This window comes from Streptomyces sp. NPDC025793 (assembly GCF_055558375.1).
Map to the genome: position 1 here is coordinate 354150 of NZ_JBVHMR010000002.1, position 56099 is coordinate 410248.

General features: G+C 73.0%; 49 protein-coding genes and 2 pseudogenes (1 of these 51 only partly in view). 23 read left to right on the forward strand and 28 right to left on the reverse strand.

Annotation, left to right across the window (positions count from 1 at the left end; genetic code table 11):
* From ACZ4MF_RS05440 to ACZ4MF_RS05455, 4 genes and pseudogenes are all read right to left on the reverse strand, one after another.
* A pseudogene (locus ACZ4MF_RS05440) lies at positions 1-629 on the reverse strand (hypothetical protein); the annotation flags it as partial.
* 250 nt (positions 630-879) lie between these two features.
* A complete protein-coding gene (locus ACZ4MF_RS05445; RefSeq protein ID WP_467490009.1) occupies positions 880-2829 on the reverse strand; it encodes an FUSC family protein in 1950 nt (649 codons plus the stop codon).
* A gap of 48 nt (positions 2830-2877) precedes the next feature.
* Positions 2878-3840 (reverse strand): hypothetical protein, encoded by a 963-nt coding sequence (locus ACZ4MF_RS05450; RefSeq protein WP_467490011.1) that lies wholly within the window; start codon positions 3838-3840, stop codon positions 2878-2880.
* A 301-nt stretch (positions 3841-4141) separates the two neighbouring features.
* Positions 4142-4615, reverse strand: coding sequence for a hypothetical protein (locus ACZ4MF_RS05455; RefSeq protein WP_356026064.1), 474 nt, complete (start codon positions 4613-4615; stop codon positions 4142-4144).
* 154 nt (positions 4616-4769) lie between these two features.
* Between ACZ4MF_RS05455 and ACZ4MF_RS05460 the strand changes: the two genes are divergently transcribed.
* Positions 4770-5969, forward strand: coding sequence for a PP2C family protein-serine/threonine phosphatase (locus ACZ4MF_RS05460; RefSeq protein WP_467490013.1), 1200 nt, complete (start codon positions 4770-4772; stop codon positions 5967-5969).
* 95 nt (positions 5970-6064) lie between these two features.
* On the forward strand, positions 6065-7303 hold the full coding sequence (locus ACZ4MF_RS05465) for a hypothetical protein (protein ID WP_467490015.1): 1239 nt from the start codon (positions 6065-6067) through the stop codon (positions 7301-7303).
* Here ACZ4MF_RS05465 and ACZ4MF_RS05470 read toward each other — a convergent pair whose 3' ends face one another.
* On the reverse strand, positions 7304-8548 hold the full coding sequence (locus ACZ4MF_RS05470) for an amidohydrolase (protein ID WP_467490017.1): 1245 nt from the start codon (positions 8546-8548) through the stop codon (positions 7304-7306). It abuts the gene before it with no gap.
* A 453-nt stretch (positions 8549-9001) separates the two neighbouring features.
* Between ACZ4MF_RS05470 and ACZ4MF_RS05475 the strand changes: the two genes are divergently transcribed.
* Positions 9002-10345 carry a helix-turn-helix domain-containing protein gene (locus tag ACZ4MF_RS05475; protein ID WP_467490019.1) on the forward strand — a complete coding sequence of 448 codons (1344 nt, stop codon included), beginning with the start codon at positions 9002-9004 and terminating at the stop codon, positions 10343-10345.
* A gap of 27 nt (positions 10346-10372) precedes the next feature.
* Here the strand turns inward: ACZ4MF_RS05475 and ACZ4MF_RS05480 are convergent, their stop codons facing one another.
* Complete coding sequence (locus tag ACZ4MF_RS05480) at positions 10373-11194, reverse strand: hypothetical protein (protein WP_467490021.1); 822 nt, start codon at positions 11192-11194, stop codon at positions 10373-10375.
* 345 nt (positions 11195-11539) lie between these two features.
* On the opposite strand from ACZ4MF_RS05480, the gene thrS reads away from it, so the two are divergent.
* Both thrS and ACZ4MF_RS05490 read left to right on the forward strand, forming a co-directional pair.
* Positions 11540-12769, forward strand: a complete 1230-nt coding sequence (thrS, locus tag ACZ4MF_RS05485; protein ID WP_467490023.1) for a threonine--tRNA ligase — start codon at positions 11540-11542, stop codon at positions 12767-12769.
* 40 nt (positions 12770-12809) lie between these two features.
* Positions 12810-13784, forward strand: a complete 975-nt coding sequence (locus ACZ4MF_RS05490) for a nucleoside hydrolase (RefSeq protein ID WP_467490025.1) — start codon at positions 12810-12812, stop codon at positions 13782-13784.
* 506 nt (positions 13785-14290) lie between these two features.
* Here the strand turns inward: ACZ4MF_RS05490 and ACZ4MF_RS05495 are convergent.
* Positions 14291-15031, reverse strand: a complete 741-nt coding sequence (locus tag ACZ4MF_RS05495; protein WP_467490659.1) for a DUF4142 domain-containing protein — start codon at positions 15029-15031, stop codon at positions 14291-14293.
* Positions 15032-15243: 212 nt separating this feature from the next.
* Here ACZ4MF_RS05495 and ACZ4MF_RS05500 point away from each other — a divergent pair, with 212 nt between their 5' ends.
* Positions 15244-15930, forward strand: a complete 687-nt coding sequence (locus tag ACZ4MF_RS05500) for a DUF6445 family protein (RefSeq protein ID WP_467490027.1) — start codon at positions 15244-15246, stop codon at positions 15928-15930.
* Between the two features lie 16 nt (positions 15931-15946).
* Here ACZ4MF_RS05500 and ACZ4MF_RS05505 read toward each other — a convergent pair whose 3' ends face one another.
* Together ACZ4MF_RS05505 and ctaD are read right to left on the reverse strand one after the other, a co-directional pair.
* The gene (locus ACZ4MF_RS05505; RefSeq protein WP_467490029.1) at positions 15947-16303 is read right to left on the reverse strand and encodes a cytochrome C oxidase subunit I; all 357 of its coding nucleotides are present in this window, start codon (positions 16301-16303) and stop codon (positions 15947-15949) included.
* Positions 16300-18018: an aa3-type cytochrome oxidase subunit I gene (gene ctaD / locus ACZ4MF_RS05510; protein ID WP_467490031.1), complete on the reverse strand. Its 1719-nt coding sequence runs from the start codon at positions 18016-18018 to the stop codon at positions 16300-16302. Before ctaD ends, ACZ4MF_RS05505 begins: the two co-directional genes overlap by 4 nt.
* Before the next feature lie 184 nt (positions 18019-18202).
* Here ctaD and ACZ4MF_RS05515 point away from each other — a divergent pair, with 184 nt between their 5' ends.
* From ACZ4MF_RS05515 to ACZ4MF_RS05525, 3 genes are all read left to right on the forward strand, one after another.
* Positions 18203-18880, forward strand: a complete 678-nt coding sequence (locus ACZ4MF_RS05515) for a DUF4328 domain-containing protein (RefSeq protein WP_467490033.1) — start codon at positions 18203-18205, stop codon at positions 18878-18880.
* A gap of 65 nt (positions 18881-18945) precedes the next feature.
* Positions 18946-19611: an SDR family NAD(P)-dependent oxidoreductase gene (locus tag ACZ4MF_RS05520; RefSeq protein ID WP_467490035.1), complete on the forward strand. Its 666-nt coding sequence runs from the start codon at positions 18946-18948 to the stop codon at positions 19609-19611.
* A gap of 70 nt (positions 19612-19681) precedes the next feature.
* Entirely contained in the window at positions 19682-20629 is a 948-nt protein-coding gene (locus ACZ4MF_RS05525; protein ID WP_467490037.1) for an MIP/aquaporin family protein, read from the forward strand.
* A 174-nt stretch (positions 20630-20803) separates the two neighbouring features.
* Here the strand turns inward: ACZ4MF_RS05525 and ACZ4MF_RS05530 are convergent, their stop codons facing one another.
* On the reverse strand, positions 20804-21883 hold the full coding sequence (locus ACZ4MF_RS05530) for a PucR family transcriptional regulator (RefSeq protein WP_467490039.1): 1080 nt from the start codon (positions 21881-21883) through the stop codon (positions 20804-20806).
* Positions 21884-22133: 250 nt separating this feature from the next.
* On the opposite strand from ACZ4MF_RS05530, the gene ACZ4MF_RS05535 reads away from it, so the two are divergent.
* On the forward strand, positions 22134-24410 hold the full coding sequence (locus tag ACZ4MF_RS05535) for a flotillin family protein (protein WP_467490041.1): 2277 nt from the start codon (positions 22134-22136) through the stop codon (positions 24408-24410).
* A gap of 137 nt (positions 24411-24547) precedes the next feature.
* On the forward strand, positions 24548-29356 hold the full coding sequence (locus ACZ4MF_RS05540) for a DNA repair ATPase (protein ID WP_467490043.1): 4809 nt from the start codon (positions 24548-24550) through the stop codon (positions 29354-29356).
* A gap of 180 nt (positions 29357-29536) precedes the next feature.
* On the opposite strand, the gene ACZ4MF_RS05545 is transcribed toward ACZ4MF_RS05540, so the two are convergent.
* Together ACZ4MF_RS05545 and ACZ4MF_RS05550 are read right to left on the reverse strand one after the other, a co-directional pair.
* Positions 29537-29770, reverse strand: a complete 234-nt coding sequence (locus ACZ4MF_RS05545) for a hypothetical protein (RefSeq protein WP_467490045.1) — start codon at positions 29768-29770, stop codon at positions 29537-29539.
* The gene (locus tag ACZ4MF_RS05550) at positions 29770-30102 is read right to left on the reverse strand and encodes a hypothetical protein (protein WP_467490047.1); all 333 of its coding nucleotides are present in this window, start codon (positions 30100-30102) and stop codon (positions 29770-29772) included. The genes ACZ4MF_RS05545 and ACZ4MF_RS05550 overlap by 1 nt, the downstream gene beginning before the upstream one ends.
* Before the next feature lie 165 nt (positions 30103-30267).
* Between ACZ4MF_RS05550 and ACZ4MF_RS05555 the strand changes: the two genes are divergently transcribed.
* Entirely contained in the window at positions 30268-30519 is a 252-nt protein-coding gene (locus ACZ4MF_RS05555) for a GntR family transcriptional regulator (protein ID WP_467490049.1), read from the forward strand.
* Here the strand turns inward: ACZ4MF_RS05555 and ACZ4MF_RS05560 are convergent.
* On the reverse strand, positions 30482-31624 hold the full coding sequence (locus ACZ4MF_RS05560) for a methyltransferase domain-containing protein (RefSeq protein WP_467490051.1): 1143 nt from the start codon (positions 31622-31624) through the stop codon (positions 30482-30484). The two genes, ACZ4MF_RS05555 and ACZ4MF_RS05560, sit on opposite strands and share 38 nt — an antisense overlap.
* Positions 31625-32177: 553 nt before the next feature.
* On the opposite strand from ACZ4MF_RS05560, the gene ACZ4MF_RS05565 reads away from it, so the two are divergent.
* Positions 32178-33341: a transcriptional regulator gene (locus ACZ4MF_RS05565; protein ID WP_467490053.1), complete on the forward strand. Its 1164-nt coding sequence runs from the start codon at positions 32178-32180 to the stop codon at positions 33339-33341.
* Here the strand turns inward: ACZ4MF_RS05565 and ACZ4MF_RS05570 are convergent.
* The 4 genes from ACZ4MF_RS05570 to ACZ4MF_RS05585 form a co-directional block, all read right to left on the reverse strand.
* Positions 33327-33926 (reverse strand): HAD-IA family hydrolase, encoded by a 600-nt coding sequence (locus ACZ4MF_RS05570; RefSeq protein WP_467490055.1) that lies wholly within the window; start codon positions 33924-33926, stop codon positions 33327-33329. The genes ACZ4MF_RS05565 and ACZ4MF_RS05570 overlap by 15 nt on opposite strands.
* Positions 33923-34468 carry a hypothetical protein gene (locus ACZ4MF_RS05575; protein ID WP_467490057.1) on the reverse strand — a complete coding sequence of 182 codons (546 nt, stop codon included), beginning with the start codon at positions 34466-34468 and terminating at the stop codon, positions 33923-33925. The genes ACZ4MF_RS05570 and ACZ4MF_RS05575 overlap by 4 nt, the downstream gene beginning before the upstream one ends.
* Before the next feature lie 127 nt (positions 34469-34595).
* The gene (locus ACZ4MF_RS05580; RefSeq protein ID WP_467490059.1) at positions 34596-35102 is read right to left on the reverse strand and encodes a hypothetical protein; all 507 of its coding nucleotides are present in this window, start codon (positions 35100-35102) and stop codon (positions 34596-34598) included.
* Positions 35103-35165: 63 nt separating this feature from the next.
* A complete protein-coding gene (locus ACZ4MF_RS05585) occupies positions 35166-36086 on the reverse strand; it encodes an SCO2400 family protein (RefSeq protein ID WP_467490061.1) in 921 nt (306 codons plus the stop codon).
* A 292-nt stretch (positions 36087-36378) separates the two neighbouring features.
* Here ACZ4MF_RS05585 and ACZ4MF_RS05590 point away from each other — a divergent pair, with 292 nt between their 5' ends.
* Positions 36379-37158, forward strand: coding sequence for a VOC family protein (locus ACZ4MF_RS05590; protein WP_467490063.1), 780 nt, complete (start codon positions 36379-36381; stop codon positions 37156-37158).
* A gap of 66 nt (positions 37159-37224) precedes the next feature.
* Here the strand turns inward: ACZ4MF_RS05590 and ACZ4MF_RS05595 are convergent, their stop codons facing one another.
* The gene (locus ACZ4MF_RS05595; RefSeq protein WP_467490065.1) at positions 37225-38307 is read right to left on the reverse strand and encodes an LAETG motif-containing sortase-dependent surface protein; all 1083 of its coding nucleotides are present in this window, start codon (positions 38305-38307) and stop codon (positions 37225-37227) included.
* A gap of 100 nt (positions 38308-38407) precedes the next feature.
* Positions 38408-39229, reverse strand: a pseudogene (locus ACZ4MF_RS05600) (molybdopterin dinucleotide binding domain-containing protein); the annotation flags it as partial.
* Between the two features lie 289 nt (positions 39230-39518).
* Between ACZ4MF_RS05600 and ACZ4MF_RS05605 the strand changes: the two are divergent.
* Entirely contained in the window at positions 39519-40847 is a 1329-nt protein-coding gene (locus tag ACZ4MF_RS05605; RefSeq protein ID WP_467490067.1) for a C1 family peptidase, read from the forward strand.
* A gap of 54 nt (positions 40848-40901) precedes the next feature.
* Here ACZ4MF_RS05605 and ACZ4MF_RS05610 read toward each other — a convergent pair whose 3' ends face one another.
* Together ACZ4MF_RS05610 and ACZ4MF_RS05615 are read right to left on the reverse strand one after the other, a co-directional pair.
* Complete coding sequence (locus tag ACZ4MF_RS05610) at positions 40902-42149, reverse strand: glycosyltransferase (protein WP_467490069.1); 1248 nt, start codon at positions 42147-42149, stop codon at positions 40902-40904.
* A 62-nt stretch (positions 42150-42211) separates the two neighbouring features.
* Positions 42212-42808 (reverse strand): TetR/AcrR family transcriptional regulator, encoded by a 597-nt coding sequence (locus ACZ4MF_RS05615; RefSeq protein WP_467490071.1) that lies wholly within the window; start codon positions 42806-42808, stop codon positions 42212-42214.
* Between the two features lie 132 nt (positions 42809-42940).
* Between ACZ4MF_RS05615 and ACZ4MF_RS05620 the strand changes: the two genes are divergently transcribed.
* Together ACZ4MF_RS05620 and ACZ4MF_RS05625 are read left to right on the forward strand one after the other, a co-directional pair.
* Positions 42941-43639, forward strand: coding sequence for a peroxiredoxin-like family protein (locus ACZ4MF_RS05620; protein WP_467490073.1), 699 nt, complete (start codon positions 42941-42943; stop codon positions 43637-43639).
* Positions 43640-43781: 142 nt separating this feature from the next.
* The gene (locus tag ACZ4MF_RS05625; RefSeq protein ID WP_467490075.1) at positions 43782-44861 is read left to right on the forward strand and encodes a sugar ABC transporter substrate-binding protein; all 1080 of its coding nucleotides are present in this window, start codon (positions 43782-43784) and stop codon (positions 44859-44861) included.
* Positions 44862-45047: 186 nt separating this feature from the next.
* Here ACZ4MF_RS05625 and ACZ4MF_RS05630 read toward each other — a convergent pair whose 3' ends face one another.
* Complete coding sequence (locus ACZ4MF_RS05630; protein ID WP_467490077.1) at positions 45048-46307, reverse strand: S53 family peptidase; 1260 nt, start codon at positions 46305-46307, stop codon at positions 45048-45050.
* Positions 46308-46581: 274 nt separating this feature from the next.
* Between ACZ4MF_RS05630 and ACZ4MF_RS05635 the strand changes: the two genes are divergently transcribed.
* Positions 46582-47391 (forward strand): TrmB family transcriptional regulator, encoded by an 810-nt coding sequence (locus tag ACZ4MF_RS05635; protein ID WP_467490079.1) that lies wholly within the window; start codon positions 46582-46584, stop codon positions 47389-47391.
* A gap of 34 nt (positions 47392-47425) precedes the next feature.
* Here ACZ4MF_RS05635 and ACZ4MF_RS05640 read toward each other — a convergent pair whose 3' ends face one another.
* The 6 genes from ACZ4MF_RS05640 to ACZ4MF_RS05665 form a co-directional block, all read right to left on the reverse strand.
* Positions 47426-48349: an amidohydrolase family protein gene (locus ACZ4MF_RS05640; protein WP_467490081.1), complete on the reverse strand. Its 924-nt coding sequence runs from the start codon at positions 48347-48349 to the stop codon at positions 47426-47428.
* Positions 48350-48495: 146 nt separating this feature from the next.
* Positions 48496-49437 (reverse strand): M56 family metallopeptidase, encoded by a 942-nt coding sequence (locus ACZ4MF_RS05645; protein WP_467490083.1) that lies wholly within the window; start codon positions 49435-49437, stop codon positions 48496-48498.
* Positions 49438-49468: 31 nt separating this feature from the next.
* Positions 49469-49606: a hypothetical protein gene (locus ACZ4MF_RS05650; protein WP_467490085.1), complete on the reverse strand. Its 138-nt coding sequence runs from the start codon at positions 49604-49606 to the stop codon at positions 49469-49471.
* A gap of 717 nt (positions 49607-50323) precedes the next feature.
* A complete protein-coding gene (locus ACZ4MF_RS05655) occupies positions 50324-50722 on the reverse strand; it encodes a BlaI/MecI/CopY family transcriptional regulator (RefSeq protein ID WP_467490087.1) in 399 nt (132 codons plus the stop codon).
* Positions 50723-50870: 148 nt separating this feature from the next.
* Positions 50871-51482 (reverse strand): sulfocyanin-like copper-binding protein, encoded by a 612-nt coding sequence (locus ACZ4MF_RS05660; protein ID WP_467490089.1) that lies wholly within the window; start codon positions 51480-51482, stop codon positions 50871-50873.
* On the reverse strand, positions 51479-51757 hold the full coding sequence (locus tag ACZ4MF_RS05665; RefSeq protein WP_467490091.1) for an SHOCT domain-containing protein: 279 nt from the start codon (positions 51755-51757) through the stop codon (positions 51479-51481). The genes ACZ4MF_RS05660 and ACZ4MF_RS05665 overlap by 4 nt, the downstream gene beginning before the upstream one ends.
* Before the next feature lie 445 nt (positions 51758-52202).
* On the opposite strand from ACZ4MF_RS05665, the gene ACZ4MF_RS05670 reads away from it, so the two are divergent.
* The 5 genes from ACZ4MF_RS05670 to ACZ4MF_RS05690 form a co-directional block, all read left to right on the forward strand.
* Positions 52203-52790, forward strand: coding sequence for a hypothetical protein (locus ACZ4MF_RS05670; RefSeq protein ID WP_467490093.1), 588 nt, complete (start codon positions 52203-52205; stop codon positions 52788-52790).
* A gap of 264 nt (positions 52791-53054) precedes the next feature.
* On the forward strand, positions 53055-53975 hold the full coding sequence (locus ACZ4MF_RS05675) for an undecaprenyl-diphosphate phosphatase (RefSeq protein WP_467490095.1): 921 nt from the start codon (positions 53055-53057) through the stop codon (positions 53973-53975).
* A 133-nt stretch (positions 53976-54108) separates the two neighbouring features.
* Positions 54109-54681, forward strand: a complete 573-nt coding sequence (locus tag ACZ4MF_RS05680) for a Chromate resistance protein ChrB (protein ID WP_467490097.1) — start codon at positions 54109-54111, stop codon at positions 54679-54681.
* Positions 54682-54719: 38 nt separating this feature from the next.
* The gene (locus ACZ4MF_RS05685) at positions 54720-55856 is read left to right on the forward strand and encodes an MFS transporter (RefSeq protein ID WP_467490660.1); all 1137 of its coding nucleotides are present in this window, start codon (positions 54720-54722) and stop codon (positions 55854-55856) included.
* A gap of 115 nt (positions 55857-55971) precedes the next feature.
* A protein-coding gene (locus tag ACZ4MF_RS05690; protein ID WP_467490099.1) for a cutinase family protein crosses the window boundary here: on the forward strand, positions 55972-56099 show its 5' portion. 685 nt of this gene lie beyond the right edge of the window; the window shows 128 of its 813 coding nt (coding positions 1-128); it begins with the start codon at positions 55972-55974; the stop codon falls past the right edge of the window.

Genomic DNA, 56099 nt, shown 5'->3' on the forward strand with positions numbered 1-56099 from the left:
GATTCGGCGTCGCCCCCGACCTCGGCCGCTGCCCCGGCCTCGGCGTCGGCGGTTGCCTCGTCCTCGACCGTCGCCTTGGGCTCGGTGTCGACCTCGGCGTCGCCTTCGATCGCCGCCTCGGCCTCTGCCGTCGTCTTGGGCTCGATGTCGGCGTCGGCCTCGATGTCAGCCTCGACCAGCGCGTTGGATTCGGCGTCGCCCCCGACCTCGGCCGCTGCCCCGGCCTCGGCGTCGGCGGTTGCCTCGTCCTCGACCGTCGCCTTGGGCTCGGTGTCGACCTCGACCGTTGCCTTGACCTCGCCGTCAGCCGTCGCTTCAGCCTCAGCCGTCGCCTCAGCCTCAGCCGTCGCGTCGACCTCGCCCGCGACGGTCGCCTCGCCCCCGGCCTCACCCTCGGCCTCAGCCTCGGCCGTCGCCTCGGCCTCAGCCTCGGCCGTCGCCTCGATCTCGCCCTCGACGGTCGCCTTGCCCTCGGCCTCAGCCCTCGTCTCGGCCTCGGCCGTCGCCTCGCCCCCGGCCGCAGCCTTCGTCTCGGACTCAGCCCTCGTCTCCGGGCCGGCGCTGGATTCGGTCAGGGCCTCCGGCTCGGACGGGTGGGGGACCTTGACGTTGTCGAAGGCGGCTGCCACCAGGTCGTGGGTGCCGGGGTTTTCCTGGCGGGGTTCGGGGACCGTGGGGGTCGGGCCGGAGGCCGTTGTGGGGGACTCGGTCGGTCGGGTCGCGAGACGGCTCGCACCCTCCGCCTCGGCGGCTCGTCCCTTGCGTGAGCGGCCGAATGCGTTCCGCAGGAGAGTGAGAATGCCCATGTGCGCAACCCTTCGCGTGAGTTGATGCCCGTAGATCCCTGGCCAGGACGGACACGTAAGGTTAGCGAAGCGCTCAGTGGGGAGATGCGATCGACCGGGCCGCGGCGACCTCCTGGCGTAGGGGTTCCAGAACGCTGCCCGCCGGGCCGGTGAGATCCGTGCGAACCGGGGTCAACGTTTCGGCGTTGCGCACGCCCTCCGACAGCTCCCGCAGTTGCAGCGCGATCTGCGCGACCTCGGCCGGCGACGGCGGCTGTGCCCCGTGCTTCACGCGGACGCGGGCCGCCGTCGTGGCGTCCACGATGCGCTCCACGGCGACGACCAGCGGCCACCAGGCCGCCGCGCGGCGGCCGGTCGGCGGCGGTTCGGTCAGGGCCCGCTGGAACTCCGTACGGATGACCGACAGATCGCGGTAGAGGCGGCGGCGCATGCGGGCGCGGGCGGCGGGGTCCGGGGCCGTGTCCGGGGCGAACGCCTTCTCCACGTAGGCCGCCGTGTCCGCCACCGCGTCCGCCAGACGGTCGCCGACGCGGGTCCGCCAGCTCTCCGGCCACAGGAGGTACCCGGCGGTCAGGGCGATCGCGCAGCCCAGGAGGGAGTCCGTCAGACGGGGCAGGAGGAGGGCCGTGCCCTGGTGGTTCAGGATGTCCGAGAGGAGGAGGATCACCGGGGTGATGGCGGCGGTCTGGTAGCCGTAGCCCTGTGGGGTCAGGGCCGGGATCAGAGGGGCCAGGAACAGCATCGCCGGGACGTCCCACCAGCCCAGGGGGACCTCGGCCAGGACCACCGCCGCGATCACCAGGCCCGCCACCGTGCCGAGCGCGCGCAGCAGGGCGCGGGAGAAGACCGAGCCGAAGTCGGGCTTGAGGACGAAGGTGATCGTCAGGGCCACCCAGTACGAGCGCGGGACCGGGATCAGGGAGACGAGGGCCTGGGCGATGCCGATGCAGACGGCGAGGCGCAGGCCGTAGCGCCAGGAGTTGGCGGAGAGGATCACGTTGCGGGTCGCCCGTGCCGTGCGGATGCCCAGGGCGGCGGGGCGGCCGAGGCGGTCGTCGATGCCGCGCGGGTCCACGTCGGGGGAGGCGACCACCTCGGCCGTGTGGCGCAGGGCGTGGTCCACCGCGCGGGCCGTCTCGGTCAGCGGGACCGGGAGGTCGAGCGCCGTCGGACCCGTGGCGCCCGTTTCGACGGCGTGGGCCAGGCGGTGGACGGCCTCCGGGATCTGCGGGGACAGCGGTCGGGCCGCCCAGTGGGCCGCGGGGGCCGCCTCCAGTATCGGGGTGACGGCGTTCAACTGGGCCAGCAGACGCGTGAGTTCGGAGCTGCGGCCGTGGTGGCGGGCGCGGCGGGCCAGCACCAGGTCGTACGACTGGTTCAGGGACTGGGTGACCGCCTGGCGGGCCCGGTCGTACTCCTCGGTGCGGTCGGTTCCGGAGACGGTGAGGAGCGCGGCGACCGTGCGGTACGTGGCCGCCACCGCCGCGCGTTCCGGTACGCCCGAGCGCAACGGCCAGGCGAGCAGGGCGAGGAGGAGGACCAGGAGGCCGCCGCCGGTCATCAGGGCCGGGGCGAGCCACCAGGGACGGGGCAGGGGCAGGCCCGCGCCCACCACGCAGTTCAGGAGCAGGAGCAGGCCGGAGACCGAGGCGACCGCGCCGATCGTCGAGATCATGCCGGAGAGCAGGGCCACGCCGGTGACCGCCGCCACCGCGTACCAGCCGTGGCCGTACACCAGCGTGCCCAGCGTGACGCCGACCGCGCCGAAGAGCTGGGGGACGGCGATGTTGAGGATGCGCATGCGGTAGGCGTCGGCGGTGTCGCCGATGACGCCGGAGAGGGCGCCCATGGAGGCGAGGGCGCCGTAGGCCGGGTGGCCGGTGGCGAGGCCGATCGCGAGGGGGAGGGCCAGGGCGATGGCGGCGCGGGCCACGGCGGGCCGGTTGACGGGGGACTGCTGGGGTTGGAGGTTCCGGACCAGCCAGTCGGGAGGGGTGAGGCCGATGGGGAACTCTCGGGACATGGGCCCATTATCCGGTTCCGCTTCGGCTTCCTCTCAGGTCAGGTCGGGTCAGGCCTGCGCCCGGGACCGGGGTGTCTCCGGTGGCGGCGCCGGCGCCGGGGCCGGCGGCCGGCGGCGGGAGGGGCGGCCCGGGCGGTTCAGGCGGACGTTGCGGGTCAGCCAGGTGGCCGCGGCCGCGGTCAGGCCGAGGGCCAGCAGGAGCCAGGCCGTGGTGCGGAGGGTGGCGGTGAGGGCGTCGTAGACCGCGGCCGCGGCGGGGTGGGGGGCGTCGGCGGGCAGGTCGGCGAGGGTCAGGGCGCGGCCGATGGACAGGGCCAGGGTCAGGAGGCCGCCGCCCAGGGCCGTGCCGAGGGCGGTCGCCGTGATGGCCCGGCGGCGGTGGACGGCCAGGCCGATGCCGGTCGCGGCGAAGGCGACCGCCGCGACCGGCAGCCAGAAGCCGGCTACCTCCAGCACGTGGAACCCCTTCCGGTACGCGGCCAGTTCGTCCCCGGGGAGCACGGCGACCGGGGTGTGCTGCACCGGGATGCGCGCGGCCAGCGGCACGTGGTCCTCGGTGAGCCGGCGCTTGACCGGGTCGGTGACGGAGGCGAGGTCGACGGTGACCGGCTGCCCGGCCGTCCTGCCCTGCTCGTCGCGCAGGGCGCGCAGCACCGCGTCGTGGGTGACCTGGTTGCCGGTGTCCCAGGCCAGCCGGAACGCCTCGGTCTGGGTGAAGGAGCGCACCGCGTCGTGCACGAAGGGACGCAGGGAGCCTCCCCCGGAGGGGGTACCCCCGGCCGGGCGGACGGTCATGTGCTCGTCCACCACGCGCCAGAGGCCGTCGCCGACCGTGTTCGCGACGGCTTCCCGCACCGCCGGGTCGGCGGCGAGCGGCGCCATCGTGGTGACGTAGCGGCCCGTGTCCACCAGCCCGTACGCCGCCCAGGCCGCCAGCGTGCCGAACGGCACGAGGAGGCAGGACAGGGTGATCAGTGCGGCCGACAGGGCGCTCCTGAGACGTGGGGGCACGTTTCCAGGCAACGGCCTTCGGACGGGGCGCGCGACCCGGGCGCGGCATTCGGGTGGTCTTCGCCCCGTCGTGCGCCCCCCGGGGGCCTCACCGTGCGCCCGCCGTGGCCGCACCGCGCGCACCTGGGGCTTCGGCTCCTCCGGTGGAGGGTTCGTCCGAACGGGTGTTTCCTGGTGCTGGGGAGACGGAAACCGGCTCATGGGGCCGGTGTGGGTAGAGGGAAACAGGGGAGTGCGTGGGCCCCGGTCCGACGACCCGCCGGACGGGGCCCACGCACACACGCGCCACGCGGTGGCCCGCTCAGCGGATGCGGTGCCCGAAGGCGTCCTCGCGTGTGTAGTAGCGGTAGAAGAACGTGGCGAACGTCGCTCCCGACACCACCAGCGACATCACCGTCGACCGCCAGATGGAGTGCCCGGTCTGGCTGTAGAGGAAGCCGAACGCGCAGCCGGCGAACACCGTCCACAGCAGCGCGTGCACCTCCCGCGGCATCCGCGGGGCCAGCGTCAGCAGGGCCATGGACACGACCGCGAACACCAGCGCGCTGACGAACCCGAGCAGCAGGTTCCAGCCGGTGATGGCGCCGCCGGCGCGGTTGTCGGCCGCGACCCAGTAGCCGTACACCAGGCCGAGCACGACCGGGCCGGCGATGTGGGCGACGCGGTGGGTGCGCGCGTCGAAGACGTCGGGCGGGCGGGCGTGCCGGGCAGCTTCCACCTCCGGTGTCCGCCCGGGGCGGGACATGCCGCCGGGCGCGGGTGCCGCTTGAGCCATGAGAGCGCTCCTCTCTCTCCTCGCCCCCGCCTTCCAGAGCACACCTGGGACCGCGGCCCGGCAAGTCGGCCGGACGGGTGAAGTCGCCCGGGCGGGGCCCGGATGCGGGCGGATACCCGGCGTGTTTCGCTGGGTGCATGGAGGGCTGCCCACCGTGACGGAGACGGAGTACGGGCGGGGGCGTCAGCTGCTGCGGGTCCGCGGCCGGAGCGTCGCCTGGGTGCCGTCGCTGTTGCTGCTCGTCGGCATCGTGCTGGTGGACCTCAACACCACCGAGCGGTTCCGGATCATCTCCTGGATCGTGCTGGTCCCCGGCACGGCCGCGGCGATCTGCGGGGTGTGGACGACGGGCGCCTTCGCCGTGCTCGCGGTGGTGACGTACTTCGCCGTCGACAGCGCCTGGCCCGGCGAGTACCGGGCCGGGCTCGGCGACTTCGTCCTGGTCGGCCTCGGCGGCATCCTCGCCACGCTGGCCGCGGCCGTGCGCGAGCGCAAGGAGCGGCAGACCCTGCACATCCTGGACATCGCCGAGACCACCCGGCGCACGGTGCTGCGCCCGCTGCCGGCGCGCTGGGCCGGGCTGGAGCACGCGGGCGTGTACCTGGCCGCCGACGTGGAGGCCCGGGTCGGCGGCGACTTCTACGACATCCAGCCCGGACCGCACGGCACCCGGGTCCTCGTCGGCGACGTGCAGGGCAAGGGGCTCGGCGCGGTGGAGGCCGCCGCCGCGCTGCTCGGCACCTTCCGCGAGGCCGGCTACCACGAGAAGGATCTCGCGACCGTCGCCGAACGCCTGGAGATCCGGATGCTGCGGCACCGCACGCTCTCCACGGCGCTCGGCCGGGACGACGGGGACCGGTTCGCGACCGCCGTGCTGATCGGCTTCTGCGACGACTGCCCGGACGTCGTCGAGACCGTGAACTTCGGGCACGAGGCGCCGCTCGCCGTCGGCCCGCGCGGCGTGCGTGAGCTGCCGAGCGGGGACGGGCTGCCGCTCGGGCTCGGGGAGTTGGCGGCGGGACCGCCGCCCGTGCACCGGGTGCCGCTGGCCGCCGACGAGACGCTGCTGCTGGTCACCGACGGGGTGACCGAGGCCCGTGACCGCGGGGGCGTCTTCTACGCACTGGCCCCGGACGTCGCCCGTGCCGTCGCCGCCGAACCGGACCTGCGTGCCGAGCCCTTGAGCCTGGTCCGCCGGGTCCGGGACGGGGTGCTGCGGCACAGCGGGGGGCGGCTGGGCGACGACACCACCGTGTTCGCCGTACGACGTCTGGCGGAGGCGGAGCCGGGGGCGGCGGAGTCGGCCTGTGCGGGCGGGGACGAAGGGGCCGAACGGGGTTGTCCGCGGTCCTGAGGCGCGCGTGTGCAGCCGCAGCGGTTACGGTGCTGGCTGGAAGCAAGCCGTGACCACGGGTTGCGCGGGGTCGACGGTCGACAGGGGGAGGGACGATGCCCGGAACCGTACTGCTGCTCGCGGCCTCGCCGCTGGGCAAGGGGCGCCTGGTGGACGCGGCCGCCGTGCTGCCGGTGCTGGCCGCGGTCGCCCCGGCCGTGCTGTCCGGCACCGAGACGGCCAACGTGGTCGAACTCGCCGATCCGCTGGATCCGCAGGCCGTGCTGACCCGGCTGCGGGCCGCGGCGGCCGCTCCCGGGCCGCTGACCGTGTACCTCGCCGGGCAGCTCCAGCTGGACCGCAAGCAGCATCTGCCACACGTGGCGCTGGCCCGCACCACCGCGGCGACCGTGCGCTACACCGCGCTGCCGTGGCACTGGATCCGGGACGAGCTGCGGTTGCGCTCCGCGGCGGACGCGGCGCTGGTCGTGGATCTGCACGCGGACGCGGAGGCGTGGCGGTACGTCGCCGAGCGGGGGCTGGACTGCGGGCCCAACGCGGCGGTGTACGGCCGGGTGGCTCCGGCGTCCGGGCGGCGGGGCCCGGCGGAGCCGGCGTACATGAAGGCGGTGGCGACACTGCTGCGCAGCGGGCATCGGCCGCCGCTTCTCCAGTTGCACGAGCAGGCGCTGGCCCGGATCGCCGAGTCCGGCGCCGGCCGGGACCTGGTCTTCGCGCACCCGCCCACCGGCCTCCCCCGCCCGCAGACCCCGACCCCGACCCCACCCTCACCGGGGGCCTCCCCGCACCCCTACCCCCACCCCCAGAACCCCCACCCCCAGAACCCCCACCCCCAAAACCCCCGCCCCGGCACCCCGGCCGCCCCCGCCGCCCACCGCACCACCACTCACCCCGCGCACCCCGCCCCTCAGGACCCGCACACGGTCATCAGCACCGCCGTGCGCAGCGGCCGGCACGCCGAGGCGGCCGATCTGGCGGCCCGGTACGAGGCGGCGGCCGTGCGGGCGCACGGGCCGGCTTCCGACACGGCCCTGCACTGGGCCGAAGTGCGGGCCGATCTCGCGATGTTCGCGGGGGACGCGGTGGGCAGTTGCCGGGCGTGGCTCGCGGTGGCCGGGGTGCGGCTGGCCGCCGGGCAGGCCGTGGACGCGCCCGCCGTGGAGGCGGCCGCGGACCGGGCGCACCACCAGTGGGGCCGGATCAAGGACTCGGCCCGGGCCCGTGAACTCGGCCCCGCGCTCGCGGAGTTGCGGCTACGGGTGCCGGGCCGCAGGCAGGGCGCGCTGGAGAACGTCCAGCGGCAGTTGAGTCAACTCCAGGCGGCGGCCCGGTAGTCACGCGGTCGGCAGGAACGCCAGGGCCCCGGAGACGAGGGTGCGGACGCCCGGGGCGATCACCGACAGGTCGGGCGCGAAGTGCGGGCTGTGGTTGCTCGGGACGGCCGCGAACTTCTCCGGGAGGGTGTCGCCGGGGGCCTTCTCCCACACCTCGGCGGGGGTGGTCGTCACGAACCAGTACGCGTACGGGAGGGTGCCGTCGAGGGCCAGTTGGGGGAAGTCCTCGCTGCCCATCGCCGGGCCCGGGTCGAAGACCGTGCCGGGGCCGAAGACCTCGCCGTGCACGGCGGCGACGGCGGTGTCGGTGGCCGCGTCGTTCACGGTCACCGGGAACCTGTTGCCGACGACGACCTCCGGCTCGCGCGGGCAGCCGGCGGCCAGGCACTCGCCGCGCGCGATGCGCTCGATCGCGGCGAGCATCCGCCGGCGGACCTCCTCGGACTGGCTGCGGAGGTTGAGGGAGATGCGCGCCTCGGAGGGGATGATGTTGTGCCGGGTGCCCGCCTCGATCCGGCCCACGGTCAGCACGGCCGGCTCACCGGCCGCCAGCTCCCGCGACACGACCGTCTGGAGGCGGGTGACCAGGTAGGCGGCCGTCACCACGGGGTCCACGGTGGCCTCCGGGCGTGAGCCGTGTCCGCCCCGGCCGTGCACGACGATGTCCACGTCCGTCGCCGCCGACATGATCAGGCCGGGTGAGTGCGGGTACAGGCCCGCCGGGCCGGGGGCCGCGTGCTGGCCGAGCAGCACGTCGGGGCGGCCGAAGCGTTCGTACAGGCCGTCGGCGACCATGCGGGCCGCGCCCTGGCCGGTCTCCTCGGCGGGCTGGCCCACGAGCAGCAGGGTGCCGCGCCAGGCGTCCCGGCCGGCGGCGAGTGCCGCGCCGGCCCCGGCCAGCCAGGTGACGTGCAGATCGTGTCCGCAGGCGTGCATCACGCCGTCCGTCCGGGAGGCGTACGGCAGCCCGGTCTCCTCGTGCACCGGCAGCGCGTCCATGTCGGCGCGCAGCAGGACGGTGGGCCCGTCGCCGTTGCGCAGCCGGGCCACGACGCCGGTGCCGCCGATCCCCTCGGCGGTCTCGAACCCGGCGTCCGCCAGCCGCGCGGCGAGCAGCCCGGCGGTGCGGTGCTCGCGCAGGGACAGCTCGGGGTGGCGGTGCAGGTCCCGGTACAGATCCTCCAGGTCCGGGACCGGGAGGTCGGCGGTCAGGTCGAGGGCGGTACGCGCTGCGGCGGAGGTCACGGGCGCAAGAGTAGGCCTCCGGCGGGGCAGGGGGGAGAGGGCCGCCGGAGGCCGGTCGGGCGGCGCGTCCTCAGTGCTGGTGGACGTGCTGCTGGACGGCCGTGGGGGCCCGGGTGCCGTCCGCCGCGTGGGCCGGGCCCGCGTTGGCCGCGAGGATGAGGGCCGCCGCGGCGATCACGGCCGCCGCCACACCCCGCACGGTCGGGGTGGCTGCGCTCAGGCGAATCCGGGCAGGGATCAGGGGTGCGGGGGTGGGGGGTCCGTAGGGGGCGGGCGTACGTCCTTGCACGGCGACCTCGCAACACAACAACGACGAACACAACGACGAACACAACGACGAACACTGCAACGAACACAACAGCGACGTATTAAGCACGCTTAATCCGCCGTTTAACCTAGGGCTGCCCGATGCGAACGGCAAGGGGCACCAAGGGAGTTGGGGGGATCCAACGGATGCGGGAACGGGACGATCCGGCGGTCGTGGGGCGGCGCGTACAGCAACTTCGTACGGAACGCGGGCTGACACAACGTCAGTTGGCGGAGCCCGCCTACACGCCCGCCTACATCTCCACCGTGGAGGCCGGCCGGGTGCGGGCCTCCGACGAGGCGCTGCGGCACATCGCCGGGCGGCTCGGCGTCGCCTTCGAGGAGCTGGCCGTCGGGCAGCCCGCCCATCTCGCCACCGACCTCAGGCTGCGGCTCACCGAGGCCCAGCGGGTGCTCGCCGACGGGCGGGCCGAGGAGGCCGCCGGGCGGTACGAGGCGCTGCTCGCCGAGGCGGAGGGCTACGGGCTGGGCGCCGAGCAGGCCACCGCGCTGCTCGGGCTCGGTGAATGCGCCCTGGAGACAGGGGAGTTGACGAAGGCCCGGGAGCGCTTCGAGCGGGCCGAGCGGTGCCTGGACGGCGAGTCGCTGCCGGTGCGCGTGCCCGCGCTGCGCGGCCGGGCGGTCTCGCACTACCTCGCCGGTGAGCTCCGGTACGCCGTCTACCTTCTGGAGTCCGCCCTCGACGAACTGAACCGGGGCGGACTGCACGACCCCGACGCCCTGCTCCTCCTCTACGCCAGCGCGATCGGCCCGTACATGGACATGGGCGCGCACGCCCGCGCCGCCCAGGCCGCCGAGTTCGCCCTCGCGCTCGCCCCGCAGGCCGGTGACCCGGCGCTGATCGCCCGGATGCACCGCTCGGTGGCCCGCACCCTGCTCGCCGAGGGCCGCCTCACCGAGGCCGACGCCTCCCTCGCCAAGGCCGCCGAGCTGTACCGCCGGCTGCGGCTGCGCACCGAACTGGCCAACTGCCACTGGATGCGCGGCTACGTCTGCGCGCAGAACGGCGAACTGGACCGCGCCGAGGCCGAGTTGAGGCAGGCGTACACCATGCTCTCGGAGAGCCGGGCCGCCCTGTACCGCAGCCAGGCGGCCGTGGAACTCGCCGACGTGCTGCACCGGCGCGACAAGTCCGACGAGGCCGCCGTCCTGCTCCAGGAGGTCCTCGGCGACTTCTCCTCGGAGCGCGGCGCCGTGCACGCCGCCGCGGCCCACCGCCTCCTCGGCATCATCGCCGAGGACACCCGCGACACCGAGGCCGCCGAGGAGCACTACGTCCGCGCGCTCAGCCTGCTGGAACGCGCGGGCGCCGCCGGCGACCTGGCCGACCTGTGCCGCCTCCTCGGCGACCTGCTGCGCCGCACCGGCCGCATCGAGGCGGCCCTGGACGCCTACCGCACCGGCCTCGGCCACCGCACCGCCCCGGGCACCACGACGCTGGGCCCGGCCCCGGCCCAGCCGCCGCTGTGACACCCGTGCGGGTCGTGCCCGGGCAGGTCACACCTGCGCCCGCCCCCGCCGGTGGACGTCCGTCAGGTGCAGTGCGCCCACCTGGACGGCGGCCTGGGTCGCGGCGTTCGGTACGTCGCCGAGGCCGCCGTTGGTGAGGGCGAAGGCGTCCTGGCCGACCCGGACGGCGGCCACGTCCAGGGTGAGCAGGCGGTCCCGGCCGTCGGACGTGGTGGTGGCGATGGTGATGTGCAGGCCCTGGCGGGCGTCCCCGACCTCGGGCAGCGCGGCCGTATCGACCCGCACGTCCTCCTGGAGCCCGTTGTCGGTGGTGGCCGTGAACCGGGCGCACTGCGCCGGCAGCGACTTCAGCCAGCCGAGCGCCGCGTCGACGTCGGCGGGGCGGCGGGCGCCGATCTGGTAGCGCAGCTGGGCACCGGTGTCGGTGTCGTCCAGGCCGATCGCGGCGCGGGGCGGGCCGCCGAGGAGTTCGTCCGTGTAGAGCGCGTTCAGCAGCCGGGAGCACTCCCCGGCCGAACTGGTCGCCTTCAGCATCCCGTCCCGCCAGGTGGCGAACCCGCCGGTCGCCGCCCAGGGGGCACCGAGGTCGGTCGGGGTGAGGAGCGCGGCCTGTGCCTGCGCGTCGGTGAGCGCGGACCCGTTCGGCCGTCCGGGCGCCTTCGGTATCGGGGTCGGCCGGTCGATCGTCGGCAGGGGCTGGGGTGCGGTCGCCGGGTGGTGCAGTCCGAGGGCGGCGCAGCCGCCGACGGCGATGAGCCCGGCGGCTATCAGGGAGAGCCGCAGACGGGGGCGGGAGCGCATCGCCTCGGTCAACGAGGTCATCGACTGCAACGACGGCATCGACGGCATCGGGCTGCCTCCTGGACTGCGGGCCGGTGGGGTCCTGTTCTCACGGCACCACCGCCCCGCCCACCCCACCAGCGCTCCGGTCCGTACGGGTGAGGGGCCGGGCGGGAGTCCGGGGGGAAGAGAGAGCGGGCGCGGCGAAATTGCCTCGCCCCGCCGCCTCCGCCGCTGTTACGGTCGCCGTATGCAGCGCGCCCAGCAGTGCCCGTCGAGCACGACGACGCCGGAGACCGTCCCGGCGCGCTGACACCTGACCAGCAGCAACGAAGCCCCGGGGCGAGCGCCCCGGGGCTTTCGCGCGTCGCGGGGCGTTCGCCTCCCTCCGCAGCGAGGAGAGGACCAAGGATCATGAGCGACGACCGTTTCCCCGACCACCGCCGCCTCGGCCGCGCACTCGACCTGTTCGACACCGACCCGCTGATGGGCGCCGGGCTGCCGTACTGGCTCCCGGACGGCGCGGTCGTCCGGCACGCCCTGGAGGAGTACGTCCGCGACGCCGAGCGCCGGGCCGGGTACCGGCACGTGTACTCGCCGGTGCTCGGCAAACGCGAGCTGTACGAGATCTCCGGGCACTGGGACCACTACCGCGACGACATGTACCCGCCCATGAGGCTCGGTGCGGAGGAGGTCGTGCTGCGCCCGAGCCTGTGCCCGCACCACGCCCTGATCTACCGCTCCCGCTCCCGCAGCTACCGCGAACTCCCCCTGCGCATCGCCGAACTGGGCGGCATGCACCGCGCCGAACTCTCCGGCGTGCTCGGCGGGCTGACCCGCGTCCGCGCCATCCAGCTCAACGACGCGCACATCTTCTGCACCCTGGAGCAGGCCGTGGCGGAGGCCCGCGCCGCGCTGCGGCTGATCGCCCGCGCCTACGCCGACCTCGGCATCGAGGCCGTACGGCACCGGCTGTCGCTGCCCGGCGAGGGCGGCAAGTACGTCGCCGACCCGGAGCTGTGGCGGCGGGCCACCGCGCTGCTGCGGGAGGCGCTGGACGAGTCCGGGACCGATTACGAGGAGGCCGAGGGCGAGGCCGCGTTCTACGGCCCGAAGATCGACGTCCAGATCGCGGACCCGGCGGGCCGCGAGTCCACCCTGTCCACCGTGCAGATCGACTTCCACCAGCCGGCCCGCTTCGACCTGCACTACATCGGCGCCGACGGCGCGAGACACCGCCCGGTGATGGTCCACCGCAGCATCGTCGGCAGCGTCGAACGGGCCGTCGCCCACCTGGTCGAAGTCCACCGGGGCGCCTTCCCGGCCTGGCTGGCCCCGGTGCAGCTGGCGGTGCTGCCGGTCGGGGAGGAGCAGGCGGAGCAGGCGGCGGCGGTCGTGCGGGAGGCGGTGGAGAGGGGGCTGCGTGCCGAGGTCGTCGGGCCACGGGAAGGCACCCTCGGGGCCCGGGTCCGGGGCGCGCGGCTGGTGCCGTACCAGGCGGTGATCGGTGCGAGGGAGGCGGCCGAGGGGCTGGCCGCCGTACGGCTGCGCGACGGGCGGCGCCCCGGGCAGGTGCCGATGCCCGAACTGCTGCGCCGGATCGCCGACCGGGTCGCGGCGCGCGGCACCGCGCTGTGGGAGTGACCGCACTGCTCTAGGGTCGCCTCGACGGAAGGAGTCCACTGTGACCGGTCAGCCCACCCCCGTGATCATCGACTGCGACACGGGTGTCGACGACGCCCTCGCCCTGCTGTTCGCCGTGCGCCACCCCGGGATCGACCTCAGGGCGGTGACCTGCGTGGCCGGGAACACGGACGTCGACGGCGTGGTCCGCAACACGCTGACCGTGCTGGAGCGGGCGGGCGCCCCCGACATCCCGGTGGGCCGGGGTGCCGCCCGCCCGCTGATCGAGCCGGCCCGCTCGGCCCAGCACGTGCACGGCAGCGACGGCATGGGCGACCTCGGCCTGCCCGCGCCGAAGCGGACCGCGTCCGAGCTGGACGCCGTGGCCCTGCTGCGCCGCGAGATCCTCGCCTGCCCGCGCCCGGTCACGCTCGTCCCCACCGCGCCGCTGACCAACATCGCCCTGCTCCTGCGCACCCACCCGGAGGTGACCCGCAACATCGAGCGGATCGTCTTCATGGGCGGGGCCGTGGGCAGCGGGAACGCCACCCCGGTCGCCGAGTTCAACGTCTGGCACGACCCGGAGGCGGCGGCGATCCTGCTCACCGCCGGGGTGCCGATCACGATGTACGGCCTCGACGTCTTCATGCAGGTCACCGTGGACACCCCGGACGTCCGGCGGCTGCGCGCGAGCGCCGACCCCGGCACCCGGCTGGCCGGCGACCTGCTCGCCCACCGGCCGACCACGATCGGCGAGGAGCCGGAGGCGGAGGAGGCGGGCGGCCTCGGCGACGCGGGCGCGGTGTGCGCGGTCGCCGACCCGGGCGGCCTCACCACCCGTCCGCTGCCCGTCGAGGTCTCCCTGGCCCCCGGCCCGTCCCGGGGCCAGACGATCGTCGACCGCCGCCCCCGCCCCGGCGAGTCCGAGATCCACGGCGGCGGACGCGAACAGGCGCTGGTGGACGTGGCGTTGGAGGTGGACGTGCCGCGGTACGTGAAGCTCTATCTGGACACATTGGAGTGCTCTCCCAGCTGAAGCGGGAGATTCCTGCCTACCTCGCGGTGGCGGGCTTGACGCGGCGAGCGCGCCCGCCGACCGCCCTCCCGGCAGCCGGGACGAGCGCGCGGCCCATCCGGTACCGGTGCAAGATGTCGTGGGCTGCGGCTGGTCGGCGTTGCCTGACCAGCCGCAGTCTTCGTTCTCGCATACGGACAGGGCGAGCGGGACGTTCACCCCGCAGTCGATGCCTACTTCCGGCCCCTGGTGGGGCTCGGGCTTCGGTTCGAGGGACTGGACACGGAAGGCGATGTGCCAGCCGAGCGCATCCTTGACCAGCCGCCCGGTGATCCGGTTCTCCTTGTTCGCTCGCTTACCGAGGCGCAACGTGTTCACGGACGAGATGCTGACGCGCTGCGACGAGGACGCGGCGGCTTCTGGTCCGGCTCGTACTTCGCCGGAAGCTGCGGCGGGGCGCCGCTGACTGACGTCCCGCGGGGCGGGGCCACGGGCACTCCCCGACAGCCGCCGCGTCAACGGCCTCGTCAGCCCGCCGTCGGGCTGGGGCTCGGCGCCGGCGAGGTGCCCACGCCGCCCCCGCCTCCGGCGATCCCGTTGATGTCCACCGGGGTCGACGTCGCGTTCGGCGGCGGGGTCAGCACCACCTGTGGCTGACCCGCCGGGGGCGGCGGTGGGGTCAGGTCCGAGTTCGGCAGCTTCGGCGGGGTCGTCTGCTGGAAGATCGTCTGGTCGAAGTCGACGAAGCCGGTCTTCTCCATCACCGTCATGTGGTCGAGCACGGTGTTGTTGGCCTGGTCGGCCAGTGCCCGAACCAGCGTGTTCTTCGTGGTGGAGCGGATCTTCGAGATGGTGTTGAAGATCGCGCCGTGCGTCATCCGCAGGATGTTGGCGAAGTCGCTGTCGAACTTCGTCCCGCTGTCGGCCTGCAACTGCCGGACGAAGCCCTCCTGTTGCGGGCTCGCGATGTTGGGCAGCGTGATGTTCAGCATCGGCGCGATCTTGCGACACGTGGTGTCCAGCGCCGCGTGCCCGTCGACCAGGTGCTGGCTGGCCGTCTTGACCGCCGGCGTGGTCCCCTTCTGGAGTCCGATCTGCCCCACCGGGTACTCCCACAGACCGGCCGCCCGCACCTTCACCACGAAGTCCCGGTCCTGCTCGGTCAGCGGTCCCCACTGCGTGTTGGCGATGACGCGGTCCTGGGCGGTGGTGACCTTGGTGATGCCGAGCATGCTCGGGTAGGCCAGTGACACGAGGGTCACGGCCATCGCACCGCCCACGAAGAGAGTTCCCGTCGCGTTCCGCGAAAAGCGCACCGTGCCTCCTGCCCGGTCGGGGTGCCGCCCACGTGACGGCGTGCGGGGCGGCTCGGACACACAGCAGTACGGATGCGAAAGCCGTTCGTATCTGTTCAACAGGTAAAGAAGAGTTGACCATTCCTCGGGAGAGAGCGGGGCAAACGCTGGCATAGATTCGCCGCATGCCCCCACAGCCGCCCCCCAGGACGCCCGCCGCGCTGCCGGTGCTGCCCTACCGCAAGCCCACCAAGGGCCGTGACTACTGGGTCTTCGACGACGTCCTGCCGGACGTCGACGCCGTACGGGAGCGGTGTCTGGCCAAGGACGACTGGGTGCGGGGGTATCCGTACACCTCCGAGACCTGGCCCGGGCTGCGCGCCATGCCGGGGCTGGAGCCGGGTGAACTCGCCGTCATCGAGCGGCTGGTGAAGAAGGCGACCGGCGCGAAGGAGCTGTGGGTGCAGCGGGCGCCCGGCGGCGGCACCCTGAACCACAACTGCGTCCAGGTGGTCGGCGAGGGCGAGAGCGAGCCCCGCCCGCACACCGACTCACGCGCCCTGTGCCGGTACGCGGCCGTGCTCTACCTCAACCCCCACGTGCCGAAGAACTGCGGCACCGCCTTCTACCGTCAGTCCCTGCCCGGCGGCCGGCTCGGCGGCAACATCGTCCAGGCCCCGCACAACAACCTCGTCGAGGCCCTCGGCACGCGTTACGTCCCGGGCGACCACTTCGAGGAGGACGTCCGCGTCCCGCACAAGTACAACCGGCTGCTCCTCTACAACGCCAACCTCGTGCACAGCGCGACGGACTACACCGGCAGGTCCCTGGAGGAGAAACGCATGACGGCCGTCTTCTTCTGGATGGCGTGAGAGCCGTACGGCACGGTCACAGGGCCAGGAACAGGGCGGCCACGGCCGTGCAGCCGGCGCACACGGCGACGGCGGTGGCGACGGTCACGGCCAGACAGCGGCGGCGCAGCTCGGCGTAGCGGTGCTCGTACTCGGTGCGCAGCGACCGGCATCGGGCCGCGACGCGCTCCAGGTCGGCGCGGGCCCGGCGCAGGCTGTCGGCGGTGTAGCGCCGCTCGATCTCCTCGCGCTGCGCGGTCGTCAGCCAGTCCAGGGGACCGGTGAACTCCCGCGCGCGCTGCTCCGCTTCGGCGATCCGCGCCTGCCAGAGGAGGTATCCCTCCACCTGGTTGGCGAGCGTGCCGTCGGCTCCGTGCCCGGCCGCGCCGGTCACGCCTGCCCTCGGTCGGGCCGCACGGGGACCTGGTGTTCGTGCTCCGCCATCGCGATGTCGGGGTGGTGCAGGTCGAACGCCGGGGACTCGCTGCGGATCCGGGGCAGGGTCACGAAGTTGTGCCGGGGCGGCGGGCAGGAGGTGGCCCACTCCAGCGAACGGCCGTAGCCCCACGGGTCGTCGACCCCCACCGGCTCGCCGTACCTGGCGGTCTTCCACACGTTGTAGAGGAACGGCAGCATCGATGTGCCGAGCAGGAAGGAGCTGATGGTCGAGACCGTGTTCAGCGCGGTGAAGCCGTCGGCCGCCAGATAGTCGGCGTAACGGCGGGGCATGCCCTCGGCGCCCAGCCAGTGCTGGATCAGGAAGGTGCCGTGGAAGCCGACGAACAGGGTCCAGAAGGTGATCTTGCCGAGCCGCTCGTCCAGCATCTTGCCGGTCATCTTGGGCCACCAGTAGTGGAAGCCCGCGAACATGGCGAAGACGACGGTGCCGAACACGACGTAGTGGAAGTGGGCCACCACGAAGTACGAGTCGGAGACGTGGAAGTCCAGCGGCGGCGAGGCCAGGATGACCCCGGTCAGCCCGCCGAAGAGGAACGTCACGAGGAAGCCCGCCGCCCAGAGCATCGGGGTCTCGAAGGACAGGCTGCCCTTCCACATCGTGCCGATCCAGTTGAAGAACTTCACCCCGGTCGGCACGGCGATCAGGAACGTCATGAAGGAGAAGAACGGCAGCAGCACGCCGCCGGTGACGTACATGTGGTGCGCCCAGACGGTGATGGACAGACCGGCGATGGAGATGGTCGCGGCGATCAGGCCCATGTAGCCGAACATCGGCTTGCGGGCGAAAACCGGGATGATCTCGGAGACGATGCCGAAGAACGGCAGGGCGATGATGTACACCTCGGGATGGCCGAAGAACCAGAAGAGGTGTTGCCACAGCAGCGCGCCGCCGTTGGTCGCCTCGAAGACATGGGCGCCGAACTTGCGGTCCGCCTCCAGGGCGAACAGCGCGGCCGCGAGGACCGGGAAGGCGAGCAGGACCAGGACGGCGGTCAGCAGCACGTTCCAGCAGAAGATCGGCATGCGGAACATGGTCAGGCCGGGGGCGCGCATGCAGATGATGGTGGTGATGAAGTTGACCGAGCCGAGGATGGTGCCGAAGCCGGAGAACGCCAGGCCCATGATCCACAGGTCGCCGCCCACCTCAGGGGAGCGGATCGCGTCCGTCAGCGGGGAGTAGGCGAACCAGCCGAAGTCGGCCGCCCCCTGCGGGGTGAGGAAGCCGGCCACCGCGATGAGCGAGCCGAACAGGTACAGCCAGTAGGCGAACATGTTCAGCCGCGGGAACGCCACGTCGGGCGCGCCGATCTGCAGCGGCATGATCCAGTTGGTGAAGCCCGCGAACAGCGGTGTCGCGAACATCAGCAGCATCACGGTGCCGTGCATCGTGAACAGCTGGTTGAACTGCTCGTTCGACATGAGCTGCAGGCCCGGCCGGGCCAGCTCGGCGCGCATGAGCAGCGCCATCACGCCGCCGACCAGGAAGAACGCGAACGACGTCAGCAGATACAGCGTGCCGATCGTCTTGTGGTCGGTGGTCGTCAGCCACTTCACCACGACGCCGCCGGGCTGTCTGCCCCGGAGCGGCACCTCGCTCTCGTACGAGTCGGCGGCCGCGGCGGCACCGTGGGGTTCGTCGATGATGCTCACAAGTCGTCTGTCTCCCGCTGCTCGCGCTCCGCGCACGCCAAGACGTCCGCGCCTCGTCATGCTCCTCGTCATCCTTGCCGCGCGGACGCCGCGCGGGAGAGCCGGAACGGCCCGCGCACGGCCGATCGCATGACGGATGCACACGGATGGCGCAGCGGCGCCTTCCGTGGGACAGGATGATCAGGTGACCGAACAGATGAACGCGCTCTCCGCCCGCCCGCTCGCGCTCCGGCCGATCAGGGCCTCCGGGCGGCTGGCTTCGGGGGGACTGCTGCTGGCCGGGCTCGCCTGGGTGGTTCGGGGGGTGTGGGAGCTGCGGCTCGCCGCCGCCGGGGAACCGGCCGCGGGCCCGCCCGAGCAGGGCGACGGCGTGCACCGCCCGCTCAACTCCCTGGAGGACTCGTACCACTTGGTGACGTCGGCCGGCGGTGCCGCCGTCGCGCTGTGCGCCCTGCTCTTCGTCTCCTGGCTGTGGCAGCTGCGCGACAACGCCCGCGCGCTGTCGGGGAGCGAGCCGAAGTACGCCGGGATCTGGGTGTACTTGGGGTGGGTCGTGCCCCTGGTCAACCTGTGGTTCCCGCGCGGGATCGTCGTGGACGCGTTCCGCGGCAGTGCGCCCGGGCGCCGGGTGCCCGTCTCCGTGAACGTGTGGTGGGTGCTGTGGGTGATCGGCATGCTCAGCGGTGTCGGGCTGGTGTACAGCGACTCCACCGACGAGATCATCGCCCGCGCCTACCACGAGGTCTGGCCGCTGCTGACGTCCGACGCGGCCGTGGTCGGTGCCGCGATCGCCGGGTTCTTCGCCGTACGGGCCGTCACCGCCGCGCAGACGGAGCGGATGCGGGAGGCCGGGGCGGCGTAGTTCCCCGGGCGGTCCGGGGGCCGGCGGGGTGTGGAGCGGCGCCGGGTGCGGTACGGATGGCCCCCATGAGCAGTGTCGCCATCGTGGGTGCGGGGACCGGGCTGGGGGCCGCGGTCGCGCGGCGGTTCGGGCGGGAGGGGTTCGCCGTGGCGCTGTTCGCCCGGCGGCGGGACCACCTCGACCGGCTCGTCGAGGACCTCGCCGCGAGCGGCGTGCGGGCCGCGGGGTTCACCGCCGACGTGCGCAGACCGCAGGAGCTGGCCGCGGCGCTGGAGCGGGCCGCCGGGGAGCTGGGGACGGTGGAGGTGCTCCAGTACAGCCCGGTGCCGCACCGGGACTTCATGCGGCCCGTGCTGGAGACCGGGCACCGGGAGTTGGTCGGGCCGATCGAGTTCTCCGTCTACGGGGTCGTCGCCGCCGTGCAGCAGGTGCTGCCGGGGATGCGGCGGCTCGGGCGCGGGACGATCCTCCTCGTCAACGGCGGGACCGCCGCCGTACCGCATCCGGAGCGGGCCGGTACCTCGATCGCGTTCGCGGCGGAGAGCGCGTACGGGCATCTGCTGCACGACCGGCTCGCCGCCGAGGGCATCCACGTCGCCCAGCTGGTCGTCCCCGGCGCCATCACGCCCGGGCACGCGCGCAAGGACCCCGACGTGCTCGCCGAGGTGCTGTGGGGCCTGCACCGGGAGCGGCACGGATTCCGGCACTTCGCCGACGACCTCGACAGCTGAACTGCGCGGTACCGGTTTATAGGCCAATATGGTGACGTTGGCCGTAATGCTCTCTTCGAGGGGGCTTGGCATGGCTGTCGAAATCCCCACGATCATCAAGCCGTCCCGGCTCAGACGCCGGGGAGGGCTCCTCGGCGAGTGCCTCGCCGAGTTCCTCGGGACCTTCGTCCTCATCGCCTTCGGCTGCGGTGTGGTCGCGATGGCGGTCGCCGCGCTGCCCGGTTCCGGCCGGGCCGCCACGCCCACCACGATCTTCCTCGCGGCCGGGGACTGGCTGCTGATCACCTGGGGCTGGGCGATGGGCGTCACCTTCGGCGTCTACGTGGGCGGCGGTGTCAGCGGCGCCCATCTCAACCCGGCGGTCACCCTCGCCATGGCCGTGCGCCGCGGGTTCTCCTGGGCCAGGGTCGTGCCGTACTGGTTCGCCCAGGTCGTGGGCGCCTTCGCCGGCGCGGCGCTGGTCTACCTCGTCTACCACGACGCGATCCACGCCTACGACAAGGCGGCGACGGGCCCGAAGGTGAACGGCCACACCAACGCCACCTTCTCCATCTTCGCGACCTTCCCCGCCCCGTACTTCCACGGCGGCGTCTGGGGCCCGCTGATCGACCAGATCGTCGGTACGGCGTTCCTGCTCATGCTGATCGCCGCCGTCCTCGACGTCCGCAACCAGGCCGTGCAGTCCAACCTCGCCCCCTTCGTCGTCGGCCTCGTCGTGGCCGCGGTCGGCATGTCCTACGGCGCCAACGCGGGCTACGCCATCAACCCGGCCCGCGACTTCGGGCCGCGGCTGCTGATCTGGTCCCAGGGCTGGCAGAGCCTGGCCTTCCCGGGCAGCGTGTCCGGCTCGTTCAGCCACTACTGGTGGATCCCGATCGCCGGCCCGCTGATCGGCGGCGTGATCGGGATCGTCGTCTACGACCTGTTCATCGGTGACGTCCTGCTGCTGCGCGCGAAGCTGGCCGAGCCGCCGGAGCCCGGGGAGTCGACTCCGGTGCGGACCGTCAACGGCGGGTAGCCCGGGAGGGGAGGAATGTCAGGGGGCCGCCGGAGGACGTGTCAACTGCCCGACTCGGACGGGTCGTTGGCGCGGGTGCCGGCGGCCCGCCTGGCCGCCGCCGCTTGCCCGGGCAGCCCTCGCGGACGCTGACGTATCCCGTCTTCTTCCGGCCCGGAGGGGCGTGCCGGTGTGTCACAGCGGCCGGTTCGGCCAGTCCAGGAGGCGGGCGCCGATCACGGCCGTCTGGAGCATGTAGCGGTGGGCCGGGTCGGCCGGGTTGGCGCCGGTGAGGTGGTGGATGCGTTCCAGGCGGTAGGTGAGGGCCCGCACGCTCAGGGACAGGCGGCGGGCTGCCTCCGCCGCCACGCAGCCCACGTCGAAGTACGCCGTCAGGGTCTCCAGCAGGGGTACCGCGCCGCCTCTCGCCTCCGTCAGCGGGCCCAGGGCGTGCGAGACCAGGTCGGCCATCGCCTGGCGGTCCCGGGCCAGGACCGGGTAGACGAGGAGGTCGGCGGCGCGCAGGACCGGGTCCGCGAGGCCGAGGCGCTCGGCCATCTCCAGCGCGGTCAGGGCCTCTTCGTACGACTGGACCACGCCGCCGGGGCCCGGCTGGGCGCGGCCGACGGCGACCCGGCCGCCGTCCGTCGCCGCGTACGCCTGCTGGGCGAAGTAGGTGAGGACCTCGTCCTCGTCGCCGGGCGCGATGCACAGCAGCCGGCCGTGCTTGGTGGTGAACAGGACGCTGCGGGTCTCGAAGCGGCCGAGTACGGCGGCCTCCACCGTGCGGGCCACTCCGCCGCCCTCGACGTACGCCGTCGGGCCCTCGGCCACGGCCACCGCGTGCGCCCGGGACAGGCGCAGGCCGAAGCGCTCGGCGCGCTCGGCCAGACGGCCCAGGCCGCCGCGGCCGTGCAGCAGGTCGTCGATGAACTCCCGGCGGGCCGCCTCCTCGCGGCGCACGGTGAGCCGCTGGGCGCGCTCGTACCCCTCGGCGAACGCGTCCACCGCCTGCTCCACGGCGGCCAGGGCGGCCGGTGTGCTCTCGGCCGAGCCCGGGCCGACCGGCCAGGCGCCGCGGGCGGCGGCGAGGTGGGCGACGACCAGGGCGCGCAGGCCGTGTCCGGCCTCGGCGGCCTGCTCGCCCAGGGTGCGGCGGGCCTTCAGCTCTTCCCTGCTCAGCCGGCGCCCGGTGGCCACGACCTCGGCGAGCGTGTCGGCGAAACCGTCCAGATAGTCCTCGTAATGCCCGGATATGTCATGGCGATCCCGCACGCCGTCCGCCCCCGCCCCCGTGATCTTGACGCGCCGGTGACGCCTTCTTAGCGCATGTCCGGCACAAAGACCCTAGTGAACACTGCCGGAAACCGGCAATGCGCCGGCACGCGCCCCCTTGCACCATTGCCGGTGGGGAGCACTACGGGGGGTTTCCGGTGCCGGACGCCGGCATGCGTGCCGAGGTCCGGCACCGGGAACTGCGACTGCCAGGGGCTCCGATCTGTCGTCTGAGGCAAGGACGTATGCCATGGAAGCCCTCGGCGTGCTCGCCGCCGTCTGTCTCGTCGTCGTGGTGCTCGCGGTGTTCGGGTTCTCGCGGCTGTACCGCAAGGTCGACCAGAGCCAGGCCCTGATCGTGTCGAAGACGCGCCGGGTGGACGTGTCCTTCACCGGCCAGGTCGTGCTGCCGATCCTGCACAAGGCCGAGGTCATGGACATCTCGGTGAAGACGATCGAGATCAGCCGCGCCGGCCGGGACGGTCTGATCTGCCGGGACAACATCCGCGCCGACATCCGGATCCTGTTCTTCGTGAAGGTCAACAAGACCGTCGAGGACGTCATCAAGGTCGCCCAGACCGTCGGCACCGAACGCGCCAGCCACCAGGACACCCTCCAGGAGCTGTTCCACGCGAAGTTCTCCGAGGCGCTGAAGACCGTCGGCAAGCAGCTGGACTTCACCGACCTCTACACCAAGCGCGAGGAACTCCGGTACCACGTCATCGAGTTGATCGGCATCGACCTCAACGGCTACCACCTTGAGGACGCCGCGATCGACTACCTGGAGCAGACCCCGCTCACCCAGCTCGACCCGGCCAACGTCCTCGACGCCCAGGGCATCCGCAAGATCACCGAGCTGACGGCGATCGAGCACGTGCGCACCAACGAGGCCCAGCGCACCGAGCAGAAGGAGATCACCCGGCAGAACGTCGACGCGCGCGAGACCATCCTGGAGCTGGAGCGCCGGCAGGCGGACGCCGAGATCAAGCAGAAGCGGGAGATCGAGACGTCCCGCGCCCGCGAGGAGGCCGAGACCGCCCGCGTGGTGGAGGAGGAACGGCTGCGCGCCCAGGGCGCCTTCCTGCGCACCGAGGAACAGCTCGGCGTGCAGCGCGAGAACCAGGCCCGGGAGATCGCCGTCGCAGCGAAGAACCGCGAGCGGGTCATCGCCGTCGAGAACGAGCGCATCGAGAAGGACCGGCTGCTGGAGGTCATCGCCCGCGAGCGGGAGACCCAGCTGACGAAGATCTCCGCCGAGAAGGAGGTCGAGGCGGAGAAGCGGGAGATCGCCGAGGTCATCCGGGAGCGGGTCGCGGTGGACCGTACGGTCGCCGAGCAGGAGGAGTCCATCAAGAAGCTCCGCGTGGTCGAGGAGGCCGAGCGCGAGCGGCAGGCCCTCGTCATCGCCGCCGAGGCGGAGGCGCAGGAGAGGCTGGTCAAGGACATCAAGGCGGCGGAGGCGGCGGAGCAGGCGGCCACGCACCGCGCCGGTGAGGAACTCACCCTGGCCGAGGCCCGGTTGAAGACCGCCGACCTCGACGCCCGCGCCAAGCTGCGGCTCGCCGAAGGCGTCCAGGCGGAGGCCGCCGCCGAGGGACTGGCCGCCGTCCAGGTCCGCGACAAGGAGGCCGAGGTCACCGTCAAGGCCGGGCGCGCGGAGGCGGAGGCCACGGAGGCCCGGCTGCGCGCCGAGGCCGAGGGCACCCAGGCCAGGGCGCTCGCCGAGGCCGAGGGCGCGCGGGCGAAGGGGCTCGCGGAGGCCGAGGCGGCGCGGGCCGCGGCGGAGGCCACCTCGGCCCGGCTGAAGGCCGAGGCGGAGGGCGCGCGGGCCAGGGGGCTCGCGGAGGCCCAGGGCGCGCAGGCGGCGGCGCAGGCCACCGAGGCGCGGCTGCGGGCCGAGGCCGAGGGCGTGCGGGCCAAGGGCCTGGCCGAGGCGGAGGGCGCCAAGGCTCGGGCGCTCGCGGAGGCCGCCGCCATCGGCGAGAAGCTGAAGGCCGAGGCCGAGGGCCTCACCGAGAAGGCCGCCGCGATGGCCGCGTTGGACGACGCGTCGCGCGGGCACGAGGAGTACCGGCTGAGGCTCCAGGCGGAGAAGGAGATCCGGCTGGCCGGACTGGAGACGCAGCGGCAGGTCGCCGAGGCGCAGGCGGCCGTCCTCGCGACCGGGCTGGAGAACGCCGACATCGACATCGTCGGCGGGGAGTCCGTCTTCTTCGACCGGCTGGTGTCCTCGGTCGCGCTCGGCAAGGGCGTGGACGGCTTCGTGGACAACTCCCGCACGGCACAGGCCCTGGCGGGCCCCTGGCTGGACGGCTCGGCCAGCTTCACGGACGACCTGAGCCGGATCCTGGGATCCGTGGGCACGGCGGACGTGCGGAACCTGACGGTGTCGGCGCTGCTGATGAAGCTGATGAACGGCGGAGGATCCCGGTCGGCCGACATCCAGAAACTCCTGGAGCGGGCCGGCGAACTGGGCCTGGCGGAGACGCCGTTGGCGGCGCTGAACGGGAAGAACGCGCTGCACTGAAGCGCCCTCAGGGGCGCGGGGCCGTATCGATATGCGGCTCCGCCGCGTGGGCCCGATCAGCCCACCACGACCGCGCCCGGCACGCGTCCCGTACCCCCGAGCTCGTAGCCGCACGTCCCTGAAGGGAAACATCCGCCATGGCAACCGGCACCGTCGACGCCGGCACCTACGACCTCCTCCGCGACCGCCTCACCGCCCACGCCGCCGAGCTTGCCCGCAGGGCGGAAACGCTGAACACCCGCCGAGCCGACGAGTTCGGCTCGGCCCGGGTCGAGCTGGCGACCACCGCCCGCCTCGGCACCGGCCACCCGTGCGTGCCGAGCGACATCGTGGCCGTCGGCGGCGTCCTCCTCTTCGGCGGCACCGGGCGGACGGCCGACGGCACCGAGGCGTCCGTCGCCGACGTCCTCGGGCTGTACGACCGCTCCGGCGAGCGCCTGCCGCAGGACGCCGTGCCCGGGCTGCTCGACGACCCGGCGTTCGTACGGGAGTTCACCGCCCTGCACCGCTACTACCGCGAAGCCCGCCTGCTGCGGCTGCGCCGGGTCGAGGGCCGGCTCCTCGCGGTGTTCCGCACCGGCGAGAAGGCCGACGACGTGCGCGTCCTGCGCTGGAGCGTGGCCGACGACGGCCGGGCGGCGTTCCTCGACGCGCGCGGCGACCGCGACGACGTCTTCCCGCCCGGCCAGGACGTCATCTGGACGGAGACCACCCGTGAGGACCACGTCCTCGGCCGCGACCCCTACGTGGCCGTCCCCGGCGGCCTCGGGGTCACGACCGTCGGCGGAGCCCTCGTCGTGCGCACCCCCGACGGGGAAACGCTGCACACCGAGCCGGTGCGGGAACCGCTCCAGTCCCTCGCCGACGCGGCCGTCGCGCACGCCCAGGCCGGCCCGCTGGTGCTGCTGCGCGTGCGGCCGTACAAGGAGGACGCCGACCGGCACCTGGTCTTCGACACCCTGACCCGTACGGTGGTCCGCCTCGACGGCATCGGGCAGGCCTGCCGCCGGCTCCCCGAGGAGCAGGGCATCGTCTTCCCGGGCGGCTACTGCCTGGCCGGCGGCGGCCACAAGACCTATGAACTCGACGTGCAGGGGCTGGAGTTCGAACACGAGGTGCGCTCGCCGAACGGCGAGGACGTGCTGTACGCGTTCCGCGACCGGGCCGGCGGCCGCACGCTGCTGCTGCCGTACAACACCCTGCGCAAGGAGGTGGAGACGCCGCTGCCGTGCCGGGGCTGGGCCCTGTTCGCCGACGGCGCGCTCGCCGTGCTGCGCGCGGGCGGCGACGAACCCGCGCACACCCACCCCCTCCAGTGGTGGACCTCGCCGTACGTCTCCGACACCCACGCCGCCGCCCTGCGCACCGGCACCGGGCCGCTCGCCCGCGTCGGCAACGCCGACCTCGTGCGCGGGCTCGCCGACTGTCTGTCGGTGGCCCGGCTGGTCGCCGACGGGATCGAGACCGGCGCGGGCTACCGGGCGCTGGCCGCCGCCTGCGTGCGCGCCGCCGACACCCACCACTGGCTCGCCGATCCCGAACTCGGCGAGCTGGCCGGTCCGTTGGAGGAAGTGCGGGGCACCGCCGAGCGGGTGCTGGCCGAGTTCGAGACAGTGCGGGAGCTGACCCGGCAGGCCGCCGAGGCGCTGGACGGGGCCGCCGAGCGGATCGCCGCCGTCGTGCGCCGGCTGCGCGGCGAGGCCCCGCGCGAGGCCGCCGCCTGGGTGCGCGGGCTGACCGAACTGCGCCACGGGCACGGCCACCTGCTCACCCTGCGGGAGCTGCGGTACGTCGACGCCGACCGGCTGGCGGAGCTGGCGTCCGCCGCCGAGGACGACCTCGCCGCGTTCGGCCGGCGCGCGGTGTCGTTCCTGGCCCGCGAGGACGCCTTCACCGGGCAGCGGGCGGAGGTCGAGCGGCTCGTCGCCGACGCGGCGGCCGCCCCGACCGTCGCCGCGGCCGCACCCGTCGCCGCCCGCCTCGACGACCTCGCCGACGGGCTGCGCACGGTCACCGAGGTCGTCACCGGCCTCGACATCGCCGACGCCACCGTCCGCACCGCCGTGCTGGAGCGGATCGCCGACGTGCTGGGCGGCGTCAACCGCGCTCGGGCCACCCTCGACGCCCGCCGCCGCGCCCTCCAGGACAGCGAGGGGCGCGCCGAGTTCGCCGCCGAGACCGCCCTGCTCGCCCAGGCCGTCACCGCCGCGCTCGGCGCCTGCGCCACCCCGCAGGAGTGCGACGACCAACTCACCACCGTCCTCGGCCGGTTGGAGGACCTGGACGGCCGGTTCGCCGAGTTCGACGACTTCCTCGCCGAACTGGCCGACCGGCGCGCCGAGGTCTACGAGGCCTTCGCCGCGCGCAAACAGTCCCTCGCCGACGCCCGTGCCCGCCGCGCCGAACAGCTCGCCGTCTCGGCCGGCCGCATGCTGGAGACGATCGCCCGCCGGGCGGCCACACTGGCCGACACGGAGGCGGTCACCACCTACTTCGCCTCCGACCCGCTGGTCGGCAAGGTCCGCCGCACCGCCGACGAACTGCGCGCCCTCGGCGACAGCGTGCGCGCCGAGGAGCTGGACGGGCGCCTGAAGTCCGCCCGCCAGGAGGCGGCCCGCGCGCTGCGCGACCGCGCCGACCTGTACGCGGACGACGGCCGCACCCTGCTGCTCGGCGGCCACCGCTTCGCCGTCAACACCCAGCCGCTCGACCTCACCCTCGTCCCGCACGGCGACGCCCTCGCCTTCGCGGTGACCGGCACGGACTACCGCGCCCCGGTCACCGACCCCGACTTCGCGGCGTACCGCCCCTACTGGGAGCGCCATCTGGCCTCCGAGTCACCGGAGGTGTACCGCGCCGAGTACCTGGCCGCCCGCCTGCTCGCCGAGCACGGCCCGGCCGCCCTCGCCGCCGCCGACGACCTGCCGGACCTGGTGCGCCGGGCGGCGCAGGAGTCGTACGACGAGGGCTACGAGCGCGGCGTCCACGACCACGACGCGACGGTCCTGCTGCGTGCGCTGCTGCCCCTGTACGAGGGCGCCGGGACCCTGCGCCACGAGCCGGCCGCCCGGTCCGCCGCCCAGCTGTTCTGGGCACACGGCACGACGGAGGAGGCCCGCACGGCCTGGACCCGGCGGGCGGTGTCGCTGGCCCGCGCCCGGGACACCTTCGGCGCCGTACCGGCCGTCGCGGAACTGGAGCGGGAGCTGGCGGCGGCGATCGGGGAGTGGGACCGTTCCGGGCCCGCCGGCCCGGCCGCCGCGTACCTCTTCGAGGAGCTGACCTGTGGCCCGGAGGGCTTCGTGCTCGGGGCGGTGGCGCGCACCCTGCTGGAGAAGTTCCGCCACACGGACGGGAGTTACCGTGCCGACCTGGAGGGGCTGACGGAGCTCGCCGCCCGCCGGCAGGTGGTCGCGGCCTGGCTCGGCGCGTACGCCGCCGCGACCGGCACCGAGACCGGCCCCGGCGAACTGGCGGAGGCGGTGGCCGCCGAGCTGTGCCCCGCCCTGCCCCGTTACGACGGCGACGCCCCGCTCACGGCCACGGCGGACGGCCTGCTGGGCACGCACCCGCGCGTGACCGCCGGCCAACTGACCCTTCGCGTCGATGAGTTCCTGTCCCGCACGACCCGCTTCACCGCCACGGACGTCCCCGCCTTCCGCGCCTACCAGCGCCGCCGTATGGCCCTGGTGGCGGCCGAACGCGACCGGCTCCGCCTGGACGACCACCGCCCCCGCGTGATGTCGGCGTTCGTCCGGGGCCGCCTGGTCGACGAGGTGTACCTCCCCCTGATCGGCGACAGCCTGGCCCGCCAGCTCGGCACCACCGGCGAGACGAAGCGCACCGACACCGGCGGCCTGCTCCTGCTCGTCTCCCCGCCCGGCTACGGCAAGACGACGCTCATGGAGTACGTCGCCGACCGGCTCGGCCTGATGCTGGTCAAGGTCAGCGGCCCGGCACTCGGCCACAGCGTCACCTCGCTGGATCCGGCCGACGCCCCGAACGCGACGGCCCGGCACGAGATCGAGAAGATCAACTTCGCGCTGGCGGCCGGCAACAACACGCTCCTGTATGTGGACGACATCCAGCACACCTCGCCCGAGCTGCTGCAGAAGTTCATCCCGCTGTGCGACGCGACGCGGCGGGTGGACGGCGTCCGGGACGGCGAGCCGCGCACCTACGACCTGCGCGGCAAGCGGTTCGCGGTGTGCATGGCCGGCAACCCGTACACCGAGTCCGGCGAGCGCTTCCGCATCCCCGACATGCTCGCCAACCGGGCCGACGTGTGGAACCTCGGCGACGTCCTCACAGGCAAGGAGGACGTCTTCGCGCTCAGCTTCCTGGAGAACGCCCTCACCGCCAACCCGGTCCTCGCCCCGCTCGCCGCCCGCGACCGGGCCGACCTGGACCAACTGGTCCGGCTGGCGTCCGGCGACCCGACGGCCCACGCGGACCACCTCGCACCCCCTCTCTCCGCCTCCGAACTCGACGGCGTCGTACGGCTGTTGCGACACGCTCTCACCGTCCGCGAGACGGTCCTGGCCGTGAACGCCGCCTACATCGCCTCCGCCGCCCAGTCCGAGGCGGCCCGCACGGAACCCCCGTTCCGCCTCCAGGGCTCCTACCGCGACATGAACAGGATCGCCCAGCGGCTGCGCCCGGTCATGAACGACGCCGAGCGCGAGGCCGTCGTCCACGACCACTACACGGCCGAGGCCCAGACCCTCACCACGGGCGCCGAGGCCAACCTGCTGAAACTGGCGGAGCTGCGCGGCGACCTGAGCGAGGAGCAGTCCGCCCGCTGGGCCGAGGTGAAGTCCGCCCACGTCCGCGCCCGCGCACTCGGCGGCCCCGAGGACGCCCCTCTGACCCGCGCCGTCGCCGCCCTCGGCCTGCTGGCGGACCGGGTGGCGGCGGTGGAGTCGGCGATCAGGGGGGAGGGGTGAGGGGACTTCCCCGCCGGTGACAGGCGCAGCGGCAGCGGTGCACCAACAGCAGGCCTGTGCTGTGGGGCAGGGGGACGTCCGTGGTCTGACGGCACCGGGCGTGCAGGTCTTCGTACCCGCTGCGCGTGGCGAGCGTGCACTCGGCCGACCGTGTCGACGTGTCCGCCGTGGTGGGGGCGCTCACGGCTCATCCCCTGCACGGCAGGAGCGGGGCAGGAGGATGAGCACGTCCGGCTGGGGCGGGAAGTGCGTCGCGCAGTCCGGGCAGGCGTACACGTTGAAGCCGGGACCGGTGTTGGCGTGCACCTCGGAGACGACGACCGGCTGGTCGGTGGTGCCGTTGCAGCGGACGCACATCCGCACCGGCCGCCGTCCGCCCGGCTCCGCCTCGGGGCGCTCGGGATTCGCGTCCATCAGGCCACCGCCTCCGCGCCGACGACGTGCCGGTCGAGGTCGACCCCGAAGTCGGCGGCCAGGACCAGGGCGACACGGCGTCGGTACTGCCGCGCCCGCTCCCGCTCGACCGCCAGGACATATGGGCGGACCGGGGCGGTCGCCTCTCCGGCGAGGGAGGCGTGCAGGCCGTAGGGGGAGCGGTGGGCGGGAAGTGCAGGGGCGGTCGCGTGGGGCGTGTCGGGCCGCCTTGCGGGTGCCGGTGTGGTGGGGCGCGTACAGGCCCGGCGCCGACCGGTACCGGGTGCGAATACGCCCAGCACCCACCGTAAAAGCGCGTGGATAATGCTCATTGTCAGCAGCTCCTTATTAGCTGGTGGCCACGCCCCCGGACGGCTCCACCCGTCGCGGGGGTCTTTGTGTGGCTCACGATAGCCAGCCTGTATACCCCTGTCCATAGATAGGCGCCTATGGCAGCATCTATGTTCGGGTGTAGGTTGCTGCGTACAGTCCGGCCCGTGATTGAGTTCGACCCCACCCGGCCCAAGTGGGTGCAGATCGCCGACATCCTTCGCGAGAGGATCACGACCGGCGAGTACGCACCTCGCGCACTGATTTCCGAAGTCCGGCTGGAGCAGGAATTCGGCGTGGCACGCACCACCGTTCGGAAGGCGACGGCCGCCCTCCGAGAGGACGGCTTGATCATCACCACGCCCGGCATGGGATCGTTCGTTACGGATGCGTCCGGGGCAGGCGGGTCCGCCGGCTGACCGCAGTTGGTGCCGGTACCAGCCGGTCAGGTTCGTCGAGCCATACCCGCTGGCCGTCTCGGTCGACGGTCAGTCCGAATCGGTCACGGTCCGGCCGCTCTTGGGTCAGCCACCACTCCCAGGCGGCCGCTGTCTCGTCCCACAGCCGTCGGGGACCGTACTGCTCGACCTCGAACCTCGTACGGCCGGGCACGTACTCCACCGTTGCCCACGAGATCCGGTCGTCGCCGAGGATCCAGTAGGTGGCTTCGCCGGAGCCGTCGTCGGCATGGTGGAGCTGCGGGTAGGCGTCACGGAGCTGGGTGCCGATCGCGAACAGGGCATCGGCGTGGGTGTCGATGTCGTGGGGGTCGATGGTGGTGGTGGACTTCGCTCCCTCCTGCCGGTGGTAGACGTCGGCGATGGCCCACTGCCGACCCCGTTGGTTCCGGGCCCACATGAACTCGGGGTAGCCGGTGAACCGGCCTTGTGCCACACCGTCGGCCACGTCCAGCACGGCGAACGAGTACGAGTGGAACGACCCGCCCCAGGGAGTGACGATCTTTCCGCCGGGCGTCTGCCCGACCCATGCGTACGGGATCGAGCGGACGGCGCACGTGCAGATGAGCCGGTCCAGTGGAGCGGGTGTCGGGACGCCGGCCATACCGTCGCCGGTGATCACCCGTACCGGCAGCCCGGCCGCCTTCAGATTGGCCCGAGCCTGCTCCGCGACAGCCGCGTCGTACTCGATGGTGACGACGTTCTCGCAGCCCAGCCGGTGGGCGAGCCATGCGGCGTTCAGGCCCGTACCGGCGCCGACTTCGCCGACCCGATGGTCGTCGTGGACGTCGAGGAGCGACAGCATGTCGAGCATCATCGACGGCATCGAGCTGGAGGACGTCGGCCTTCCGGGTCCGTCGTCCTCGCCGTCATCGACCTGCGTGACGACGGGTACATCGCCGTAGACGAGCCGCGCCCACTGATCCGGGTCGGCCATCTTGTCGCCGCCCTCGAACCGGTCGGGGATGAACAGGCCACGGTCCACGGACTCAACGGCCGCCCGCCACTCGGCCGGAAGCGTGCCTTTGCTGGCCAGAATCTCGACCAGCCGCTTCTGCGATGTCACTTGCTTCACTTCTTCGGATTGCTGATCGGCTTGGGCCACTGCCCGTCGCTCTCCTTCGGCGACTGCTTCTTGTCGCCGTCGGCTCCGCCCTTGCCGTCTCCGTGCTCGCCTGCCATGGGATTGCTCCTTCGGATCACGCTGACGTTGGTGTGTGGGGATTTCCTGGTCCGTCTTGGCAGCTACGTGTCCCGGTCCGCCGGTCGCGGCTTGGCGGGGCCTGACGGCTGCGGCGGGGGAGGCGGGTTCTTCTCTTTGCTCATGCGCTTGTCCTCTCTTGCCCGTGGCGTTCCACGAACCTGGCGACGGGCTCGGGAACGGCCGAACCTGTCGCGGTGTGTGCCGAGATGAGCACACACCGCCACCCGGCGGGGAGACAATGAGGTCGCCCGATCCAGTACCGATCCCAAGCAGGAGAGGGAGGCTGATGTCCGATCAGCTCCGCGACCACATGCGGGAGGCACGCAGGGCATCCGGCATGGTGTGGGCGAGGTTCGCCCGTGAGGCGGGGTTCGGCGAGGCGTACCTGCGCAACGTGGAGAACGGGAACCGGTCCGTGACCGCCGACGTTGCCGCGGCCTACGACAGGGTGCTGCGCACCGGCGGCGCCTTCGCGACGGCGCTGCACGACACCGGCTCGACGGGCGCCAAGGACATGCCGTGGGACCAGCCCGGGTGCCTGACTGTTCTCACCGAGCTGCTGAAGGGAGGCAGTGTGGATCGCAGAGGCTTCCTGTCGGCCGGAGCGGCACTCTCCGTCTCGGCGAGCAGCTGGTCCAAGGCCCTGGCGCCGGTGGGGTCGGCCACGACGCCCGCGGCTCTCCCCGCCGGCCCGGCTCTCTTGGCTCATGTGGATGACCGTCTTGATCACCTGAGGCATCTTGATGACGAACTCGGCAGCGGCGAGGTGTTCCAATTGGCCCGCAGTGAACTGCTCCTGATTGTCCGGTTGATCAAATCGCGCCGTTACGACGGTCCGACCGTGGACCACTTGCATGCAATGGCTTCGGAGGCGGCTCGGCAGGTCGCATGGGCGGCCTTCGACCAGGGACGTCCCGGCATCGCCCAGCGCTTCTTCGACGGTGCCCTCCGCGCCTCCGCCGAGGCCGGTGATCCGATCAGCGGTGCCTACGGGCTCTCGTTCGCCGCGATCCAGTGCTACTCCACCCCCGGGCAGGCAAGCAGAGCGATCTCGCTCCTTCGGGCGGCACAAGAACAGGTGAAGGGGAGGGCGACGCCACGCATGCACGCCATGCTGGCCGCCCGCACCGCCCGCGCACTGTCGAAGACCGGCGCGAAGAAGGAGTGCGCCCGCCAACTCCACCTTGCCCGCATAGCACTGGACAAGGGAGCACACGATGACGACCCGAAGACCCTGTACTGGGTGGACTACGGCGAGATCGAAATGATCGCCGGTTCGGCGGCTCTGCATCTCGGGGATCCGGCCGAAGCGGTACGCCGCTTCGAGGCCGCCATGAAAGCGTCGTACCCCGGCGACGAGGAGTACCCGCGCAGTAACGCGATCTACCTGGCCCGTGCCGCAGAGGCACATCTCGCCATGCACGACCTGGACGCTGCGGTGGCCAAGGCACGCCATGCGGCCAGATGCCTCGGCTCGGTGGACTCCGCGCGCTCGGCCTCCGAACTGAAGGGCTTGCGCGTGAAGTTGTCCCCGCATACCGCGCACGCGGCCGTACGCGAGTTCCTACAGGCCGGATAGGCCGAGCAGGTCACGCAGCCGCCCAGCCACCACCTTCTCGTCCAGCGCCAGGAGCGGTGTGATGCCGAGCGTGTGGGCGGCAGCGAGGTTCTCTTCGCTGTCGTCGACGAACAGGCACCGTTCGGCCGGCACGCCGAGCTTCGTGAGCACCAGGTGGAAGATGGCGGGGTCGGGCTTGCGCACTCCGTGCTCCGCGGAGAACACGACCTCGTCGAAGGTGCCGTGCAGGTCGAACCCTGCGTAGGGGTCGTACGGCTCCCGCCCGAGACTGTTGGACAACACCGCGGTTCTGATCCCGGCAGCCCGTGCCTGTCGGGCCGCATTGAGCACCTGATGGGCCGGGAAGGCGTCGTGGAGATAGCGGGCCATCAGGTCGGCGGGAGCGACACCGACCAGGGCAGCAAATCCGTTGTTCCAGTCGGTCTGGGTGATCTGACCGAGTTCGAGCTTCCGGAAGAGTTCCTGTCCTCGTGGGTCGGCCCACGCGCGAAGAAAGGTTCCCCGGGCGATCCTCTCCCGGTCCTCGAAATAGGAGATCACCTCGACCATGTTGAAGGTCAGGACCCCAAAGAAGTCGAAGATCACGCCATCGAACGTGGTCTCTGCGGTTGTCGCCATTCCCAAAGCCTACGATCCGTAGGGAAGTTGCGGCAGCGCCCGTACACACCGACTCCTCGACCCCGAAGACGACCCCGTGACCCGTGCCGTGGCGACATGGAGACCCGCTGACGCCGTACGGCGGCGGTCCGGTGGTCAGAACTCCCAGTGCGAGAAGGCTGGCCCACGACGTAGAGCGCGACGAACCACATGGCCAGCGCGCCCAGCAGCGCACCGGTCGCCGTCCATACGGCTGCCCGGCGCCTGAGCAGCGCGCCGGTGACTCCGAGGAGCATGGCGCCGCCGACGGGCGCGCCGACGAGCGCCAGGCCGGCGTGCACCAGCGACATCACCTCGTCGCGCCGGCCCGAGCAACGGGCCGGCCGCCCGAAGCAGGCGAGCGCGTCCTGGCTCACGTAGCACAGTCCGTACACCAGGGGCGCCAGCACCAGCACGGTCGTCACCAGCAGCGCGACGACCGGGCTACGCGGCTGCTTTTGCCCGGCGGGCGGCTGAGAGGAAGCGTTCACTCGGTCATGCTGTCCGCACCCGGCGTTCCGGCACATCCGCTGTCTTACTCATCCCCGGGTTCCGGCGTTCAAACCGGAGCTCTGATCACCGCAGTGACACACAGAGCCGCCGCGCGCTACGTCGCGGTCAGCAGCGGTTCTCCTGGGACAGCGGGACGAAGCGCAGGCGGGTGTGGTCGGCGGCGGTCGAGGCCGTGTCGTAGTCGACGTGGGCGACCCGGTACCAGACGTCGTCGCGCTTGCGGTCGCCGTTCACGTCGTCGAGGCGGACGCACCAGCGCTCGGGGCGGATCTCGCGCCGGTAGGCCTCGGTGCCGTGCCGCACCGTGTGGCAGTCCTGGTAGCGATCGGTGGTGTACCAGGTGCGGGTGCGGCGCCTGCTGCCCGTTCCGGAGCGGGTGGAGTGGCGGACCCGGTGGGTCCTCGTCGTGCAGGACCTGACCAGGTGGGGCCGGGTGGCCCGGGTGGTCTGCCGCGTGACGTGGCGGACGGTGTCCCGCAGGCCCGTGACCGGCACCGGGGTCGGCGGGGCGCCGCTCCCGGCCGCCTGCCCGGTGCCCGCGTGGCCGCCGCACGCGGTGAGGGAGGCCAGCAGCAGTGCCGTACCGGCGATGGTTATGCGCTTGATCAGCATGTTCTCTCTGCCCCGGTCGTCGGACGCGCAGCGTAGCCGATCACCGGGAGGGCCGGTGCGGGGTCAGGATCCGCCCAGGCAGATCACGACCAGGCAGAGCTGGCCGGAGGACGAAGAAGAGGAGGAAGACGAAGAGGAGGAAGAGGAGCCCGAGGAGTTCGAGGGGGTGCTCGGGGCGGTGCTCGTGCCGGGGGCCGGGGTCGGCGTCGTGACCGGTGAACTCCCTGTTCCTGTCGAGGAGTTGGTGGAGGTTCCGGTGCTCTGGGCCGACGTGCCCGTCGGGCGGGGCGTCGTGGGGACGCTGTCCGGGCGGGTCGCCGATCGCGCCGTGTGGGGCGCGGAGGTGTGGGTCTGCTGCTGGGGTACGTAGCCGTACCCGGCCGGGGTCCGGGCCGTGGACCCGGTGGACGCGCCGGAGGTGGCGGGTGCCGCGTGGCGTGGGGTGGACGGGGGCGGTGTCGAGGACGCCGGCGGGGTGGGCGAGGCGGGTCGTTCCTGGCCGAGGCCCATGCTGCGGTTGTCCGGTGCGGTGGCCGCCTGGGCGCGGTCGCCGGAGCCGCGGTCCATCGAGGAGAAGGCGAGACCGCCCCCGACGAGTGCCACGGCGGTCGCCACCACGGCCCGGCGCTGGCTCTTCTTCCAGCGGGCCAGCTGCCGCCGCCGGGCCGCCCGTCCCTGCGGTGCCCGGGGTGCGTCCGTGACGTCGGCCGCCCCTGCCGCGGCCTCGGCGCCGTACTCGGCCGGGTCGGCGGCCGGCACGCCGTCGTACCAGGCGATGTCGTCGAGTGCCGGTGCCGGTGCCGGTGCCGGTGCAGGTGCAGGTGCAGGTGCGGTGGAGGGTATGTGGGGAGAGGCGGCGCCGGTGGCGTTCGCGCCGGAGTACCCGTCGGTGCCGGGCGGGGCGATGTCCGGGGCGTAGGCGCCGCACCCGGGACAGACCAGGGCACCGTTGAGGTGCCGGCGGCACGAGGAGCAGTAGTCCATTGCGGTCTTCCTGGGTTGACTGCGCCGTCGGTCACCGGGACCACGGCCTGGTCACGCTCGTACGGGGGATCGAGCGATCCCACACGCTAACGAGCCTTTCGGAACGCTGTGTGCAGCCCATGTGCCACTCCTGCGCAGATTCTTCGCCGATGGCATGTGTCACGGTCGGCCCGCCGCCGGCACTCGGCACCCGGGTGAAACCCGTCGGCCGCCCCGGTCGGTGCGCCGTCCCGCACCGTGACGGTGGGCATAGTGGCGGGCGGCTCCGCACCGGATCGGCAGGAGGAAACGCATGCTCGGCACAGACTTCCGCACCGGGTCACCCGTCTGGCTCGACCTCGGCAGTCCCGACCTCGACCGGACCGCAGCCTTCTACGGCGCCGTCTTCGGCTGGCACTTCACCTCCGCCGGCCCCGACACCGGCGGTTACGGCTTCTTCCAGCAGGACGGCGCGACGGTGGCCGCCGCGGGCCGGCTCACCGAGGAGAGCGCGGAACCCGCCTGGGTGACGTACTTCCGGACCGACGGCATCCGGGCCACGGTCGACGCCGTGACCGCGGGCGGCGGTGCGGTGCGCGTCGAGCCCATCACCATGGGCGAGGCCTCCATGGCGCAGCTCACCGACCCCCAGGGCGCCGAGTTCGCCGTGATCCAGTCCGGTACGGGGCTGCAGCGCGTGTCGCAGGACAACACGCTGGTGTGGGTGGAACTGCACGTCCCCGACCCGGAGGCGGCCCTCGCCTTCTACCGGCGGCTCTTCGGCTGGCGTGCGGCGGAGATGTCGGCGCCGGGCATGACGTACCGCGTGCTCAGCATCGCCGACGGGGACCAGCAGGAGGGTGCCTTCGGCGGCGTGGCCCCGCTCCAGGAGGGCCAGGAGGCGCGCTGGGTGCCGTACTTCGCGGTGTCCGACGCGGACGCGACCGCCGACGCCGTCCGGGGCAACGGCGGCACCGTCCTGATGCCGCCGTCGGACATCCCCGACGTCGGCCGTGTGGCCTGGCTGACGGATCCGGCGGGCGCGGTCTTCGCCGTCCTGAAGCCGAACCCGCGCCAGGCGGCAGCGCAGTAGCGCAGCAGCGGAGCAGCCGCGCCGCCGCCTGCCCTGGTTCGGTACGTCCGGTTCCGGTACGTCCGGTCAGACGGTGGCGTCCGGGCCCGCGTTCCTGCGGCGGCGTACGACGAACACGGCGCCCGCGCCGAGCGCGACCGCGGCGCCGCCCGCGAGGGCGAGCACCGGCAGCGCGGAGCTGGAGCCGGTCTCGGCGAGGTGGCCCTGCGGCTCGATCCGGGTGTTGCCGGTGGGCTGCTTCGGCAGCGGCTTCTTGCCGCCCTGCGGCTTGGCGTCACCGGGGTGGCCGGGCGCGGAGCCGGCCTTGAGGATGTCGAACTGGTAGAAGCTGTCGTCGTTGGAGTAGACGCAGTTGCCCTGGTCGTCGGCGTACATGCCGATGCTGATGGCGTAGCCGAGGCCGGCCGGGGCGGTCCTGTCGACGCTCACCCGCAGGTTGACGGAGAACGACTCCTTGGCCTTGACACCGGTGTAGCCGAGGTAGCCGGCGCCCGCGTCGTTGTCGTCCAGGGAGATGCCGATCCACTTGCGGGAGGACGGGTCCTGGTACTGGAGCGTGAGGTGGCTGGTGTCGACGAAGTAGTCGGTGTCGTTCGTCTGGGCGGCGAACACCCCGAGGTCGACGCGCGGGTAGGCGTGGTCGCCGGTGTTCTTCACGTTCAGCTTGAAACCGTGGAAGCCGCTTCCGGCGACGATCCGCGAGGGCAGGCCGCTCAGGCTGGTGTGCAGGTTGTCGTCGTACTTCGGCTCGTCGCCGTCGGCGCACTGGCCCGGGAAGCCGGAGGCCGACGGGGAGGGCGAGGCCGAGGCGGGGGCGGACGCGGAGGCCGACAGCGAGGCGGTGGGCCGGGGCGAGGCGGAGGACGCCGGGGTGGACTGGCCGGCGGCCGGGGTCGACGCGCCGGCCGCCGGGCTGCTCTCCTCGCCCGCGGGTCTGGACTCCGTCGGCGCCGGCGTCGTGTCGCCGGCGGCGGGGGTGGTCTCGTCCGCGGCGGGCGTGGACTCGTCCTGAGTGGGAGTCGTCTCGGAGGCCGTGGGCGTCGTCGGAGTGTCGCCGTCGGCGGCGTGGGCGAGCGGGGCCGTGAGCAGGACGGCCGGGGCGAGGGCGGCCGTCGCGGCGGCGAGGGCGAGGGAACGGCGAAGCTTCATGCGAACCTCAGGGCAGGAGTGACCGATGTGTTCGCAGAGATGACCTTCGCCGACCGTAAAGAGTTGCCCAAGGCCTCACGGGATCCTTATGTGGCGTGGGTCACTTTCCGGGCTCGCGGAGTGCGGCGGGCTCGACGCGGACGACGATCGACTTCGAGGCCGGGGTGTTGCTCGCGATGGCCGTGGCGTCCAGGGCGACCAGGACGTTGGTCTCGGGGTAGTAGGCGGCGGCGCAGCCGGGCGGGGTCGGGTAGCGGACGGCGCGGAAGCCGGGGGCGCGGCGTTCGCCGTCCGGATTGACGCTGATCAGGTCGACCAAGTCCCCGTTGTTCAGGCGCAGTTGGCGTAGGTCGTCGGGGTTGAGGAAGACGACGCGGCGGCCGCCGGAGATGCCGCGGTAGCGGTCGTCCAGGCCGTAGACCGTGGTGTTGAACTGGTCGTGCGAGCGCACCGTCGTCAGCAGCAGACGGCCGGGCGGGACGTCGGCCGCCGCCGGCGGGTTGACGGTGAAGCGGGCCTTGCCGGTGGCGGTGGGGAAGGTGCGGGAGTCGCGGGGCGCGCGGGGCGGCATGAAGCCGCCGGGCTGCCGGACGAGCTGCTCGAAGGCGTGGAAGCCGGGGACGACGTGTTCGATGTGACGGCGGATCACGGCGTAGTCGTCGCGCATGGCCCGCCGGCCCAGGCCGTCGCCGAAGAGCGCGAGGCCGAGTCCGGCGACGATGGCGACCTCGCTGCGCAGGTGCGGGGAGCCGGGCCGGAGCCGGCCGTGTGAGGCGTGCACCATCGCCATGGTGTCCTCTACGGTGACGAACTGTTCGCCGGACGCCTGCCGGTCGCGCTCGGTGCGGCCGAGGCGGGGCAGGAGCAGGGCCTCGGTGCCGTGGCAGAGGTGGGACCGGTTCGGTTTGGTCGCGATGTGCACGGCTCCGTGAGCGTGTAGCGCGCGGACTCGGTGATGCCGGGGAGGCCGACGCTGGATGTGCGGGGACCCGAGACGTGGGCGCCACCGGGGTCGGCCGGTTGCCGGGGCTGCTCCGCCATGACCGCCTCTTCCTTCCCCCAGCTCCCCCCCTTTCCCTCTCTCCCTGCCTTTCCCTCTCCCTCCGTGAAGTGTGACACACCTCACATGTCGATCATGGTCGTCACGTGTTGTCGTCCGGTGGTCGACGTTCCGTTGACTGCGGGTGAACGGCCGTGCGACGGTGAGGAGCATGGACCGCAGCCTGACCCCGGATCAACTTGAGTCCTTCGACAAGGAGTTCGCCGCCCGGACGGTGAACCGGCTGATGCAGAACGCCGTCACCCAGACGCCGGTGGACGACGTCGCCCTCGACCGGCGGATCCTGACCGGCATCGACCACTCCGTCTCCCACCACCTGGACGACTGGAAAGCCACCAACCAGAAGCAGAGCGGCCGCTGCTGGATGTTCGCCGGGCTCAATCTGCTGCGGGTCGGCGCCGCGCGGAAGCTGGGCGTGAAGGACTTCGAGTTCTCCCAGAACTACCTGCTCTGGTGGGACAAGTTCGAGCGCGCGAACCACTTCCTGGAGGCGGTCATCGAGACCTCGGACCGGGAGGTCGACGACCGTACGGTCGCGCATCTGCTGGAGGACCCGATCAGCGACGGCGGACAGTGGAACATGTTCGTGGCGCTGATCGCCAAGCACGGCCTGGTGCCCAAGTCGGCCATGCCGGAGACCGACAGCTCCTCGGCGACCCGGGCGATGAACCGGGCCCTGAAGACCCTGCTCCGCCAGGGCGCCCGTGATCTGCGCGGGCAGGCCGGCGAGGGGGCCGAGGCGCAGCGGGAGCTCAAGCGGGACGTGCTGGCCGCCTTCCACCGCGTGCTCGGCATCCACCTCGGCACGCCGCCGCAGCGGTTCCTGTGGCAGTGGGAGGACAAGGACAAGGAGTTCCACCGCGACGGCTGGCTCACCCCCGCCGAGTTCGCCGCCTCCTACGTGGACCTCCCGCTGGAGGAGTACGTCTGCCTGGTGCACGACCCGCGCGCGTCGAGCCCGGTCGGCCGTACGTTCACCGTCGAGCACCTCGGCAATGTCGTGGACGGCCCGCCGGTGGTCTATCTCAACGTCGGGATGGAGCTGCTGAAGCGGCTGGCCATGGAGTCGATCACCGGCGGCGAGCCGGTGTGGTTCGGCTGCGACGTGGCCAAGATGATGCGCTCGGACGCGGGCGTCTGGGACGCCGCCCTCTTCGACTACGCGGCGGTCTACGACGCCCCGTTCACCATGGACAAGGCCGACCGGCTGCTGCACCACGACACGCAGATGACCCACGCGATGCTGTTCACCGGCGTCGACGTGGTGGACGGCGGCCCGCGCCGCTGGCGGGTGGAGAACAGCTGGGGCGAGGAGAAGGCCGACCGGGGCTTTTGGACCATGAACGACTCGTGGTTCGACGAGCACGTCTTCGAGATCGCGGCCCGCCGCTCCGCCCTGCCCCCGCACCTGGCCGCAGCCCTGGACGAGCCCCCGATCGTCCTCCCCGCCTGGGACCCGATGGGCGCCCTGGCCGACTGACACCGCGCGGGCCGACCGAGGGGCGCCTTTCGCGGAACGGGGGGCGCCTTTCGGTCACGGAGGTCCAGGGGCGAAGCCCTCGGCGATGCGGTTCAGGACCGTGCCGGCGCCGTCCTCCGTCGCCATCAGGCGGGCGATGGCCGCCGCGCGGTGGCGGAGCGGCTCGGCGGCGGCCGCCGTGATCGCGGCGGCCAGGCTCTCGGGGGTGAGGTCGGGGAACGGCAGCGGCCGGGGGGCGACGCCCAGCCGGTGCAGGCGGGCCGCCCAGAACGGCTGGTCCGCCATGAACGGGACCGGTACGGCGGGGACTCCGGCCCGCAGCCCGGCTCCCGTGGTGCCCGCCCCGGCGTGGTGGACCACGGCGGCCGTGCGGGGGAACAGCCAGTCGTGGGGCAGGTCGCCGACGGCCAGGACGTCGTCGCCCGCTCCGCTCGGCCCGGCCCACTCCGCCTGCACCACCGCGCGCACCCCGGCCCGCCGCGCCGCGGCGGCCACCAGGGCGCCGAGCCGCTCGCCCTCCGCGGGCGCCATGCTGCCGAAGCCGACGAACACCGGGGCCGGGCCGGCCTGGAGGAAGTCGACCAGTTCGGCGGGCGGCCGCCAGTCCCGCGGCCGGGCGGGCCACCAGTAGCCCGCCACGCCGACCCCGGACGGCCAGTCCGCGGGGCGCGGCACCACCAGCGGGCTGAAGCCGTGCAGGACCGGCCCCCGGTGGGCGAGCGGTGCCGACGGACGGCCGGCCGGTGCCGGCGGTCGTCCGGCGGGCAGGCCGAGGCGGTCGCGCAGCCGGGCCGCGGCGTCCGCGAAGAGCAGGTCCCCGCGCCGGAGCACCGCCCAGCCGACGGCGAGGTTGGCCTCCGGCCCCAGGTCGGCGTCGGCCGCCGCGGCGCCGGGCAGGGGAAACTCCCTGGTGGCGAAGGCCGGGGCGAGATACGTGCCGAGCACCGGGACGCCGAACGCCTCTCCCGCCGCCCGGCTGAACGCCGACGGGCCGAAGGCGGTCAGCAGCAGATCGGCGCCGCCCGCCACGGCGTCCACCACGCCCGAGGCGAGGTCGTCCAGGAACGTCGTCATCACCGCCCGGGCCTCGGCCGGGGCGACCGTCCGGTCCCGGGAGCGGATCAGTTCCTGCGGATCTCCCGGCAGCGCCCAGCAGGCGAGACCGCACGCCTCGACCAGCGCCGTGAACGGGGCGTGGGCCGCCAGGGTGACCTCGTGCCCGGCCGCGAGCAGCCGCCGTCCCAGCCCCGTGAACGGCGCGACGTCCCCCCGCGAACCGGCGGTGACGACGAGAACCCGCATACCTCGATTCTGCCCGCCGAGGGCACGGGTGTAAGCGGCCCGCGACCTCGCGCTTCAGGCTCTCAGGCGGGCCCGCCGCCGAGCGGCGCCAGTGCCGCGGACACCGTCCGGCGCAGGTCGGCGGGGTCGGCGCCGGCGCGGGAGCGCAGGTTGACCCCGTAGGCGAGCACGGCCAGCAGCTCGGCGGCGGTGTCGAGATCGGTGGCCGCGGACAGCTGTCCCAGGGTCCGGGCGGTGCGCAGGGCGGTGCGCAGGGCGTCCCGCAGCCGGCGGTGGTGGTCTTCGAGGACGCGGAGGACCTCCGCGTCGCCGTTCTCGGCGCCGGTGTGCGCGTTCACGGCCATGCAGCCCCACCGGGCGTACGGCCCCGAGCAGCGCACCTCGATCAGTCCGGCGAAGAACGCGGCGAGGGCCGGCAGCCCCCGCCCGTCCTCGGCGAGGCCCCGGAACGCCGGCGCGGAGTGGGTCTCGACGTAGCGCCGCAGCGCGGCGAGGTAGAGGTCCTGCTTGCCGCCGAAGGTCGCGTACAGGCTGGAGCGGTTGAGGCCGGTCGCGGAGACGACGTCCTGGATCCCGGTCGAGGCGACGCCCTGGCGCCAGAACAGCCGTACCACCGTGTCCAGGGCCGTGTCCGGGTCGAAGTGCTTGATGTCCGGCATGGTTCCCTCATCATCCTGAAACGAGGGTTCCAAGATACGCCCGTCGCCCGCTAGGCTGAAGCAATCTTGGAACGGTCGTTCCGATATCTTCCGAGATCTTCCGCGACGGGCACCGGACGAAAGGCACCCACCATGAGTCTCGACGCCGAACTGCGCGCCCTGCGCGCCTCCTTCGAGTCCCGCTACCCCGAGGTCCCGGCCGAGCACCGGGAGGTCATGCGGCGCGCGGCCCAGGAGCTCGCGGCGTCCGGGCAGGCCGACCGCGCCCTGTCCGCGGGCGCCGACGCACCCCGCTTCACCCTGCCCTCCGCGACCGGCAGGGCCGTCGCCCTGGACGAGCTGCTGGCCGCGGGCCCGGTCGTGCTGACCTTCTACCGCGGCGCCTGGTGCCCGTACTGCAACCTCGCCCTGCGCGCCCTCCAGCGGCACCACGACGCCATCGCCGCGCGCGGCGCCCGCCTCGTGGCCGTCTCCCCGCAGATCCCCGACGAGTCCCTCACCCTGACCGAGAAGCACGAGCTGGCCTTCGACGTGCTCAGCGACCTCGGCTCGGACACCGCCGCGCGCTACGGCCTCGCCTTCGACCTGACCGACGAACTGGCCGCCGTCTACGACGCGTTCGGCTTCGACCTCCAGCGGGTCAACGGCGGCCACGCCCGGACCCTGCCGCTGCCCGCCACGTACGTCATCGACCGCGACGGCGTCGTGCGCTGGGCGTTCGTGGACACCGACTACACCAGGCGTGCCGAGCCCGCCGACATCCTCACCGCCCTCGACGCCCTCGCCGGCGGCACCGGCGGCGTCAGCGGCGACGCGGCTCAACTATCGTGATGTCCTGACGTCTTGACGTTCCCCGCCGTTTCCGCGTTTGCTTCCGCCACCTGGGTTCCCAGATGCTCCCTGATTCCGGAAGGCACCTGCAGTGAACGCTCCGACCCCCCACGGAACTCCCCCACGCCGTCTCGCAGTTGCCGTGACCGCCGCCGCCTCGGCGCTCGCCCTCACCGCGTGCGGCGCCCTCGGCGGCGGGAGCGACAGCTCCACGTCCTCGGCGAAGGGCGACGACATCACGGTGGGGCTGCTCCTGCCCGACAAGGACACGGCACGCTTCGAGAAGTTCGACCACCCCATCATCGCGAAGGAGGTCGCCGCCCTCACGAACGGCAAGGGCAAGGTCGTCTACGCCAACGCCGAGGCCAGCACGGCCACGCAGAGCCGGCAGTTCCGGCAGATGGTGGCCCGCAAGGTCGACGTCATCCTGGTGGACGCCCTGGACGCCAGGGCCGTCGCGCCGGACGTGCAGAAGGCCAAGGACGCGGGGATACCGGTCATCGCGTACGACCGGCTCGCCCAGGGGCCGGTCGACGCGTACGTCTCCCACGACAACGAACTCGTCGGCCAGGTGCAGGCCCGCGCGATCGTCAAGGCGCTCGGACCGAAGGCGGCGAGCAGCAAGGTCGTCATGATGAACGGCGACCCGGCCGACCCGAACACGGCCCTGCTCAAGAAGGGCGCGCTCGGCGAACTGCAGGGCCAGGTCGACATCGTCCGGCAGTACGACACCGACAAGTGGTCGCCCGCGGTGGCCGGGGCGAACATGAAGAAGACGATCCGGTCGGTGGGGCTGGCGAACATCGCCGCCGTCTACTCGGCGAACGACGGCATGGCGGGCGCGGTCATCGACGCGCTGAAGGCGGCGGGCGCGACACGGGTGCCGCCGGTGACCGGGCAGGACGCGAACCTGGACGCGGTGCAGCGGGTCGTCTCGGGCGAGCAGTACATGACCGTGTACAAGTCGTTCCTGGACGAGGCCACCGACGCCGCGCAGTTGGCGGTGGACAAGGTCCAGGGCAAGGACATCCAGTTCGACGCGCTGACCCGGGACACGGTCGACAGCCCGACGGAGAAGAGCATCCCCGCGCGGCTCGTGCCGGTGGTCGCCCTCACCCGGGACACCGTCAAGGAGACCGTGATCGCGGACGGTGTCTACACGGTCAAGGACATCTGCACCCCGGCATACGCGGCGGACTGCGCTGCGATCGGGCTGAATTGACCTGCTCTCCCTGGAACAGGGAGATTCCGGCCTGCTCGCTCGATGTCGTGCCGCTCAGCCGGCAGGGGCATCGGGCGGGCCCGCACTCACGCGGGACGCAGGTTCGTTCACCGAGGGACGGACACAGGGGAAGGGCCCGGCACATGGCGTGCCGGGCCCTTCTCGCCGATGCTCAGCTCTCGGGTGTCACTTGGTGAAGGCCGAGACGCCGTTCGGGGTGCCGAGGCCGGTCGGACCGTCGTAGCCCGTGCCCGCCTTGCACAGGTAGTTCGAGCAGGACCCGTTGGCGCCGCTGGTGACGTCGTTCAGCTTGTCCGGGTGGGCGTAGGGGTAGGACGCCGGGGTGTCACCGGAGCCCGGGGTGCCCGCGAGGGCGTAGACGCCGGCGATGAACGGCGCGGAGGCGCTGGTGCCGCCGTAGACGTTCCAGCCGCTCGCCTGGTAGGTGTCGTAGACGGCGAGGCCGGTGGCCGGGTCGGCGACCGCGGCGACGTCGGCGACGCTGCGCTTGGCGCAGCCGGTGTCCTTCTGCCAGGACGGCTTGGCCCCGTACTGCGAGCAGCCCGAGCCCGCCCCGTCACCGCCGGCGGAGGTGCCCCACACCGACTCGGACCAGCCGCGGGTGCTGCTGTCCTTCTTGAGCGAGGTGCCGCCGACGGCGGTCACGTACGGAGAGGCGGCCGGGTACTCGACGCCGTAGCCGCTGTCGCCGGAGCTGACGGTGATGGCGACACCGGGGTGCTTGAAGTACTGGTCGTCCGCCTTGGTGTCGCTGGCGTCCTCGCCGCCGCCGTAGCTGTTGGAGACGTACTTCGCGCCCTGCTTGACGGCCTGGTTCACGGCCGCGCCGAGGTCGTCCATGTTCGCGGACTTGGCCTCGACGAGCAGGATGTGGCACTGCGGGCAGGCGGCGCTGACCATGTCGACGTCGAGGGAGATCTCGCCCGCCCAACCCGCGTCGGGGGTCGGGTAGTTGGAGCCGCCGTCCTGGTCGATCTTCTTGAAGCAGCCGTTGCCGGTGCTGCACTCCGGCAGGCCGTACTGGGAGCGGTAGGCCGCCAGGTCCTTCTCGGCGTTCGGGTCGTCGTTGGCGTCGACGATCGCGACGGTCGCGCCCTTGCCGCCGTCCTTGGGCAGGTTGTAGGCGGCCTGGAGGTCGGCCGGGCCGAAGCCCTTGGGGGTGTCGTGGCGGCCGAGGGACTTCTGGGTCTTCAGGTCGGTGCGGACCTCCGCCTGACAGGCCATGTAGCCGGGCTTGCTCGGCTGCGAGCAGAGCCGGTGGGTGTGCACCGTGGTGGCGGCGGAGGAGGCCGTGGAAGAAGAGGTGGTCGTGGTCGCGAAGGCCGCCGACTGCGAGGCGACGAAACCGCCGGTGATCAGGGCCGCTGCGGACAGCAGGGCGGGTATGCCGCGGCGTATCGGGTTCCTTCTGCGATGCGAATGCAATGAACTGCCCTCCGTGGGGGGATGGATGGGCTCCGCGACGGCGGGGCGGAAGCGCTGCGGTGGCACCCGCCTCAGCGAGGTGGCGAGTGCATGACAAGCGCTTTCCGTTGGGGGTGTGCCGTGGGGGAGCCCGCTTCCGGGCATGCTGTCGGTCGTGCCACCCCGGTCAGTGGTGGCTGTTGACGAGGTTATGGAACATTTGCCGAAGAGAACAGGGGCGGTTGGTAAAACCTTGCCCTCAACTCCTCGGCCGCGGCGGGTACCTTGTGCAGCCATGGAGCTGGAAGATGCAACGGTCAACGACCTGATGTCGCTGGGCCTGGCCCGGTACGAGGCACGGGTCTACCTGGCGCTCATCAGGCGTGGTTCCTACACGGCCGCCGAGGCGGCCCGCGAGGCCGACGTGCCGCGCCAGCGCGTGTACGACGTGCTGGACGGGCTCGTACGACGCCAGTTGGTCACCGCCCATCCCGGCCGCGTCGCCACGTACTCCGCCGTCACGCCCGAACTGGCCGTCGCCCGGCTGATGGCCGTGCAGCGGGAGTCCGTCGACCGGCTGGAGCGGGTCTCGCAGGGGCTGGCCGGTGTCCTGCAACCGCTGTGGTCCCAGGGCCGGGAGCACACCGACCCGCTGGACTACATCGAGATCCTGCGCGACCCGAAGGCGATCGCCGAGCGCTTCGCCGACATCCAGCGGCAGGCCCGGCACGAGCTGCTCACCTTCTGCAAACCGCCGTTCGTGGCCCCCGCCGAGAACACGGAGGGCATCGCGGTGGTGCGCCGGCTCCACCGGGCGGGCGGCACCGTGCGCGCCCTCTACCTCGACGAGGCCCGGGACGACCCCGAGACCATGGAGCACGTACGGCGCTTCGCCGCCGCCGGCGAGGAGGCCCGCTTCGCCCCCGACCTGCCGCTGAAGCTCGTCATCGCCGACGCCTCCCTCGTGCTGTGCGACATGCCCGACCCGGTGGCCGCCGGCTCCACCACCACCCTCTTCATCGAGCACCCCGCCCTCGCGACCTGTCTGCGCCTGGCCTTCGACACGGTGTGGAAGGACGCCACCTTTGGCGACGTCCCCGACTGAGCCGGGAATCCCCGCCGTTCAGGGAGGGGGGGATTCAGAGTCGGAAGAGCCGTGCCGCGTTGTCGTGGCACACGGCCCGCAGCCACTGCTGCCCCAGGTCCAGGCGTTCCAGGGCGTGGAGCTGGTGGACGTAGGGGTAGGGGAGGTTGGGGAAGTCGGTGCCGAGCAGGACGCGGTCGCCGAGTGCGGAGAGCCGGGGCAGGGCGCGGCGGGGGAACGGCAGGAATCCCTCGGTGAAGTCGGTGAACGCCATCGTCGTGTCCAGCCGCACGTGGTCGTACCGCTCGGCGAGGCCGAGGAACTCCTCGTACTCGGGCATCCCCAGATGCGCGACGACCAGCCGCAGTCCCGGATGCCGCGCCAGCACCCGGGCGATCGGCTCGGGCCCGGTGTGCCTGCCGGGCGCGGGTCCGGAGCCGCAGTGGACGACCACGGGGATCCGCGCCTCGGCCAGCAGCCCCCAGACCGGCCGGAGCAGCTCGTCGGCGGGGTCGTAACCGCCCACCTGCACATGTGCCTTGAACACGCGCGCGCCCGCCTCGACGGCCTCGCGGACGTACGTCTCGACACCCGGCTCGGGGTAGAGGGTCGCGGTGTGCAGACAGCCGGGGGTGCGGCGGGCGAAGCCGGCCGCCCAGTCGTTCAGCCACCGGGCCATGCCGGGCTTGTGCGGGTAGAGCATCGCGGTGAAGGCCCGGAGGCCGAACTCCCGTAGCAGACCGGCGCGTTCGGCCTCCTGCGTCCGGTAGGTGATAGGCCACTCCAGCCCGCCGGTCAGCGGGCCGTTCGTGTCGAAGTAGTCCCAGACCTTGTGCAGGACACGCTCGGGCATGAAGTGCGTGTGCACGTCGACCAACCCGGGAAGGCCGAGCCCGGTCCAGAAACGGCGGACTTCGGCGGCTTCGGTGGCTTCGGTGGCTTCAGCGGGCGTGGAGGGCGCGTCGCGGTGATCGTCCATACCGCTCACGATCGGCCGCGGCGGCGGGGCGGGTCCAGCCCTTTCGGGCGGCGGGGTGCGTTCGGTCGGCCGGATCGGTCCGCGCCGGTCCGGGCTGGGCCGGGCTGCTGGGGCGGAGCCGTGGCCGGCCTCCGGGTTATGGGTCCTTACCAGGCGCCGACTGTGCGGAGCAGGAGGTGGAGGTCGTGGGCGGCCTCGGCGGTGGTGAGTGCCGTGGCGGTCAGTACGGCCGCGGTGGCGGTGGTGAGGGCCGGGTGGCGTCCCGGTGGCGGGGCCAGGAGGGCGGCGACGCGGCGGGGGACCGGGCCCGCGGAGGCGAGCGGGCCGCGGCGGCCGAGGATGCCGAGGGCCGTACCGGCGGCGCGGGCGGGGGCCGGGGTACGGCGGGCGGCGAGGGCCGCCTTGCCGACCGTACGGGCGACCCGCCTGCGGTCGCCCGCCTGGGCGGCCGCGCTCTCGTCGGCCCAGCGTTCGATCGTGTAGGTGACGGCCGTCGCGAGGGGGCGCAGGACCGGGTTGGCGGCGGCGCCGAACTGGGCGAGGGCGACGAACGCGTAGTGGTGGGCGGTCAGATGGGCGCGTTCGTGGGCGAGCAGGATGTCGTGTTCGGTCTCGTCCAGGGTGCGCAGCATGCCGGTGGAGACGACGATCCGGCCGGGCAGTCCGGGCAGGGCGAAGGCGTCCGGGGCGTCGTCGGGGAGGACGACCAGACCTTCGCGCGCGGGCATGCAGGCGGCGTCCCACGCGGCGGAGGCCAGTGAGCGGGTCCGTCGCCACAGCATTCGGGCCGCCATGAGCACGGCGCCGCCCAGCAGCAGTCCGGCGAGCAGCGCGACGGGCAGCGCGGCGGGGTCGTCGTGCCGGGCGGTGGCGGCCGACCAGTGGCCCAGGGCCGCGAGGCGCGGGACACGGATCAGACCGGTCACGGCCAGCAGGCCCAGGGAGATCGTGCTCGCCGTGCCGAGGACGAGGGCCGAGGCCGTGAGCAGCCAGGTGGCGAGGCGGGGCTCGCAGCGTTCGGCCAGCGGGCGTGCGCCGAGCGGGGCGACGAGCGAGAGCAGCAGCGGCACATAGACGGCGACGTGCATTCCGGGCGGCCTCTTCCGGTTCCCGCCGGTCCTACCGGCCGGGGTGCTGGTCGGGGCCGGGCAGCCGGCGCGGCGACTCGGCGCGGGGGACGGACGGTACGCGGGTGAGGACGGCCTCGCGCACCGGGCCGGCCCGCCGGGAGCCGCGTCCGCGTGCAGGGGCACTCATGGCTCCACCGTCCTCCCGTTCGGCTTCCGCTTCCACGGCCGCGTCCGTGCCGCCGTCGTCCGAGTGTGCCATGCGCCCGCACGGCGTGTAACGCCTGCTACATCCCAGGACGCGCCGAAGCCGGAAGCGCCGGTCCGCCACCTCGGCCCCCGCCTCCTCGTCCGCCCACCGCTCCACCGCGAACGCCCCGGCCCGCTCCGACGGTCGCGGCAACGGATCGATCGTGGCAGTCAGATGCAGGCGTCCAGGAGCCGCGGTATCCCGGAGGAGACCACCACGCGCCCCGGCCCGCCGAGCACGGCGAAGGCCGCAGGGACGGGATCGTCGACCACGCGAGCCCCCCCCCGCGATGTGCCGGCACTCCCGCCAGGCGTCGACCAGCGCTCGCCCCCGCCGCCAGGACGCCACCGTCACACTGACCACCACGACCGGCACCACTCCGGCGCACCGCGGCGACCTTCGGGTTCACCGGGTCCTCCGCCGCGAGCACGCTCACCGGCCACGGCCCCTGCGCCGTCACGAGCGGCACCTGCCCTATCGCGGTGAACGCCAGGATCGCCGGCTCGGTCGCCCACGGACCGGCCGCCACGAAGGCCGCGCACGCCATCGCCCACGTCCCTGCCTGGGCGGCATCCGGCGCCCCGCCCAGGGCGCCACCAGCGCCGGCGCCGCGCTCACCAGCAGCGGCAGTTACATCGGCACGGGCCAGAACACGCCTCACCCCCGCAGGGGGCCGTCACCGTGCAGCAACTGCTCCAGCAGCCGCTCGTCCTCCGCCGACAGATCCGACACGAACCGGGCCAGTACCACCGCGCGGTCTCCACCGTCGTCGAGCAGCGAGTGCATTCCGGCCGCGGCCATCCCCGGCCGGTCGTCCACGGGCGTGTACACGTAACTGCGCCCCTCACGCCGCCGGGTCACCAGCCCCTTGTCGCACAGCCGCGTCAGGATGGTGAGGACGGTGGTGTGGGCCGTGTCGTCGTCGCCCAGGTTCTCGTGCACCACGACAGCCGTCGCCGGCCCGCCGGCCGTCCACAGGGCCGCCAGCACCTGCCCCTCCAGCTCTCCCCGCGCACGGCGCCGGGACTCCTTCCGGCCGTCAGCACCGCCGGTCATCCAGCACCTCCCTCTGCCTGCTCCAGCAAGCCGCGTCTTCGCCCCGTTCAAGCTACTACGAGATGTAGAAAAACAGTCAAGGGAAGACGCGGTACCCCTCCCCGGTACAGCGACAGGCCCGCGCCCGGTGGAGACGGCGGCCGAACCCTCAGCGGGTGACGTCCAGTTCCGCGTACATCCCGGCCGCGTAGTGGCCCGGGACGTTGCACAGCAGCTCATAGCGGCCCGGTCGCAGCGTCACCGTGGTCCAGGCCGCCGCACCTGAGGCGATGCCCTCTCCGGCACCCGCGCCACAGGTGCGGGACGACTCGCCGAGACTGCCCGCTTCCGAGACCCGGCCGTCGGAGCCGATGGCACGTTCTCCGGCAGCGCGGCCCGCCGGCAGCGGCAACACGATCACCTCGTGCGTGAGGGCTCCCGCATTGACCACCCGCACGGTCACCCTGCCCGCCGGAACGGTCATGGGGCGGGCCGCCAGGCGCATCATGCCCATGCCGTACCAACCGGGGTGGCCGTTGTTCGGCGCGGGCCCGTTCGGGCCCCGCATCATGCGTCCCGTGTCCCATACGGTCACGTCGACCGCACTGCCTTTCGCGGCCGGTGCGCTGCATCGTGAGCTCTGCGCTCTCCAGGAGGCCGGCCCCGCTCTGTGGAAGGCGCCGGACGCGGCCATCAGGCCCGTCGTGGCGATGCCCAGGACCAAGGCCGCGGCGGCGATGGCGAGCGCCGTCCACACGTTTCGGCGGCGATGCGGAGTCATCGGTGCTCCCGAAGCACCGCGAGCCGGCGTTTGTACTCGTCCTCGTCGATCTCCCCGCGTGCGAACCGCTCGGCGAGCAGGTTCTCGGCTCCTCGGTCCTGCCCTCCTCCCCATCCGGAAGGTGGAGGCGAGCCGGGCTGCTGATGGTGACGCGTACCGGCGAGGTAGCGCACGAGTGCGACGAACCCGACGATCAGGACCGCCCAGAACAGGACCATGAACACCGTCATGACGATCCAGCCGCCCCAGCCCCATCCGCCGTCGTACCACATCATGCCGATCACTTCCCTCGGCCGACCGACCCGGCGCCACCAGGATGGATCAGCGAGACCTCGGCCGATCCGGGCCACCGTTCCCGGGCATGGGGCCGAAGGACCCAACGCCCGGTACGGATCACACTGCCACGGACAGCGGTGTCGCGCATGCGCGGTCGTGTCGGCCGTGCGGGCGGGTACTCGCCGGGGACCATCGGGGCACCGACGCCTCCATGACCGGGGACCGGGCCCGGCGGCGGTGTGGTCCGTGCAGGAAGGGCGGCGGCGTGATGGACGGCTCGAAGCCCGGCGGAGAGCACGAACGGCTGCCGTCGGCGGCGAAGCCGGATCTGTGGCAGCGGGTCGTCGAGTCGCTGGGTACGGCCGTCGCCGTGATCGACCCGGCCGGGCGGATCGTCGCGGTCAACCGGCCGCGGCGCAGCTGCTGGGGCGCGCGGCGGCGACGATGCCCGGGCAGGACCTGCACGACCTGTGCCATCGGGACCCGGGAGGCGCCCGGATCCCCCGAGAGCGCTGTCCGCTGCTGCGGGCCCTGGCCGAGGGGCGTACGGCGCGCGGGGACGACGACAGGTGCCTGCGCGGTGACGGACGGCTGGTCCCGGTCTCCTGGTCGGCATCGCCCCTGACCGACGACGACGTCTGCGATGTCTCCGGCGTTGTCCGGGGCATGGTCGTACTCAGGACTGAGGACGGTGCGCAGCACTTTCGCCCGGTCCGGCCCCGCGCGAAGGCGGCGGTTGCGCACTCCGGCGAGTGCGGCGCGGCCCGCCCGCCGGCCGGTCCGGAACCCGAGCTGTGCACCGGCGACGGTGTCGACCGCGGAGCGGGCCAGGACCCCGAGCCCTTACGGCATGCCTGCCCAGCCCACGCCCGATCCGGAGCGCGCCGGATGAGCCCCTCGCTTCTCCACGCCGCCGCCTTCGACGCCGCGATCCCGCCGGATCTGGGTGTCGAGCCGGCGCTGCCGTCCGTCATGCCGATCGGGATCGCGGACTTCGTCTCGGACGAGGCGCGCGAGAAGCCGACCGGCTGAGCCGGCCGACCGGGACTTCCGCGGCGCGGCCAGGAGAGTGCCGACGCCCGGGTGTGCGCCCCTCCCGGTCGGGCGGTACGAGAAGGTCACCCGCCGTCGACGCGTGCCCGGCCGGGGAAGGTGAACCTTGCGGGACGCCGAGATGAACACCCCCTCGCCCCGGCCATCAAGTTTTACAAGATGTAGTAGTTTCCGGACGGGTCGGAGCCGCCGCGAGCGTCGCCCGAAGCCTCACTTTCCCGCATTCCGAGTCGAAGGCCCTCCATGTCCGTTCTGACCTATCCCGAAGCCGTGGGCGTCGGCCTGCTGCAAGGGGTCACCGAGCTGTTCCCCGTCTCCAGCCTGGGGCACAGCATCCTGATACCCGCGCTGCTCGGCGGGCACTGGAAGCATGACCTGGACGTCTCCGCCGACGGGTCCCTCTACCTCAACGAGCTGGTCGGCCTCCACCTGGCCACCGCGCTCGCGCTCGTCGTCTACTTCTGGCGGGACTGGGTGCGGATCGTCCGCGGTCTGTTCACGTCGGTCACCCAGCGCCGTATCGAGACCGTGGAGCAGAAGCTCGCCTGGCTGATCATCGCGGCCTGCATCCCGGTGGGCATCGCCGGCATCGCGCTCGACAAGGTGTTCCGCTCGACGCTCGGCAAGCCCGTCCCCACCGCGCTCTTCCTGGCGCTCAACGGCATCGTCCTCTTCGTCACCGAGCAGTTGCGGCGCGGCGGGACCGGCCACCGGCGGGCCGGGGCCACCGTGGCTCCGGGCGAGGAGCACCTGTCGGCGGACGAGCAGTCGGACCTGCGGATCACCCGGCTGACGATCCGGCAGGCCGTGACGATCGGCGCCGCCCAGATCCTCGCCCTGCTGCCCGGCATCAGCCGCTCCGGCTCCACCATCAGCGCGGGCATCTTCAAGGGCATGGACCACGAGGACTCCGCCCGCTTCGCGTTCCTCCTCGCCACCCCCGTCATCGGCGGCGCCGCGCTGCTCAAGCTGCCGCCGCTGCTCGGGGCGCAGGGCGACGGCCTGCGCGGTCCGCTGCTGGCGGGCAGCGTGGCCGCCTTCGTCGCGGCCTACCTCGCCACCCGTTTCCTGGTCCGCTACTTCGAGAACCGCACCCTCATCCCGTTCGCCGTCTACTGCACACTGGCCGGTCTGGGCAGCCTCGCGTACTTCACGCTGGCCTGAGGCGGGCCTGCTCCGGCTTCTTCCTGCCCGGCGCCGGCCGAGCCGCTGAACGCACCTCCGCCCGGACCGGCGGATGACGGCCGCATCACTCATTCGTACGCCACCGGATGTAACCGCTGCTACATTCGGTGGCGTGTCGAACGTCGAGACGGTGAGCCGCTGGCTCGTCCTCCTGATCAAACTCCCCGCCCAGCCGTCGCGGCACCGCGTCGGCGTCTGGCGGGAGCTGCGCAGGATCGGGGCGCTCTCGCTCGGCCAGGGGATCTGGGCCGTGCCGGACGTGCCGGTCTTCGCCGACGGCATCGCGCGGGCGGTCGTACTCACCGAGCAGGCCGAGGGCCAGGTCGTGACGTTGGCCGCCTCCGGGCGCGGCGCCCAGGACGCCACCCTCCTCCAGGGAATGTTCGACGCCGCACGCTCGGCGGACTGGGCGGAGTTCCTCGCCGACTGCGGCACGTTCGAGGCGGAGATCGCCAAGGAGATCCGCGTCGCCAAGTTCACGCTGGCCGAACTGGAGGAGGAGCAGCAGTCGCTGGAGCGGCTTCGGCGCCGGCACCGGGACCTGACGGCACGCGACGTGTTCGGGACTCCCGAGGCGGCCGAGGCCGGCGAGCGGCTGGGGCGGTGCGTGGCCGTCTGCGAGGACTACGCCGAGCGCGTCTTCGCCGCCCTGCACCAGGCCCCGCGGACGGAAACAGAACAGTGAGCACGACGCCGACGGCGCGGACGGCCCCGGCCCGGCATATGTGGCCGCTGTACGCCGCCGGGTTCACCACCGCCTTCGGCGCGCACGGCATCGCGGCCAACCTCGGCGGGCACGGCCGGGGCGCGGTCACCTCGCTGCTCGTGCTCGGCGGCCTGCTCGCCCTGTACGACGGTGCCGAGGTGCTGCTCAAGCCGCTGTTCGGCACCCTCGCCGACCGCATCGGCGCCCGGCCCGTGCTGCTCGGCGGACTCGTCGCCTTCGCCGCCGCGTCCGCCCTGTACGTCGTCGCCGACCGCCCCGGCTGGCTGTGGGCCGCCCGGCTCGGCCAGGGCGCCGCGGCCTCCGCCTTCTCCCCGTCCGCCTCCGCCCTGGTCGCCCGCCTCAACCCGGCCGCCAAGCACGGCCGGGCGTTCGGCAGTTACGGCTTCTGCAAATCCATCGGCTACACCCTCGGCCCGCTGCTCGGCGGCGTCCTGGTGTGGGCGGGCGGCCTGCGGCTGCTGTTCGCCGTACTCGCGGTGCTCGGGGTGGCGGTCGCCGGGTGGGCCGCGTTCGCCGTGCCCGTCGTACCCCCGCTGCCCAAGGCCCGGCAGACGGTCCTCGACCTCGCCCGACGCCTGGCCGACCCGGCCTTCCTCGCCCCGACGTCCGCACTCGCGGCGGCCACGGCCGCCCTGTCGGTCGGGGTCGGCTTCCTGCCGGTGTCCGGGCGCGCGGCCGGGCTCGGCACCGTGGCCACCGGTGCCGCGGTGTCCGTGCTGGCCGCCTGCTCGGCCGTGGTCCAGCCACGGGCCGGGCGGGCCCTGGACGACGGGCGGCTCACGACCCGGTCCGGCATCACGGCCGGGCTGCTGCTCGCCGCCGCCGGAATGGGCTGCGCCATGCTGCCGGGCCTGACCGGCATCCTCCTCGGCGCCGCCCTGATCGGCGCCGGAACCGGCCTGATCACCCCGCTCGGCTTCGCCGCCCTCGCCGCGAGCACCCCCGCCGAACGGCTCGGGCAGACCATGGGTGCCGCCGAACTCGGCCGCGAACTCGGCGACGCGGGCGGCCCGTTGCTCGTCGCGACGGTCGCCTCGCTCACCACCCTCACCCACGGCTACGCGACCCTCGGCGTCCTCCTGGCTCTCGGCTCGACGCTCGCCCTCGTACGACGCCGCGCCGCCGGCGGCTGAGCGCGCCCTGCCACCTGCGCAGTCATCGGTATGTCAACGCGATGTGAACACCGGTGCCTAGCGTCTGGTGCGTTCGTCGCCCGGCACGACCACCATCCCAGGGGGAGATCACGCCATGTCGAAAACGAGCAGGCTGGCACGGGCCGTGCGCACCGCGGCCGTCGCCGCGACGCTGACCGCCGGTGCCGCCGTCGCGTTTCCCGCCGCCGCCCACGCGGCCGACGCGGGGCACTACTACATCGA

What these genes read in the sequence shown, in the direction of transcription:
- ACZ4MF_RS05595 (WP_467490065.1), bottom strand. Translation starts at nt 38,307, where the DNA reads ATGAAGCTTCGCCGTTCCCTCGCCCTCGCCGCCGCGACGGCCGCCCTC.
- ACZ4MF_RS05455 (WP_356026064.1), bottom strand. Translation starts at nt 4,615, where the DNA reads ATGGCTCAAGCGGCACCCGCGCCCGGCGGCATGTCCCGCCCCGGGCGG.
- ACZ4MF_RS05535 (WP_467490041.1), top strand. Translation starts at nt 22,134, where the DNA reads ATGGAAGCCCTCGGCGTGCTCGCCGCCGTCTGTCTCGTCGTCGTGGTG.
- ACZ4MF_RS05670 (WP_467490093.1), top strand. Translation starts at nt 52,203, where the DNA reads ATGCCCGGGCAGGACCTGCACGACCTGTGCCATCGGGACCCGGGAGGC.
- ACZ4MF_RS05495 (WP_467490659.1), bottom strand. Translation starts at nt 15,031, where the DNA reads ATGGCCGTGACCCTCGTGTCACTGGCCTACCCGAGCATGCTCGGCATC.
- ACZ4MF_RS05665 (WP_467490091.1), bottom strand. Translation starts at nt 51,757, where the DNA reads ATGATGTGGTACGACGGCGGATGGGGCTGGGGCGGCTGGATCGTCATG.
- ACZ4MF_RS05610 (WP_467490069.1), bottom strand. Translation starts at nt 42,149, where the DNA reads ATGCGGGTTCTCGTCGTCACCGCCGGTTCGCGGGGGGACGTCGCGCCG.
- ACZ4MF_RS05645 (WP_467490083.1), bottom strand. Translation starts at nt 49,437, where the DNA reads ATGCACGTCGCCGTCTATGTGCCGCTGCTGCTCTCGCTCGTCGCCCCG.
- ACZ4MF_RS05465 (WP_467490015.1), top strand. Translation starts at nt 6,065, where the DNA reads ATGCCCGGAACCGTACTGCTGCTCGCGGCCTCGCCGCTGGGCAAGGGG.
- ACZ4MF_RS05650 (WP_467490085.1), bottom strand. Translation starts at nt 49,606, where the DNA reads ATGAGTGCCCCTGCACGCGGACGCGGCTCCCGGCGGGCCGGCCCGGTG.
- ACZ4MF_RS05635 (WP_467490079.1), top strand. Translation starts at nt 46,582, where the DNA reads ATGGAGCTGGAAGATGCAACGGTCAACGACCTGATGTCGCTGGGCCTG.
- ACZ4MF_RS05660 (WP_467490089.1), bottom strand. Translation starts at nt 51,482, where the DNA reads ATGACTCCGCATCGCCGCCGAAACGTGTGGACGGCGCTCGCCATCGCC.
- ACZ4MF_RS05590 (WP_467490063.1), top strand. Translation starts at nt 36,379, where the DNA reads ATGCTCGGCACAGACTTCCGCACCGGGTCACCCGTCTGGCTCGACCTC.
- ACZ4MF_RS05675 (WP_467490095.1), top strand. Translation starts at nt 53,055, where the DNA reads ATGTCCGTTCTGACCTATCCCGAAGCCGTGGGCGTCGGCCTGCTGCAA.
- ACZ4MF_RS05525 (WP_467490037.1), top strand. Translation starts at nt 19,682, where the DNA reads ATGGCTGTCGAAATCCCCACGATCATCAAGCCGTCCCGGCTCAGACGC.
- ACZ4MF_RS05550 (WP_467490047.1), bottom strand. Translation starts at nt 30,102, where the DNA reads ATGAGCATTATCCACGCGCTTTTACGGTGGGTGCTGGGCGTATTCGCA.
- ACZ4MF_RS05685 (WP_467490660.1), top strand. Translation starts at nt 54,720, where the DNA reads ATGTGGCCGCTGTACGCCGCCGGGTTCACCACCGCCTTCGGCGCGCAC.
- ACZ4MF_RS05655 (WP_467490087.1), bottom strand. Translation starts at nt 50,722, where the DNA reads ATGACCGGCGGTGCTGACGGCCGGAAGGAGTCCCGGCGCCGTGCGCGG.
- ACZ4MF_RS05500 (WP_467490027.1), top strand. Translation starts at nt 15,244, where the DNA reads ATGCCCCCACAGCCGCCCCCCAGGACGCCCGCCGCGCTGCCGGTGCTG.
- ACZ4MF_RS05620 (WP_467490073.1), top strand. Translation starts at nt 42,941, where the DNA reads ATGAGTCTCGACGCCGAACTGCGCGCCCTGCGCGCCTCCTTCGAGTCC.
- ACZ4MF_RS05545 (WP_467490045.1), bottom strand. Translation starts at nt 29,770, where the DNA reads ATGGACGCGAATCCCGAGCGCCCCGAGGCGGAGCCGGGCGGACGGCGG.
- ACZ4MF_RS05585 (WP_467490061.1), bottom strand. Translation starts at nt 36,086, where the DNA reads ATGGACTACTGCTCCTCGTGCCGCCGGCACCTCAACGGTGCCCTGGTC.
- thrS (WP_467490023.1), top strand. Translation starts at nt 11,540, where the DNA reads ATGAGCGACGACCGTTTCCCCGACCACCGCCGCCTCGGCCGCGCACTC.
- ACZ4MF_RS05615 (WP_467490071.1), bottom strand. Translation starts at nt 42,808, where the DNA reads ATGCCGGACATCAAGCACTTCGACCCGGACACGGCCCTGGACACGGTG.
- ACZ4MF_RS05580 (WP_467490059.1), bottom strand. Translation starts at nt 35,102, where the DNA reads ATGCTGATCAAGCGCATAACCATCGCCGGTACGGCACTGCTGCTGGCC.
- ACZ4MF_RS05640 (WP_467490081.1), bottom strand. Translation starts at nt 48,349, where the DNA reads ATGGACGATCACCGCGACGCGCCCTCCACGCCCGCTGAAGCCACCGAA.
- ACZ4MF_RS05605 (WP_467490067.1), top strand. Translation starts at nt 39,519, where the DNA reads ATGGACCGCAGCCTGACCCCGGATCAACTTGAGTCCTTCGACAAGGAG.
- ACZ4MF_RS05480 (WP_467490021.1), bottom strand. Translation starts at nt 11,194, where the DNA reads ATGCCGTCGATGCCGTCGTTGCAGTCGATGACCTCGTTGACCGAGGCG.
- ACZ4MF_RS05475 (WP_467490019.1), top strand. Translation starts at nt 9,002, where the DNA reads ATGCGGGAACGGGACGATCCGGCGGTCGTGGGGCGGCGCGTACAGCAA.
- ACZ4MF_RS05445 (WP_467490009.1), bottom strand. Translation starts at nt 2,829, where the DNA reads ATGTCCCGAGAGTTCCCCATCGGCCTCACCCCTCCCGACTGGCTGGTC.
- ACZ4MF_RS05540 (WP_467490043.1), top strand. Translation starts at nt 24,548, where the DNA reads ATGGCAACCGGCACCGTCGACGCCGGCACCTACGACCTCCTCCGCGAC.
- ACZ4MF_RS05520 (WP_467490035.1), top strand. Translation starts at nt 18,946, where the DNA reads ATGAGCAGTGTCGCCATCGTGGGTGCGGGGACCGGGCTGGGGGCCGCG.